Here is a 56,716-nt window from a genome sequence, read left to right on the forward strand (position 1 = left end):
CCGCACCCCCGCCCCGCCGCCTCACCCCCCGTCCGCGAACCTCTCCCCCCGCTCCGCCTTCCGCACCAGCAGCGCCGGCGGTGCGAACCGCTCCCCGTAGCGCTCCGCCAGCTCCCGCGCCCGCGCGACGAACCCCGGCAGCCCGCCCTCGTACCCGTTGACGTACTGGAGCACGCCTCCCGTCCACCCCGGGAACCCGATCCCGAAGATCGACCCGATGTTCGCGTCGGCGACCGACGTCAGCACCCCCTCCTCCACCAGCCGCACCGTGTCCAACGCCTCCGCGAACAGCATCCGTTCCTGCATGTCACGGAAGGGGATCTCGTGCCCCGGCTTGGTGAAGTGCTCGCGCAGCCCCGGCCACAGGCCGCCCCGCCGCCCGTCCTCGCCGTACTCGTAGAAGCCCGCACCCCCACTGCGCCCGGTCCGCCCGAACTCGTCGACCATGCGGTCGACAACGGCCTCGGCGGGGTGCGCGGTCCAGGTGCCGCCCGCCTCCTCCACCGCCCGCCGCGTCTCGGTGCGGATCTTGCGCGGCAGGGTCAGCGTGAGCTCGTCCATCAGGGAGAGCACCTTCGCCGGGTAACCGGCCTGTGCCGCCGCCTGTTCGACCGACGCCGGCTCGATGCCCTCGCCGACCATCGCCACGCCCTCGTTGAGGAAGTGGCCGATGACCCGCGAGGTGAAGAAGCCGCGCGAGTCGTTGACGACGATCGGCGTCTTGTTGATCTGCCGGACCAGGTCGAACGCGCGGGCCAGCGCCTCGTCGCCGGTCCGCTCGCCCTTGATGATCTCGACGAGCGGCATCTTGTCGACGGGCGAGAAGAAGTGCAGCCCGATGAAGTCGGTCTGGCGTTCGACGCCCTCGGCGAGTGCCGTGATGGGGAGCGTGGAGGTGTTGGAGCAGAGCAGCGCGTCGGGGGCGACGACCTGCTCGATCTCCTGGAACACCTTGTGCTTGAGCGAGGTGTCCTCGAACACCGCCTCGATCACCGCGTCGCAGCCCGCGAGGTCGGCCGCCTCGGCGGTCGGCGTGATGCGGGCGAGCAGGGCGTCGGCCTTCTCCTGGGTGGTGCGGCCGCGCGAGACGGCCTTGGCGCACAGCTTCTCGCTGTACCCCTTGCCCTTGACGGCGGCCTCCAGGGACACGTCCTTGAGCACCACCTCGATGCCCGCGCGGGCGCAGGAGTAGGCGATGCCGGCACCCATCATCCCGGCGCCGAGGACGGCGACCCGCCGCACCTGACGCCTGGCCACGTCCTTGGGCCGGTTGGCGCCGGAGTTGACGGCCTGGAGGTCGAAGAAGAACGCCTGGATCATGTTCTTGGCCGTCTGCCCGGCGGCCAGTTCGACGAAGTAGCGGGCCTCGATGACTTGCGCCGTCTCGAAGTCGACCTGGGAGCCCTCGACGGCGGCGGCCATGATGTTGCGCGGCGCCGGGTAGGGCGCGCCGCCCGTCTGCTTGCGCAGATTGGCCGGGAAGGCGGGCAGGTTGGCCGCGAACTTCGGGTTGGCGGGGGTGCCGCCGGGGATGCGGTACCCCGGCCTGTCCCAGGGCTGGACGGACTCGGGGTGGGCGTCGATGAAGGCGCGGGCCCTGGCGAGCATGTCCTCGGGGCTGTCGGCGACCTCGTCGACGAGGCCGTTCTCCTGGGCGCGGCGCGGGTTGTACTGGGTGCCCTGGAGAAGGACCTTCAGCAGCGCGTCGGCGATGCCGAGCATCCGTACCGTACGGACGATGCCGCCGCCCCCGGGGAGCAGGCCGAGGGTGACCTCGGGGCAGCCGATGCGGGAGCCGGGGGCGTCGAGGGCGACGCGGTGGTGGCAGGCGAGGGCGATCTCGTAACCGCCGCCCAGGGCCGCGCCGCCCAGCGCGGCGACGACCGGCTTGCCGAGGGTCTCGATGCGACGCAGATTCCGCTTGATCGCCATGCCGGCGTCGAAGAGTTCCTGGGCGGTTTCCGGCGTGACGCGGATGAGGTCGCGCAGGTCGCCGCCGGCGAAGAAGGTCTTCTTCGCGGAGGTGACGATGACGCCGCGGACCGTGTCCTTCTCGGCCTCCAGGCGGTCGGTGACCGCGGCGAGGGAGTCGCGGAACGCCTGGTTCATGGTGTTCGCGGACTGGGTGGGGTCGTCGAGGACGAGGGTGACGATCCCGGTGTCGTCCTGTTCCCAGCGGATGGTGGTGGCTTCGGTGGTCATGAGGGGAGCTCCAGAGGATCAGGTGATCAGGTGGTCCGTCGGGAGGGGGTCAGACGCGCTCGACGACGGTGGCGATGCCCATGCCGCCGCCCACGCAGAGGGTGGCGAGCCCGAACCGCTTGTCCTGGCGCTCCAGTTCGTCGACGAGCGTGCCGAGGATCATGGCGCCGGTGGCGCCCAGCGGGTGCCCGAGCGCGATGGCGCCGCCGTTGACGTTGACCTTGTCCAGGGACAGGCCCATGTCCTTGACGAAGCGGAGCACGACGGCCGCGAACGCCTCGTTGATCTCGACGAGGTCGATGTCGTCGATGGTCAGCCCGGCCCGGGCGAGCGCCTTGCGGGTGGCGGGGGCGGGGCCGGTGAGCATGATGGTGGGCTCGGAGCCGGAGACGGCGGCGGAGACGATCCGGGCGCGCGGGGTGAGGCCGTAGCGCTCGCCGATCTCCTTGGAACCGATCGCGACGAGCGCGGAACCGTCCACGATGCCGGAGGAGTTGCCCGCGTGGTGGACGTGGTCGATCTTCTCCACCCAGTGGTACTTCTGGAGCGCGACGGCGTCGAAGCCGCCCAGGTCGCCGATGTCTGCGAAGGACGGCTTCAGCTTGGCGAGGGAGTCGGCGGTGGTGCCGGGGCGCAGGTGTTCGTCGTGGTCGAGGACGGTGAGCCCCGCGCGGTCCTTGACGGGGACGACGGACCGCTCGAAGCGGCCCTCCTTCCAGGCCGTGGCAGCGCGCTCCTGGGACAGGGCCGCGTACTCGTCGACGTCGCGCCGCGAGAACCCCTCGATGGTGGCGATGAGGTCGGCGCCGATGCCCTGGGGGACGAAGTTGGTGGCGAGGTTGGTCATCGGGTCGGCGAACCAGGCGCCGCCGTCGGAGGCCATCGGCACCCGGGACATCGACTCCACGCCGCCCGCGAGGACCAGGTCCTCCCAGCCGGACCGCACCTTGGCGGCGGCCATGTTGACCGCTTCGAGCCCGGAGGCGCAGAAGCGGTTCTCCTGGACGCCGGCCACCGTGTCGGGCAGCCCGGCGGCGATCGCGGCGATCCGGGCGATGTCGGAGCCCTGGTCGCCGACGGGGCCGACGACGCCGAGCACGATGTCGTCGACGGCGGCCGGGTCGAGTTGGGGCGAGCGGGCCCGCAGCTCGTGGATGAGGCCGGTGACGAGGTCGATGGGCTTGGTGCCGTGCAGGGCCCCGTTGGCCTTGCCACGGCCGCGCGGGGTGCGGATCGCGTCGTAGACGTACGCTTCGGTGCTCACGGGCTGACCTTTCGGGAGGCGTGCGGGGGTCGGGGGGCGTCGGTGATGAGGTGCGGCAGGTCCCAGTCCCGGGCGACGGCCGCCGTGTCGGCGCCGGGCCGGGCGGGACCGCTGCGGACGGCCGTGGGGGTCGCGGAGAAGCGGGGCGCGGGGGCCGGCTGGGTGAGGCCGCCGTGGTCGGTGAAGGTACCGCGCGCGGCGAGGTGCGGGTCGGCCGGGGCCTCGCGCAGCGACCGGACGGGCGCCACGCACGCGTCCGAGCCCTCGAACACCTCGGTCCACTCGGCGCGCGTACGGGTGCGGAAGCGGGCGGCGACGGCGGCGCGCAGCTCGGGCCAGCGGGCCGGGTCGTCGCGCGGCGGGAGCGGTTCCCCGGCGCCGAGCAGGGTGGTGAACTCGGCGTAGAACCGTTCCTCCAGGGCGCCCACGGCCATGTGGTGGCCGTCGGAGGTCTCGTAGGTGCCGTAGAACGGGCAGCCGCCGTCGAGGAGGTTGGCGCCGCGCCGGTCCTGCCACGCCCCGGCGGCGAGCATGCCGTGCAGCATCGCGGTGAGGTGGACGGTGCCGTCGACGATGGCGGCGTCCACGACCTGGCCGGTGCCGGTGGCGCGGGCGTGGTGCAGCGCGGCGAGGGCGCCGACGACGAGGTACAGGGCGCCGCCCGCGTAGTCGCCGAGGAGGTTGGCGGGGGCGACGGGCGGGCGGTCGGGGTCGCCGGTGATGCCGAGGGCGCCGGTGCGGGCGAGGTAGGCGAGGTCGTGGCCCGCGCGGTCGGCGAGGGGGCCCTCCTGGCCCCAGCCGGTCATCCGGCCGTAGACCAGGCGGGGGTTGCGGGCGTGGCAGTCGGCGGGGCCGACGCCGAGCCGTTCGGCGACGCCGGGGCGGTAGCCCTCCAGAAGGATGTCGGCGCGTTCGGCCAGGTCCAGGACGCGGGCGGGGCCGTCGGGGGATTTGAGGTCGAGGACGACGGAGCGCTTGTTGCGGTTGGTGAGGTCGAGGGCGGGGTCGATACCGAGGCCGGGGCCGGTGGGGCGGTCCACACGGACGACGTCCGCGCCGAGGTCGGCGAGGAGCATGGCGGCGAAGGGGGCGGGGCCGATGCCGGCGAGCTCGACGACGCGGACGTCCGTGAGGGGGCCGGTGGGGGTGTGCGGTGCGGGTGTCGCCGACGGTGGTGCGGGTGGTGGCGTTGCCTCGGACATCGGGCTCCTGGGGCGAGCAAGCGCTTGGTTATGTGGTTGGGTCCAGGGTAGGTCACGGGGGGCGATTTTTCTCGCCCCCGCCGCCCCTTCCCGTCCCCACCCGGGGCCCGCGCCCCCGGACGCCGCCAGAAGACCGCGCCCACGCGGCGGAGCCGCGAACCGGCACAGCCCCGCGCCCCGGTCACAGGCCCCCCGCCTCAGGAAGTCGCCCTCTTCAGGGCTGCACGGCACAGTGCGTCCGCTCTGCGGGTCGTCTCCGGGAGGCGGTACTCCGGGGTCAGGGCCAGGGTGTGGGCGCAGGCGTTGTCGAGGGTGACCCGGTGGCCTGTCGAGACGAAGACCGGTTTCACGGCGGTCCGGGTGCGCAGGGCGCGGCCGACCTCCTCGGTGCCGTCGGCGAGCAGGGGGCTGGTGCTGCCGCGCGGGGCGGCGGGGGGCTCGTAGGTGAAGGTGAACGGGTTCTTCGCGACGCCGATGACCGGGAGCCCGGTGAGGACGCCCAGGTGGGCGGCGAGGCCGAAGCGGCGCGGGTGGGCGCGGCCGTAGCCGTCGCAGACGACCAGGCCGGGGTCGCACGGCAGCGCCTCCAGCGCGGCCAGGACCGCGGGGAGCTCCCGGAAGGCCAGCAGGCCGGGTATGTACGGGAAGGAGACCTCGCCGACGGCGGTGGCCTCGGTCACCGGCTCCAGCGTGGCCGCGTCGAGCACGACGGCCGCCGCGGCGACGACGTTCCGCGCGTCGTCGTAGGCGACGTCCACGCCCGTCACGTTGCCGGTTCCCGGCGGCGGCCCGGGCTCGTCCAGGATCACCTGGCCGCGCAGGGCGTCCTGGACGGCCAGGGCCTCTTCCTCGGTGGCGGGGGCGGGCGGGCCCGCGGGGATGCGTACGGTCGTCATGGTGGGACGAGGGTACGGCCCCGCCAGGGCCTGTCTCTCGGTTCCCGTCCGCCGGGCGTACGGGAACCGAGAGACAGGCCCTGGCCGCGCTCACTTGCCGAGGGCCCGCTGGAGCTGCGCCTTGTTCATGTCCGAACGGCCGTGCACGTTCTTCTTCTTGGCCTCTTCGTAGAGCTGGTCGTACGTCGGTCCCTGCGACCCCTTGCCGGAGCGCTGGCCGCCGCGCTTGCCGGACGACATGTCCTCGGTCGACGTCCTGCTCTTCTGCTTGGACTCGCCGGACCGGGCGCGCTCCTTGTTCACCGTGCGCGCGGCGATCTCCTTCGCGCGGCCGGTGCTCTCGCCGCGGTCCTCGGCGCTCTTCTTGATGTGCTCGTACTGGCGTTCACGCTTCGGGCTCGACCCGCTGGGCATGGACGGTCACTTCCTTTCGGGACATGTGAGGACCGGGTACCCCTCATCCCCCAGGCAAGCACCGCGTCCGTCGCGCCGCGCGGCCACTACTCCGGGCGGGCGGGAACCGGGAGCCGCCCGCGGGTGTCTTTTCGAAGTGTCACGGTGTCCGGGTGTCGACGTCTCGGTGAATGGACTCGGTGACAGAGGTCACTCGCACCTCATGTGCACGGAACGGCCGGTTCCGGCGTCTTTTTGGACGACGGATTCTGGCCGCCGGGAGTCCGTCCGGCCCATCACAAGGGAGCAAGGCGATGTCCACCGTCATAGAGCAGCCCGTCGAGGCACGCCTGGTCGCCGCCGCGCCGCGGATGTCGAGCATCCCTGCCACGCTCCACTACGACCGCGCGGACCCGTTCGCCGTCCGCATGACCTTCCCGGCGCCGGCGACGCTGGAGGGGGTGGACGTGTGCTGGACGTTCGCGCGGGAGTTGCTGGCGGCGGGGCTGGAGCGGGCGGAGGGGGACGGGGACGTGCGGGTGCGGCCGTACGGGTACGACCGGACGGTGCTGGAGTTTCATGCGCCGGAGGGGACGGCCGTGGTGCATGTGCACTCGCGTGACGTGCGGAGGTTTCTGCGGGCGGCGGGGGAATTGGTGCCGGTGGGGCTGGAGCATCTCCAGATCGACCTGGACCGGGACCTGGCGGAGCTGATGCGGGACGCGTGAGGGTGGGTGGGGGTTCCGGATCGCGCGGTTCCCCGCGCCCCTGGAAGCCCGGGGGCGCCCCCTGCTTTTCAGGGGCGCGGGGAACCGCGCGACAAGCCACGACGTACCCGCACCCGCCGACGAACCGAATTCCCCGAGTTCTCAGGCGCTCCCCACCCTCGTCTCCACCGCCGCCGCCAGGCCCCCGCGGATCTCCCTCGCGACCGGGTCGGCCGTCAGGGCGGACGCGCGGTCGCGGTCGGCCGGGGACGTGACGGAGGGCAGCCCCGCCGTCGCCGCCAGCGCGGCGAGCGCTGCCTCGTCCGGCGATGCCGCCGCTCCCGCGGCCAGCGCGCGGCGGACCGCGGCCTGGAGCGCCGTCGCCTTCGCGACGTCGACCAGCGCGTAATCCACCGTCGGCAGGAAGCCCAGCGCCCGCCGCTTCCCGGGGCGGAGGAGGCCGTCGGCCGCCAGGCCGGCGCGTACCGCGTCGAGGGTGACGGAGGCGTGCGCCGTCACCCATTCCGCCCAGGTGCGCGGGCGGGACTCCTGGACGAGTTCGAGGAAGTCGTCGAGCGCGTCGTCCCCCGTGCTCGCGTCGAGGTCGACCGGGGTGACGATGCCGTCCACGTCGGCCAGCAGCCCGCGCCGCGCCAGTTCCGTGAGAGCGCCGGCCCTCACCAGGTACGGCAGCCGGTCGACGGCGACCGGCTCCCCCGTCGCCGTGTCCCAGGACAGCAGGCAGAGGCGGGCGGGCAGGCTGAGGGAGCCATCGAGCACGTCGGCCTCCTTGCGTTCGGGCGGGCCGTGGGCCGGGGGCCCGGCACACGGATATTCCGTTGACACACCTCGTACCCGTTCCTACGGTGGACACCGGTTCTGTTGCCGTCGATCGGAGAAGGACGTTGCTCGTCTGAGGTCCTGGGACACCGCGCCGCACGCTCACCGGCCGCGCTGAGTCGAGTCGAACTCAGCCCCGCCGCGCCGAGCCGCCCGCGCGTCGTGTGCGACCTCGATCCACGAGCCGTCCCGCCGACGGAGGACCGTCGCTTCTGCCGCCTCCTCCTCGCGGTGTCCCGTACGCGTGTTCGCGATCCACCCCCTCACGCCCCTGCGAGGCCCGTATGCATACCTCTGTCACCTGTACGTCCCTGTCCTTCGCCTGGCCGGACGGCACCCCCGTCCTGGACGGTCTCGACGCCGCGTTCGGCCCCGGCCGCACCGGACTCGTCGGCGTCAACGGCTCGGGGAAGTCGACCCTGCTGAAGCTGCTCGCCGGGGAGCTCACCCCGGCCGACGGCACCGTCCGCGTCACCGGCGAGGTCGGGTACCTGCCGCAGAACGTCACGCTCGACACCTCCCTGCGTGTCGACGAGGCGCTCGGCATCGCCGCCGTGCGCGCCGCGCTGCACGCCATCGAGGCGGGCGACGTGGCCGAGGAACACTTCACGGCCGTCGGCGACGACTGGGACGTCGAGGAGCGCGCGCTCGCGGTCCTCGGCGAGCTGGGCCTCGGCCACATCGGCCTGGACCGCACGCTCGGCGAGGTCTCGGGCGGCGAGTCCGTCCTGCTCCGGCTGGCCGCCCTGCTGCTGCGCCGCCCCGACGTGCTGCTGCTCGACGAGCCCACCAACAACCTCGACCTGCACGCGCGCCGCCGGCTGTACGAGGCGGTGGACGCGTGGTCCGGGCCGGGCGCGCTGGTGGTGGTCAGCCACGACCGCGAACTCCTCGACCGCGTCGACCAGATCGCCGATCTGCGCGCCGGGGAGCTCACCTGGTACGGCGGCAACCTCTCCGCGTACGAGGAAGCCCTCGCCGTCGAACAGGAGGCCGCCACGCGGATGGTGCGCGTCGCCGAGGCGGACCTGCGCAAGCAGAAGCGCGACCTCGTCGACGCGCAGGCGAAGCTGGCCCGCCGCAAGCGGTACGGGCAGAAGATGTACGACAGCAAGCGCGAACCGAAGATCGTCATGGGGGCGCGCAAGCGGGCCGCGCAGGAGTCGGCGGGCAAGCACCGCATCCTGCACGAGGAGCGGCTGGCCGCGGCCCGGGAGCGGCTCGACGAGGCCGCCGACGCCGTCCGGGACGACGACGAGATCCGCGTCGAGCTGCCGTACACGGCCGTGCCGCCGGGCCGGACCGTGCTCACCCTGCGCGATCTGGAGGTGTCGTACGGGGGTCTGCTGGAGGGCGGGCTCGATCTGCACGGGCCCGAGCGGGTCGCGCTGATCGGGCGCAACGGCGCGGGCAAGACCACCCTGCTGCGTACGGTCGCGGGCGAGCTGCCGCCGGTGCGGGGCGAGGCGACGGCCCATGTGCCCGTGCGGTTCCTGCCGCAGCGGCTCGACGTGCTCGACGACGGGCTGACCGTGGCACAGAACGTGGCCCGGTTCGCGCCCGGCGCCACCGACAACCGGATCCGGGCGCGGCTGGCCCACTTCCTGTTCCGGGGCGCCCGGGCCGACCGGGCGGCGGGGACCCTGTCCGGCGGGGAGCGATTCCGGGCGGCCCTGGCCGCGCTGATGCTCGCCGAGCCCGCGCCCCAGCTGCTGCTGCTCGACGAGCCGACCAACAACCTCGACATGGCGAGCGTGCGGCAGCTGACCTCCGCGCTGGAGTCGTACGAGGGCGCGCTGATGATCGCCTCCCACGACCTGCCGTTCCTTCGGTCCGTCGGCATCACCCGCTGGCTGCTCCTGGACGGGGGCGAGCTGCGCGAGACGTCGGCCGAGGAGGTGGCGGCGGACTGACCGGCGCCTGCCGCCGGGGGGACGGGGCGCCCCCCGGCGTGGAGCCGGTGCCGGTGCCGGTGGACATCGGGGAGTTCGAGAAACTGAAGGGCAGCGCAACCTGTCCCCCCGTGCGGATGCGGGAACCGTACGCCTGATCAGCGGCCTTTACAGCGCGCTTAACCTACGGCTGCGTAACCTACGGTCTCGTAGCCTACGACGCCGTAGGTTACGGTGCCGTAGGTCCCATTGGCGCCGCCACAGGCGTCGCAGGCCGTGCGGGCCCACCGCTCGGGACCGCCGTACACACGCACCACCCGTCCGTCCCCGTTCGTCCCCCTGGAGTGCCCCGTGACCGTTACTTCCCCCCTTCTCGGCAGCCCGTCCGCCTGGACCGACGCGCGGCTGCTGTACGCGCTGGAGGAAGTGGTCGAGCAGGAGCTGAACCGGCATCTGAAGGTCGCCAAGGACTGGATGCCGCACGAGTACGTGCCGTGGGGCGACGCGCGCAACTTCCCCGGCTTCTTCGAGGACGGCGAGGCCTGGGAGAAGGACCAGTCCAAGGTCACCGAGATCGGCCGGACCGCCCTCGTGGTCAATCTGCTGACGGAGGACAACCTCCCCAGCTACCACCACGAGATCGCCACCCTGTTCGGCCGCGACGGCGCCTGGGGCACCTGGGTGCACCGCTGGACGGCGGAGGAGGGCCGGCACGGCATCGTCATGCGCGACTACCTGCTCGCCTCGCGCGCGGTCGACCCGGACAAGCTGGAGCGGTTCCGGATGGCGCACATGAGCGAGGGCTTCGAGTCGGACAACGCCCACTCGATGCTCCACTCGATCGCGTACGTCGCCTTCCAGGAGCTGGCCACGCGCATCTCGCACCGCAACACCGGGCACCAGTCGGGCGACCCCGTGTGCGACCGGATGCTGGCGCGGATCGCCACGGACGAGAACCTGCACATGGTCTTCTACCGCAACCTGCTCAAGGCCGCGTTCGAACTCGCGCCCGACCTGACGATGCAGGCGGTGCGGGACGTGGTCGTCGACTTCCGCATGCCGGGCCACAGCATTCCCGGCTTCGAGCGGGCGGCGGCGCAGATGGCCATAGGCGAGGTCTACAACCTGCGCATCCACCACGACGACGTGCTCCAGCCGGTGCTGCGCCACCTGAAGGTGATGCAGCTCGACGGTCTGGGGCCGGAGGGGCTGAAGGCCCAGGAGGAACTGGGCCTGTTCATGGGCGGGCTGGACGCGGAGGCGTCGAAGTTCGACGAGAAGCTGGCGGCGCGGAAGGCGCGGTTGGCGGCGCGGGCGGCCGGCTGACACCACACGCACGGCCGGTCGGCCCCGCGCCCCGCCGGGGGCGCCGGGCTGTACCGGCCCGCGGCTCTCCCGCCCCGGGGCGCGGTGGGTGCTTGCGCCCCGGGGCGGCGGCTCGCGCTCACAGGCCCAGGATCGTGGCCAGCAGTTCGTTGCGGCTGTGCGTACCCGTCTTCGCGAAGACGCTCTTCAGGTGGTCCTGCACGGTCGCCGCCGTGATGTGCAGTTCCCCGGCGATGGCCCGCGACGGCAGGCCCGCGACCACCCTCGTCAGCACGTCGCGTTCGCGCGGCGTCAGCCCGTACGCGAGCAGCAGCACCTCTGCCACCTCCGCGGCCGGTGCCGGGTGCAGCGTCACGGCGACGGCCGCCGGGTGCGGACCGCCGCTCAGCGGTGAGGCCTGGACCGACAGCCACCGGCCCGACCGGCCACGGATCCGCCCGTACGCCGGCAGCGCCGCGCCCCTCCCCCGCGCGGCGACCTCGAGCACCGCGATCGGCAGCTCCGCGCCCGACGAGGCGTCCGCGACCGGCCCCAGCTCGTCCCGCCAGAGCTTCGCCGCCGGGTTCTCCGAGAGCGGCCGCAGATCCTGGTCGAGCAGGAGCACCCCCGCCTCGGCCGGACCGGGGGCGGCGTCGCCGGGTGCCCGGTGGACGGCCCGGCGCAGGGCCGCGCCGACCGGGGCGGACAGCCGCCGCAGCACGGCGACGGCGGCCGGGGCGAAGTCCGGCCGCCCGCCACCGCGGAACAGGGCGAGGGCGCCCCAGCACCGGCCGTCCACCACGAAGCCGGCCCGCAGCTCGTACCGGGCGTCGATCAGCGGCAGCACCGCCCGGTACCGGTGACTGGACTCCGGGTCGCCGCCGGTGGCCGCGCCGAGCGTGCCCGCGGAGGTGGCGGAACGGGCGAGCTGCGCGAACTTCAGTACGTCGTCCACGAGGTACTCGTTGTGCGCGGCGGCCGCGGCCGCCTCCCGCGTGAGACCGGCGCTCACGTCGTCGGTGATCAGCAGCGTCTCCGGGTCGACCGTGCCGAAACAGTAGGAGTCGGCCGGGACGAGCCGGGTCAGCCGGCCGGCGATCCGACGCCGCAGCTCCCGGGAGCCGAGGTCGAGGCGGCAGATCGCCTCTATGTCGCGCACGGTCTCGCGCTGGGCAACCGGGGAGTTCACCGGGCCGAATCTATCCCAGGAACGGGGGAGGGCCGCGCGCTCCCCCGGCGCCTACCGTCGGTCCGGCGCACCGAGGCGATCGGTGCCGGAACACGCAGTCAACAGGAGGTGCCCGGCATGTCCCCGTCCCTGCTCACCGTCGGACTGGATCCCGCGCTGGTGGACGACGCGCCCTCGTCGCGGGCGGCTTTCCCGGAGATCGACGCCGAAGCGGTCCGGGCCGGGGTGGCCGCCGGCCGGGCCCGGCTGGAGGAACTCGGCTTCACCGTCGACGTCTGCCTGCTCGACTACGGGCGTACGGCGGAAGCGGTCTACCGGGCCGCGCTGGCCGGGAAGGCGTACGACGTCGTCATGGTCGGCGCCGGGGTACGGCTGGATCCGGTGCTGACGCCGCTGTTCGAGATGCTGGTCAACACGACGCACGAACTGGTGCCGGACGCGAGGCTCTGCTTCAACGTGAGTCCGACGACGACCGTCGAGGCGGTGCTGCGGTGGTGGCCCGCGCGGGGGCCGCTCGCGTGAGCGGTGCCTTGATGCGAGTCGTCGTGCCCGGGGTTCAGCCCTCGTCCGCGCGTACCAGGCGCAGGCGTTCCTTCTCGGAGAGGCCGCCCCAGACGCCGAAGCGTTCGTCGTGGCGGAGGGCGTATTCGAGGCAGACGGAGCGGATCTCGCACATGCCGCAGATGCGTTTGGCGTCGCGGAGGGAGCTGCCGGGCTCGGGGAAGAAGAAGTCCGCGCCCGTCTGGGCGCAGAGGGCGCGCTGCTGCCAGGCGAGGTCGGCGGTGGTGAGAGGTTCCGAGTGCATGGGGTGATGCTTCCGGGGCGTGCAAAACGTTCGATCAACGGCGCATCAACGGGGGTGGGTGCGGCGTTTCTCCTCGCCCCCGTCGCCCCTGCCCTTCCCCTCGTGCAGGCCCGTCGTGGCTGGTCGCACGCCCGAACGGACCCCACCCGCCCGAGCTCTTCCGGGTCCAAGGGGCTCCGCCCCTTGCTGCCGTGGGTAGCGCCGGCGCCCGCGCGCGCCCAGCGGTGGGGTGGCAGACTCTGGCGTGAGGACCACGGGACCTTGCGGAGGAGCCGGACATGCTCAGTACGCGTTACGTCAGCGGCACACCCAACTGGCTCGACGTCGGCGCCCCCGACATCGACGCCGCCGCCTCCTTCTACGCCGCCCTCTTCGGCTGGCACTTCACCCCCGCCGGCCCGGGCGCCGGCGGCTACGGCTTCTTCCGGCTCACCGAGCAGACCGTCGCCGGCGGCATGCCCATCACCCCCGAGCAGGGCCCGCCGTCCTGGAACGTGTACTTCCAGGTCCCGGACGCCGGCGCCACCGCGAAGACCGTCGAGCAGGCGGGCGGCCGCGTCCTGGTGCCGCCGATGGACGTGATGGGCGAGGGCACGATGGCGGTCTTCGCCGACCGCGCCGGCGCCACGTTCGGCGTCTGGCAGCCGGGCCGTATCAAGGGACTGGACGTCGCGGGCGACCTCGGCGCCCTGTGCTGGGTCGAGCTGCACACCGCGGACGTCCCCGCGTCGGCCGCGTTCTACCACAAGGTCTTCGGCTGGGAGGTCGAGGGCGTGCCCTGGCCCGGCGGCGGCACGTACACCACCGTCAACCCGGCGGACGGCGGCCCGGACACCATGTTCGGCGGCCTGGTCGCGACGGCCGACGACCCCGCCGGGGCGGAGGACGGGGCGGACGCGCACTGGCTGCCGTACTTCTCCGTCGCGGACACGGACGCCGTGGCGACGAGGGCCGGGGACGAGGGCGGCGGCGTCCACCTCCCGCCGACGGACGTACCCGACGTGGGCCGGATCGCCCGCCTCACCGATCCCTACGGCGCACGGTTCGCGGTGCTCAAGCCCGCGCCGCGCCAGGGCTGACGGGCCGTCCGCGCCGCACGCTTCACGCGGAGGCGCGCCGCACCAGCGTGGTGGGCAGCACCATCCCGACGGGCGCGCCGGCCGCCTCGCCGCCGGGTCCCGCCGCGCCGCCGTCGCGGTCCAGCGTGCGCAGCAGCAGGCGGGCCATCAGCCGCCCCATCTCCTCGATGTCCTGACGGACGGTGGTGAGCGGCGGGTCGGTCTGCTCGGCGACCGGCAGCATGTCGTCGAAGCCGACGACGGCGACGTCGTCCGGCACCCGCCGCCCCGTCTCCCGCAGCACCCGCAGGGCCCCCGCCGCGGTCAGGTCGTTGGCGGCGAACACGGCGTCCACGTCGGGCCGTCGCGCCAGCAGCTCCCGCATCGCCCGCGCCCCGCCGGCGGGCGTGAAGTCGCCCTCCGCCACGAGCCCGGGGTCGCCGTCGCCCATGACGTCCCGGAACCCCTCCAGCCGGTCCACGCCGGAGGTCTGGTCGAGGGCCCCGGCGATGTGCGCGACGCGCGTACGGCCGAGGCCGACGAGGTGGCGTACGGCCTCGCGGGCGCCGCCCCGGTTGTCGCTGTCGACGTAGACCGCCTCGCCCGTGCCGTCGCCGCCGTCGCCCCAGTCGGGCCGCCCGCCGAACACGGTGGGCACGCCGGCCCGGCGCACCAGGCTCGGCAGTGGGTCGTCGAGGTGCAGGGAGAAGACGAGCGCCCCGTCGACATGCCCGCCGGCGAGGTAGCGGCCGACGCGGGCGTGGTCCTCGCGGCCCTCGGTGAGCAGCAGCACGAGCTGGGAGTCGTGGGCGGTGAGTTCCTTGCTGATGCCGCGCAGCTGGACGGCGAAGAAGGGGTCGGCGAAGACCCGGGCCTCGGGTTCGGCGATGACGACGGCGACGGCGTCGTGTCGCTTGGTGACGAGGCTGCGGGCGGCCTGGTTGGGCACGTAGCCGAGTTCGTCGACGGCCCGGCGCACCCGCTCGGCGAGGCGTTCGCGCACGCCGTCGCCGCCGTTGACGACCCGGGAGACGGTGGCCCGGGAGACACCGGCCCGGGCGGCCACCGCCTCCAGCGTGGGCCGCGGCGCGGTCTCGGTCACTCGGCACTCCTCCTCGGCGGGCTGCCGCCAGGATAGCTCCGCCGCTCACCCGTTCCCGGCCGCGCTCCGATGACCACCGCTCACCCGTCCCCGGCCGCGTTCCGACGGCCACCGCGCGGGTGCGCCGGGGCGTCCTTGCGGGCGCGGCTGGGCTGTACGCGCTTGGGCTCGCCCGGCATCTTGGGGTACTCGGGCGGGTACGGCAGATCGCCGAGGCCGTGCTCGTGCTCGTCGCGGCGAGCGAGGTCGAGGAGGGCGTCCAGGGAGTAGGCGTGGTCGTCCATGTCCGCGTGGACGTCGCCGAGTTCGGCGAAGCGGCGGGGCATGGTCTCCAGGTCGAAGTCGCGGGGGCGGGCGTCGGGGACCTCGTCCCAGCGCAGCGGGGCGGAGACGGGGGCGTGCGGTCGTGGCCGTACCGAGTAGGCGGAGGCGATGGTGCGGTCGCGAGCGGTCTGGTTGTAGTCGACGAAGATCTTCTCGCCCCGCTCCTCCTTCCACCACGCGGTGGTCACCTGCTCCGGCATCCGGCGCTCGACCTCGCGGGCGACGGCGATGGCGGCGCGGCGGACCTGGGTGAAGGTCCAGCGCGGCTCGATCGGCACGAAGACGTGCAGTCCCCGGCCGCCGGAGGTCTTGGGCCAGCCGCGCAGTCCGCCGAACTCCTCCAGTACGGCGCGGAGTTCGTGGGCGGCGCGGACGGCCTCGGGGTAGCCGGTGCCGGGCTGCGGGTCGAGGTCGATGCGGAGTTCGTCGGGGCGGTCGACGTCGGCGCGCCGCACCGGCCAGGGGTGGAAGGTGAGGGTGCCGTACTGGGCGGCCCACAGGACGGCGGCCTCCTCGGTGGGGCACATCTCGTCGGCGCTGCGGCCGCTGGGGAAGGTGATGTGGGCGGTGGGGATCCAGTCGGGCATGCTCTTGGGCGCGCGCTTCTGGAAGAACCACTCGCCGCCGACGCCGTCCGGGTACCGCTCCAGGGTGGTGGGGCGGTCGCGCAGGGCGCGCAGGATGCCGGGGGCGACGGCCTGGTAGTAGCGCGCGACGTCCAGCTTGGTGAAGCCGCGCTCCGGGAAGAACACCTTGTCCGGACTGGACAGCCGTACGGTCCGCCCCGCCACCCGCAGTTCCACCGCTTCGCCCATGCGAGCCACGGTAGGCGTACGCCACATACCTCGCACACCGGGCGAAGGCGGGCGGACGGCCGCAGAATCGGGCCATGGACCTGCCGGTGATGCCTCCCGTTCTGCCGATGCTCGCCAAGTCCGTGGCGCGGATCCCGCCGGACATGAGTTACGAGGCGAAGTGGGACGGATTCCGGGCGATCGTCTTCCGTGACGGCGCCGAGGTGGAGCTGGGCAGCCGCAACGGCAAGCCGCTGACCAGGTACTTCCCCGAACTGGTGGACGCGCTGCGGGAGCGGCTGCCGGAGCGGTGCGTGATGGACGGGGAGATCGTGGTCGCCCGGGAGGGGCGGCTGGACTTCGACGCGCTGAGCGAGCGCATCCATCCGGCGGCCTCGCGGGTGCGGACGCTCGCCGAGCGGACGCCGACGTCGTTCGTCGCCTTCGACCTGCTGGCGCTGGACGACGAAGCGCTGCTGTCCGCCCCGCTCACGGACCGGCGCGCGCTGCTGGAGCGGGCGCTCGCGGGTGTCTCCGCGCCGGTGCACCTGGCGCCCGCGACGCGCGACCGGGCGGAGGCGGAGCGGTGGTTCGAACAGTTCGAGGGGGCGGGCCTCGACGGGGTGGTGGCGAAGCCGCTGACGTTGCGGTACCGGCCGGACGAGCGGGCCATGTTCAAGATCAAGCATGAGCGGACGGCGGATGTGGTGGTGGCCGGGTACCGCCTCCACAAGAGCGGCCCGGTCGTCGGCTCGCTGCTGCTCGGGCTGTACGACGAGCAGGGGATGCTCCAGCACGTGGGGGTGTGCGCGGCGTTCACGATGAAGCGGCGGGCAGAGCTGGTGGAGGAGCTGGAGCCGCTGCGGATGGAGGACGTGGCGGGGCATCCGTGGGCGGCGTGGGGGGACGAGGCGGCGCATGCGGCGGCGCGGTTGCCGGGGGCGCCGAGCCGGTGGTCGGGGAAGAAGGACCTGTCGTGGGTGCCGGTGCGGCCGGAGCGGGTGGCCGAGGTCGCGTACGACCACATGGAGAACGGGGTGCGGTTTCGCCATACGGCGCGGTTTCGGCGGTGGCGGGTGGACCGGGACGCGGCGAGCTGCACGTTCGGGCAACTGGAGGAGCCGGTGCGGTACGACCTGGCGGAGGTGCTGGGGGGCGCCACCTAAGGGTTCTCGCCCCCGCCGCCCCTGCCCGTCCCGTCCTCCAGGGGCTCCGCCCCTTCGACCCCGGAGAGCTCGGGGGGCGGGGGTTGTGGGGCGGGTGCGGGTGGGTGGGGGTTGCTCGCGCAGTTCCCCGCGCCCCTTCAGGGGCGCGGGGTCTTAGGGGCGCGGGGAACTGCGCGAGCAGCCGTCTCGCACCCGCACCCGCCGAACCACAGAAGCCCCCGAGCTGTTGGGCGCCCCGCGAAGACCCCTACGGCTTCATCAGGACCTTGATCGCGCCCTCCTGCTTCTTCTGGAACATGTCGTACGCGTGGGGCGCGTCCGAGAGGGGGACGTGGTGCGTCGCGAACGTGTCGACGCCCAGCGGGTCCGCCTCCGTGAGGAGGGGGATGATGTCGTCGCTCCAGCGGCGCACGTTCGCCTGGCCCATGCGCAGCTGGATCTGCTTGTCGAACATGGTGAGCAGCGGCAGCGGGTCCGCCTGCCCCCCGTACACCCCGGACAGCGAGATCGTGCCGCCCCGCCGCACGAGGTCGATCGCGGTGTACAGCGCGGCGAGCCGGTCGACGCTGAACCGTTCCGCGATCTTCGAACCGATCGCCCGCGGCAGCACGCCCGCCGCGGTCTGCGCGAGCTTCGCGGTCCCGCTGCCGTGCGCCTCCGTGCCGACCGCGTCGATGACGGCGTCCGGGCCGCGCCCGGCGGTCTTGTCGCGGATCGCCTCGACGAGCTCCTTCTCGCTGTCGAAGTCGCGCAGGTCGAACGTCTCCACGCCGCGCTCGCGCATCCGCCGCAGCCGCTCGGGCACGAGGTCGACCCCGAACACCCGCTCGGCACCCTGGTGCAGGGCGATCCGGCAGGCCATGTCCCCGATCGGCCCGAGGCCGAGCACGGCGACGGTGCCGCCGGGCGGGACGGCCGCGTACTGGACCGCCTGCCAGGCGGTGGGCAGTACGTCGGAGAGGTAGACGAAGCGGTCGTCCGGCGGTCCCTCGGGCACCTTCATCGGCCCGAACTGCGCCTGCGGCACCCGCAGATACTCGGCCTGGGCGCCCGGCACGGCGCCGTAGAGCCGGGTGTAGCCGAACAGCGCGGCGCCCATGCCCTCGCCGGACACCTGGGTGGTCTCGCACTGTGTGTAGAGCCCCGTGCCGCACATCCAGCAGTGCCCGCAGGCGATCTGGAACGGTACGACCACGCGGTCACCCGGCCGCAGGTTCGTCACCTCGGCCCCGACCTCCTCGACGACGCCCATGGGCTCGTGGCCCAGGATGTCGCCCGGGGTCATGAACGGCGTCAGCACCTCGTACAGGTGCAGGTCGGAGCCGCACAGGCCGCTGGAGGTGATGCGGATGACCGCGTCCGTGGGCTGCTCGATGCGCGGGTCGGGCACGTCCTCCACGCGCACGTCCCGTTTGCCCTGCCACGTCACTGCCTTCATCGGCTCGTGCCCCTTCGTTCAGGTCCGCTGGGTAGGGACCGACGGGTACCCGGGGCGCCGTACGCGAACCCGCCCCGTTGCCCGGAACGGCCCCGTCCGGGGCGCGCCGCGCGCTCCGCACTGGTATGGCAGGGATCGTACGAAGGTCACACAATTGACGGGTGAGCATGAGACGCACGACGGGGGCGGCCCGGGCGGCCACAAGAACGCGGACGACGGCGGCCACAAGAACGCGGACGGCACGCACGGCCGGCCTGGTCGCCGCCGCGCTGCTGGGCTCGCTCCTCGCGGGCTGCACCGGCGGTGACGGCGGCGGCGCGGACGACGGCGGCTCCGCAACGCACAGCCGGAGCCCCGACGAGAGCGCCCGGCCCGCCGGACCACTGCTCGCCGTCAAGATCGACAACGTCGCCCCGGCCCGCCCACAGGCCGGGCTCGACGCGGCCGACGTCGTCTACGCCGAGCAGGTCGAGGGCGGCCTGAGCCGGCTGATGGCCGTGTTCGCCACCAAGCTGCCCGAGGCGGTCGGCCCGGTGCGCAGCGCACGCGAGTCCGACCTGGAACTGCTGCGCCAGTTCGACGACCCGACGCTCGCCTTCTCCGGCGCCCAGCACAAGCTGCTCCCCCTGATCGACAAGGCACCGCTGCGGGCCGCGACCCCGGAGTCGGAGCCGGATGCCTACTACCGGGCGAAGGGCCGCCAGGCACCGCACGACCTCTTCCTGCACCCGCGCGCGCTGCTGAAGTCCGCGCCCGGCGCGGACGCGCTCACCACCGGCTTCGCCTTCGGCGCCGCACCCTCGGGCGGCAGCCCCGTGACCGACCGCACGGTCCGCTTCCCGGCGGCCCGGTTCACCTTCGCCTGGTCCGCCGACCGCCACCGCTGGCTGGTCTCGACGGACGGCCGGCCGACGGTGACGACCGACGGCACCCGGGTGGCCCCCGCCACGGTGGTCGTGCAGTACGTGACCGTGCGCGCCTCCCGCTTCCACGACTACCTCGGCAGCACGACGCCGTACACGCAGACCGTGGGCACGGGCCGGGCGGAGGTGCTGCGCGACGGCCGCACGTACGAGGGCCACTGGAAGCGGGACACCGCGACGGACGGCACCAGGTTCACCACCGCGGACGGTGCGCCGCTGAACTTCGCGAAGGGCCAGGTGTGGGTGGTGCTGGCGAAGAAGCCGTGACGGACCGGCCCGGGCGCCCTGCCCCGGGGCTCAGACCGCGCGGAGCTTCTCGGCCGCGTCGGACACCTTGCCGATGAGGGCGAAGAACTGCTCCTGCTCCCCGGCGGTGAGAGGCGCCAGGAAGACCTGGTTCATCCGCGCCGTGCGGACCGTCAGCCGGCGGTGGACGCGCACGCCCTCCTCGGTCAGATCGAGCAGGAAGCGGCGGCCGTCCCGCGGGTCACGGACCTTGTCGAGCAGGCCCCGGCGGCTCAGCCGGCTGATGACCTCGGCGATGGTCGACCGGTCCAGGCCGACCCGCTCCCCCACCGTGCGCTGGTCGAGCCCCGGCTCGGCGACGAGCGCGTTGAGCACCGCGAACTGCGGCGAGGTGATCTCCTCGGAGACCATCGTGTTCCACAGCAGGTAGTGCGCCTGCTGGAGCCGCCGGGCCAGGTGCCCGGGATGGGTGGAGAGGTCCACCGCGGCCATGTGTGCTCCTCGGGATGCCGGGGGCGGGATTTCGTTGGTGCACTGAATGATATCCGGGAGTCGAGCCCCGCGTCGCGCCCTCCCGATCTCCGGCCACAGGACCGTGACCTGCGGATTGACCGCTGAGGTCTTGACGGCGGCGAGAGGCGGTGGCAGCGTGTGGTCCACCTCGCTGAAATACTCAGTGCGCTGATTAAATGCCCGCTTCGACGACGAAGGAGCCGCACGGATGGACAAGGTGATCGCCACGGCCGCGGAGGCGGTGGCGGACATACCCGAGGGCGCGTCGCTCGCGGTGGGCGGGTTCGGGCTCAGCGGTGTGCCGAACGTGCTGATCGAGGCGTTGTACGAGCGGGGCGTCGGTGGACTGAGCGTGGTCTCCAACAACTGCGGCGCCATGGAGTCCGGCCTCGCGGTGCTGCTCGCGGCCGGGCGGATCGTCCGGGTGACCGGCTCCTACATCGGCGGGAACAAGGAGTTCGCCCGGCAGTACCTGGGCGGCGAACTGGAGCTCGAACTCATCCCGCAGGGCACGCTGGCCGAGCGGCTGCGGGCCGGCGGCGCCGGGATCCCCGCGTTCTACACCCCGGCGGGCGTCGGCACCCAGGTCGCCGAGGGCGGGCTGCCCTGGCGGTACGACGGCTCCGGCGGGGTCGCGCTGGCCTCGCCGCCCAAGGAGGTCCGCGAGTTCGACGGCACGGAGTACGTGCTGGAGCGCGGCATCCGCACCGACTTCGCCCTCGTCCGGGCCGCCAGGGGCGACCGGCACGGCAACCTGGTCTTCAACAAGTCCACCCGCAACTTCAACCCGCTGGCGGCCATGGCGGGCAAGGTCGCGATCGCCGAGGTCGAGGAACTGGTGGAGCCCGGCGGGATCGAGCCGGACGCGGTCCACCTGCCCGGCATCTTCGTGCAGCGCGTGGTCGCGCTCACCCCCGGGCAGGCGGCCGACAAGAGGATCGAGAAGCGGACGGTGAGTTCCTGATGGCCTGGACACGCGAGCAGATGGCGGCCCGCGCGGCCCGCGAACTCCGGGACGGCCAGTACGTCAACCTCGGCATCGGCCTGCCCACCCTCATCCCGAACCACCTCCCCTCCGGCGTCGAGGTGATCCTCGAGTCCGAGAACGGCATCCTGGGCACCGGCCCCTACCCCGCCGAGGACGCCGTCGACCCGGATCTGATCAACGCCGGCAAGGAGACCGTCACGGTCCTGCCGGGCGCGTCCTTCTTCGACTCGGCGCTCTCCTTCGGCATGATCCGCGGCGGCCACATCGACGTCGCCGTGCTGGGCGCCATGCAGGTCTCCGAGAAGGGCGACCTGGCCAACTGGGCCGTCCCGGGCAAGATGGTCACCGGGATCGGCGGGGCGATGGACCTCGTCCACGGCGCCCGTACGGTCATCGTCGTGATGACGCACACCGCCAAGGACGGCACGCCGAAGATCCGTACCGAGTGCGCGCTGCCGCTGACCGGCAAGGGGTGCGTCGACCGGATCATCACCGACCTCGGCGTCCTGGACGTCACCGACGGCGGCCTCGTCCTCGTCGAGACCGCCCCCGGTGTGACGGTGGAGGAGATCACCGCCGCGACCGACGCCGAACTCACCCTCGCCGAGGGACTGGAGGAACTGCTGTGAAGGACGTCTACCTCGTCGACGCGGTCCGCACGCCGATCGGCCGCTACAACGGCGGCCTCGCCTCCGTCCGCCCGGACGACCTCGCCGCCCACACCATCCGCCGACTCCTCGCCCGTACGCCGGACTTGGACCCCTCCCGCGTCGAGGACGTCTACTACGGCAACGCCAACGGCGCCGGCGAGGAGAACCGCAACGTCGCCCGCATGGCAGGACTGCTCGCCGGGCTCCCGACCTCCGTCCCCGGCGTCACCGTCAACCGGCTGTGCGCCTCCGGGCTCGAAGCCGTCGTCCAGGCCGCCCGCGCCATCGCCGTCGGCGACGCCTCCGTCGTCCTGGCCGGCGGCGTGGAGTCGATGACCCGGGCTCCGTACGTCCTGCCCAAGAACGACAAGCCCTTCCCCGCCGCCCACACCGAGCTGTACTCCACCACCCTCGGCTGGCGCATGGTCAACCCGGACATGGACCCGCGGTGGACCGTCCCGCTCGGCGAATCGGCCGAACTCATCGCCGACAAGCACAAGATCGGCCGCGAGCAGCAGGACGAGTTCGCGTTCGGGAGCCACCAGAAGGCGGCGAAGGCGCAGGCCGAAGGGTTGTTCGACGCGGAGATCGCTCCCGTGCCGGTCCCGCAGCGCAAGGGCGACCCGCTCCTCTTCGGCGCCGACGAGTCCGTACGCGGCAACGCGTCCCTCGACGCCATGGCCAGGCTCAAGCCGTCGTTCCGCGAGGACGGCGGGACGGTGACGGCCGGGAACGCCTCGCCGTTGAACGACGGCGCCGCGGCACTGCTCCTGACCGACGAGGAGGGCCTGAAGGCCACCGGCCGCGAGCCCCTCGCCCGTGTCTCCGCCACCGGGGTGCACGCCGTCGACCCGCACTACTTCGGCCTCGCCCCCGTCGAGGCCGTCAACCGGGCCCTGGCCAAGGCGGGGAAGTCCTTCGCCGACCTCGACGTGCTGGAGCTGAACGAGGCGTTCGCCGCCCAGGTGCTCGGCTGCCTCGCCGAATGGCCCGAGTTCGACCCGGCGATCCTCAACCCCCAGGGCGGCGCCATCGCCCTCGGCCACCCCCTCGGTGCCTCCGGTGCCCGCCTCGCCGGCACCGTCGCCCACCAGCTCGCGCGCAAGGGCGGCGGGGTCGGCGTCGCCACCCTGTGCATCGGCGTCGGCCAGGGCCTCGCACTCGTCCTCGAACGCTGAACCGCACCCCCGCAAGGGCCCTCACACGACAAGGAGTCCGGCCCATGGCCCTGACCCAGTACGACATCGACCAGGAGATGGCGGCGGAGCGCGAGGCGTACGACAAGCGCGTCGCCGGGGGCGCGCCCGTCGAGCACCACCCGCGCCGGGACTACGCCCCCTACCGCTCCTCGGTACTGCGCCATCCCCGGCAGCCGCCCGTAGCGATCGACGTGACGAAGGACCCGGAGATGGTGGAGCTGTCCTCCCCCGCCTTCGGCGAGCGCGACCTCACCGCGATCGACAACGATCTCACCAGGCAGCACCCCGGGGAACCGGTCGGCGAGCGCATCACCGTCTCGGGCCGGCTCCTCGACCGCGAAGGGCACCCGGTACGGGGGCAGTTGGTGGAGATCTGGCAGGCCAACTCGGCCGGCCGCTACGCCCACCAGCGCGAGCAGCACGACGCCCCCCTCGATCCCAACTTCACCGGCACCGGCCGCACCCTCACCGACGACGAGGGCTGCTACCGGTTCACCACGATCCAGCCGGGTCCGTACCCGTGGCGCAACCATGTCAACGCCTGGCGGCCCGCGCACATCCACTTCTCCCTGTTCGGATCGGCGTTCACCCAGCGGCTGGTGACGCAGATGTACTTCCCGAACGACCCGCTGTTCCCGTACGACCCGATCCTCCAGTCGGTGACGGACGAGGCGGCCCGGCAGCGGCTGATCGCCCGTTACGACCACAGCCTGTCGGTGCCGGAGTTCTCGCTCGGCTACCACTGGGACATCGTGCTCGACGGCCCGCACGCCACCTGGATCGAGGAAGGACGCTGATCCGCCATGACGAGGACCGACACGAGCAGCCCCGAGAGCCTGCCGCCCACCCCGTCGCACACGGTCGGGCCGTTCTACGGGTACTCCCTGCCGTTCACCGGCGGTGAGGAGATCGCCCCGCTGGGCCACCCGGACACCGTCACCGTGCACGGTTACGTACGTGACGGCCAGGGCGACCCGCTGCCTGACGCGCTGGTCGAGGTGTGGGGTGCCGACCCCGACGGCCGGGTGCCGACGACCGACGGTTCCATGCGGCGCGACCCGGCGAGCGGCGGCTACCTGGGCCGCAACGGGGTGGAGTTCACCGGCTGGGGCCGCGTCCAGACGGACGCCGACGGCCACTGGTACGTGCGGACGCTGCGGCCGGGGGCGCGCGGGAACAGCGCGCCGTATCTGAGCGTGTGCGTGTTCGCGCGCGGGCTGCTGGTGCACCTGTTCACCCGGATCTATCTGCCGGGCGACGACGCCGCGCTCGCCGCCGACCCGCTGCTGGGGCGACTCGACGACGAACGGCGGGCCACGCTGATCGCGACGGACGAGGGCGCCGCGTACCGTTTCGACATCCGCCTCCAGGGCGAAGGAGAAACGGTCTTTCTGGAGTACCGGTGAGTCTGGAGTGCCCGCGGTGATCTTGGAGTGCCCAGTGGTTCTGGAGTGCCAGTGACATTTCGCGATCAGGACGCCGGCCGGCCCGGTGGGCGGGACGCCGGTCTGCTCGCCCCCGGGTGGGTCGGCGCGCCCGCCGAGTCCGCCGCCTCGGACGCCGCCTATCTGCGGGCCCTGCTGGAGGCGGAGGCCGCGCTCACCCGGGCGCAGGCGGCGCTGGGGCAGGCCCCGGCCGCGGCCGCGGCCGCGGTGACCGGGGCGGCGGCCGACCCGGGACGCTTCGCGCTCCGGGACCTCGCCGAGCGGGCCCGCGGCGGCGGCAACCCGGTGATCCCGCTGGTCGGGGAGCTGACCCGGGCCGTCGGCGACGCGCACGGGCCGTACGTCCACCGGGGCGCGACCAGCCAGGACATCATGGACACGGCGACGATGCTGGTCGCCGCCCGCACCCTGGATCTCGTCCTCGCCGACCTCGCCCGCACCGAACGGGCGCTGGCCCGGCTGGCGGCCGAACACCGGGACACGGCGATGCCGGGCCGTACCCTCACCCAGCACGCCGTACCGACGACCTTCGGGCTCAAGGCCGCCGGGTGGCGGTCGCTGGTCCTGGACGCGCGGGACCGGGTACATGCCGTACGGGACCGGCTGCCCGCCCAACTCGGCGGCGCGGCGGGCACATTGGCGGCGTTCACGGCGTACGGCGCCGAGGACGCGACGGCGCTGCCGGCCGCGTACGCCCGGGAGCTCGGGCTCGCCGTGCCGGAGTTGCCCTGGCACACGCTGCGCACGCCGGTGGCCGACCTCGCCGGGTGCCTCGCGTTCACGGCGGGTGCGCTGGGCAAGCTCGCGGCCGACGTGCTCGTCCTCGCCCGTACCGAGACCGCCGAGCTGGCGGAGGGCAGCGGCGGCGGCTCGTCCGCGATGCCGCACAAGGCCAACCCCGTGCGCGCCACGCTGCTCGCGGCGGCCGCCCGGCGGGCGCCGGGGCTCGCGGCGACGCTGTACGGCTCGCTGGCCGCCGAGGACGAGCGGCCGGCCGGGGCCTGGCACGCCGAGTGGGAGCCGCTGCGGGACCTGCTGCGGCTGACCGGCGGTGCCGCGCGGGACGCGGCCGAGCTGACCGAGGGGCTGCGGGTGCGTGCCGACGCGATGCGGCGCCATCTGGACCTCACCCACGGGCTGATCGTCTCCGAGCGGCTCTCGGCGGAGCTGGCGCCCGTGCTGGGCCGGGCTCGGGCGAAGGAACTGCTCACCGAGGTGGCCCGGCGCGCCTGGGCGGAGGACCGCCCGCTCGCCGAAGTTCTCGCCGAGGAGCGCGAGTTGAAGGGTGTGGTCGATCTGGCCGACCTCACCGACCCCGCCCACTACACCGGCTCCGCCGGAGCCCTCACCGACCGTGCCCTGGAGCGACGTTGACCGACACCCTTCTCGACCACCGTGCGGAAGGCCCCGCTTCCGCTCCCCCGCTGCTGCTCGGGCCCTCGCTGGGCACGTCGTCCGCGCTGTGGGACCGGGTCGCGCCCGAACTGTCCATATCCCACCGGGTGATCCGCTGGGACCTGCCCGGGCACGGCGGCTCGTCGCCGGATCTGATCGGGCCCGGCGCGACGGTCGCCGACCTCGCGGACCTGGTGCTCGCGCTCGCCGACTCGCTCGGGGTGGAGCGGTTCGCGTACGCGGGGGTGTCGCTGGGCGGTGCGGTGGGGCTGCACCTGGCCGTCCATCACCCCGAGCGGGTGTCCTCGCTGGCCGTGCTCTGCTCCTCCGCGCACTTCGACGGGGCGAACGGGGCGCGGGGATGGACCGAGCGGGCCGCGCGGGTGCGGGCGGAAGGGGTGGAGTGGCTGGCCGGGACCGCGGACGCGCGGTGGTTCACGCCCGGGTTCACGGTGCCGGAGCTGGTCGAGGACCAGCGGCGGGCCGATCCGGGGGCGTATGCAGCGTGCTGCGACGCGTTGGCCGCGTACGACCTGCGTGGGGAGCTGTCCCGGATCGGTGCGCCGACGCTCGCGGTCGCCGGGCGGGAGGATCCCGCGACGCCGCCGGCGCATCTGCGGGAGATCGCCGACGCGGTGCCGGGGGCCGCCCTCGTGGAGCTGCCGGGCGTCTCGCATCTGGCGCCGGCGGAGCGGCCGGAGGCCGTGCTGACCGCGTTGCGCGGGCACTTCGGCGGTGCTGCCGGGAGTGCGCGGCGGGGGATGGCCGTACGGCGTGAGGTGCTCGGGGATGCGCACGTGGACCGTGCGCAGGCGCGGCAGACGGCGTTCACCGCGCGGTTCCAGGACTTCATCTCGCGGTATGCGTGGGGGGAGGTGTGGACGGATCCGACGCTGTCGCGGCGGGAGCGGAGCATGGTGACGTTGACGGCGCTCGTCGCGCACGGGCATCACGAGGAGCTCGCGATGCATGTGCGGGCGGCACGGCGGAACGGGCTGACGCCGGAGGAGATCGGGGCGGTGCTGTTGCAGGCGGGCGTCTACTGCGGGGTGCCCGCGGCCAACTCGGCGTTCGCGGTGGCCGAACGCGTCCTGTCGGAGGACAGGTAAATCTTCCTCGCCCCCGCCGCCCCTACCCTTCCCGTCCCTTCAAGGGGCTCCGCCCCTTGGACCCCGACACGGGGCTTCGCCCCGTTGCGCGCCCACGCGGCGGAGCCGCACGGTGACACAGCCCCGCGCCCCTGATCAGGGGCGCGGGGAACTGCGCAATCTTTTCGGGGGTCCGGGGGCTTGCCCCCGGGGACGGGAAGGGTAGGGGCGGCGGGGGCGAGGTAAAAGGTCAGGTGCCCCGCAGCGCTTCCCTCGCCCCGGCCGCCAGGCCGTCCGCCCCGCAGGACTCCGCCAGTGTCAGGGCCCGTTGCAACTCGGCCCGCGACGCCGTCGCAACCCCATACTCCAGGCGCGCCGCCGCGTGTTCGTACGCGGACGGCGACGCCTCCAGATACGTCACCGCCCGCTCGTACAGCACCACCGCCCTCCGCCCCGTCTCCAACGCGGCAGCGCACCGCAACGCCTCCCCGATCGCCGTGTCCGTCCCGAACCGTTCCGCCTCCTGCCGCGCCCCCGCCGCCAGCTCCGCGGCCCGCCGCGGATCGGCCCCTGCCAGTGCCCGCGCGAGATCCAGCGCCCACGGCGCGAGCACCGTGTTGTGGTGCCCCCGCGCACTCGCCGCCTTCGCCGCGTCCTCCAGCTCGTTGATGCCGTCCTGCGTACGCCCGGTGGCCAGCAGCAGCCGGCCCCGCACGGACCGGATGTCGGGCAGCACGATCGTCGACGGGTACGGCGGCCCGAACCCGTACTCCTCGGCCACCTTCGCCGCCTCCTCCGCGTGCCCGCGCGCGAGCAGCGTGTCGACGAGGCCACAGGTCGCGGACCAGTGCAGCGGCAGCCCGCGGCCGACCCGCTCGGCGAGCCGCAACGCCTCGCGCTGCGACTCCTCGGCCTCGCGCAGCCGCCCCCGCCTGCGGTGGGCGAGCCCGACGAAGGCATGGGCCAGCGCCAGGTGGCCGCCGCTCCAGCCCGCGGTGGTGTAGGCGTGCAGGGCCTCGGAGAAGAGGGCCTCGGCGCGGTCCAGGTGATCGGCGTAGGCGTAGGAGCTGCCGAGCATCATCAGCAGCTCCATGCCCCACTCGGTGTCGGTCCAGCCGAGTCCGGGGGCGAGCCTGCCGTTGACGAGGGCCCGGTCGCTGAACTCCACGACCTGCTCGGCGCTCTCGCCGCGGGTCATGGCGTCGAAGCCGCGCAGGATCAATAACGCCCGCTCGGCGTTGTCCCGGCCGGTGCAGGCCGCCGCGAGATCGGCGAGACCGGTGGAGCGGGAGGGGGTGCCCTCCTCGGGGGCGTGGATGCCCTCCCACATGTAGTGCACGGCCCGCAGCCGGGTCCTGGCGGGGCCGTCCGGGAGCCGCGCGGCCTCGGCGTCGACCGTGCGGACGGCCTCCTCCAGCTGGTTGTTGTGCAGCAGCGCCTGGGAGAGCCGGTGGACGGCGTCGACGCGGACGTCGCCCTCCAGACCGGGCAGCGCGAGGGCCTCGCGGAGGTATTCGACAGTGGTCGCGGGCGAGGTGAGCAGGGTGGCGCAGCCCAGTTCGTACAGGACGTGCGGGTGGACCTCGGGGGCGGGCGGTTCGGCGAGCGCGCGTTCCAGGCAGCGGCGGGCGGGGTCGGGGGCGCCGACGGCGAGGTGTTCGCGGGCGGCCTCCCGCATCTGCTCGACCAGTTCGGCGTCGTCGTCCGGGTGGACGAACATCAGGTGCCGGGAGATGACGGCGGCGCCCATGCCGCAGTCGGCGACGACCCGTGCGGCGATGCCGTGCATGGCGGTGCGCAGCGCGTCGGGGATCGCCTGGTAGATGTCGGTGGCGACCAGTGAGTGGACGAACTCCAGCTCGCCGTCGAGGGCTCCGCCGCCTGGGGTGGGGTCGGAGGCGGTGAGCACGCGGGCGGTGGTGAGGAGTTCGGCGCAGTGCGCGGCGTCCTGTCGGTCCAGACCGGCGAGGCGGGCCACGAGGTCGACGGTGATGCCGTTGCCGAGGATCGCGGCGGCCCAGGCGAACCGGGTGGCGTCCACGCCGAGTTGTTCGAGGCGGGCGAGGAGTCCGCGGCCGCGGGCCGACTTGTTCAGCACGCGCAGTTCGGTGGCGGAGGACTCGACGGGTTCGAGCCGGCTGTCCCGCACCTTGGCGAGGAGTTCCACGGTGTCGTACGGGTTGCCGCCGGTGACGGCCCACACCTCGCGGCAGAACGGGGCGTCGGCCCGGGCGCCGAGGGTGTCGCGGGTGAGTCCCGCGGTGGCCTCGGGGGTGAGCGGGCGGAGCGGGATCGCGGGGCGGGCGGAGCGGGCGGCGACGGCGTCGAGGTGGCGGGCGGCGGCCTCGCCGGCCTCTCCGGGGCGGCGGGCGACGACGACCAGGGCGGGCAGGTCGCCGGCCTGCTCGACGAACGCGGCGAGCCAGCCGAGGGTCTCCTGGTCGGCCCAGTGGGCGTCGTCGATGAGCAGCACGAGCGGCCATTCACGGCGGGCGAGCCGGCGTACGGCGGTGACGAGGCCGTCGCGCACGGCCTGCGGGTCCGGCGGGCGGGCGCCGGGTTCGGTTATGCCGAGGGCGGGGCCGGAGACCTCGTACCAGTCGCCGAGGTAGTCGTGGGCCTCGTCGGGGGTGAGCTGCACGAGTGCGGGCTGGAGGAGCTGGCGTAAGACGTTGAACGGCACGGAGGTGACGGTCTCGCCGCCGCGGGCGTACCAGACCGTGCAGCCGAGCTTCTCGGCCCGGTCGCGGACCTCGCCGAGCAGGGCGGTCTTGCCGAGCCCCGCCTCCCCCGTGACGACGAGCACGCTCCCGGTCCCCGGGGCGCCGCCGGCTTCCGAAGCGCCGGCGGTTTCCGGGGCGCCGGCGGGTGCGTCGGCGCGCAAGGCTTCGACGGCCCTGGAAACGGTGCGGAGCTCGTCCTCGCGTTCCCACAGGGAAGCCGAGGGGACCGCGTCCGGCGGTACCTCCGTCATCCCGCTACCTCCCCAGGCCGCCCAAATGACGTACAGGCAATGAGCGTAGCCGTCCCGGCCGACGGAGGGGACGGCTGTCGGACACGTGTTGCCGGTTGCACCGGAAACGAGGTACGGGGAGGCGGGGCGGTGGTATAGGAGCGGATCACGACGGGAAAGAAGGGGTGCCCTCTCATCCCTCTTTCACGGTGGACTCATACGGTGGGGTCATGACGCAGGTGACTCCCCCCGGGTGGTATCCCGACCCCGGGCAGAACAGTGACGGCCCCGCCACGGAACGCTGGTGGGACGGCAAGGCCTGGACGGAACGCATCCGCCCCGCGACTCCCCCGCCCCCGGCGGACGGGAGCCCGACGGACGCGGGTCCCGCGGACGCGGCCACCGACGGGGAACCGGCCGGCGCCGGTTCCCCCGGCGGGGGCTCTGCCGACCCGGCTGCCGCGGACCCGGGCGCCGCTTCCCTCGGCGTGAGCCCGGCGGACGCGGGCCCCGCCGAGGCGGGAGCCACCGGCGGTGGCCCGGCGGGCGGCAGCCCCGCGGCGGCGGGGTCCGCAGGCGCGACCCCGGCCGGTACCGGCTCCGCGGGCTCGCCTCCCGGCACGAGCGCCGCGTCCGCGCCGTCGGCGGGCGGGAGCCCGGCCGGCGCGGACGCCGCTTCCACCGGGGGCGGCCCGGCGGAGGCCGGCCCCGCCGGCCCGGCGCCCGGCGCGAGCCCGGGGGCTCCGGCTTACGGCGGAGCCCCGGGTGCCGGGGGCGCGGCGGCCCCGGGGGCGCCCTTCGGCGGGGAGCCGGCGGTGGGCAGTGCCCAGGTCCCGTACGGCGGCCCCCCGGCCCCGGACGGGACCCCGTACTTCGGCGGGCCCCCGGCGCCCGGCGGAGCCCCCTACTTCGGCGGGGCACCGGGCGGGGCGCCCGGTGGGGCGTACCCGGGGGTCTACCCCGCGCCGTATCCCGCCCCCGCCCCGGCCCCCGCACGCCGGGGGCTTCGGGTCGGGATAGCCGTGGGTGCGGCCGTCGCCGTGCTGGCCGGGATCGGGGCCGGGACGTATGTGCTGACCAAGGACGACGGCGGCAACAGCGGCAGCAGCAGCGCACAGGCGCCGGGCGGCGGTGGCCGCAACGGCGGTCAGGGCGGCGGCCCCTTCGGGCAGGGCGGCAACGGCGGGCCGGAAGGCGGCTCCGGCGGGTCCGGGGGTTCCGGCGGCTCCGGCGGGGAGTCGCCGGACCCGGACCAGTCCGAGGCGCCGAAGATCGAGAGCGGCTCCGTCGCCGACCCGGTCGACGGGATCAGCCTGCCGGTCCCGGACGGCTGGTACGGCCAACAGGGCCAGATCGGCGCCCAGTTGTCGTCGAAGGACTCGTACAAGTGCCCCGGCGACACGTCCAAGACGTGTACGCGCGGCGGCGCGTACTCCACGCCCGCGCTCGCCCTCGGCACCAAGGGCAGCACCGCCGAGGAGGTGGCGAAGGCGGACATCGCCGCCAACGCCGAGGAGTCCTACGGCGGCAGCAGCTACGGCAGCATCACCTCGCACGAGGTGCTCGCCTCCAAGGCGGTCACCGTGGCCGGGCAGAAGGGCTACCTGGTGCGCTGGAAGGCGGTCACCAGCAAGGGCGCGGACGGCTATGTGCAGTCGCTCGCGTTCCCCTCCCCGGCGAGCGCGAAGCAGATCGTCGTGGTGCGGTTCGGCGTCGACGTGGACCAGAAGCAGTCGCTCCTGGACGACATCACCGAGGGGATCAAGGTCTCCGAGGGCGGCGGCAGCGGGCAGGACGTCTGACCCCCGCACACCGCGCACACACGAATCCGGCCGGGTGGACCCCCTCTCCGCTCCGGAGGGGGTCCACCCGGCCGGGTGGTGCGCCGCGCCCGTCCCCACGGTGCGGCGCGCAGGCCGTCGTCCGGTCATCCCACGGACGGCGGGCCTGGCTCTAGGGCCCGTCCGGGGCGAGGCCGAGCGCCGGAAGCACCGCCGCCTCGACGAAACGCTCCAGGTACGCGCCATCCGCGTACCGTCCTTCGAGCATGGGGCGGACCTTGGCCATACCGATGATCTGCGCCGGCAGGTACGGCAGGGCGGGATGGTCGGCGCGGACCTCGCCGCGCTCGACACCGCGCCGCACGATCGCCTCCAGCATCCGCACCTCGGGCTCCACCAGCGTCTCGCGCAGCGCCCGCCGGAGTTCCGGGTCCAGCATCACCGCGTTGCCGAGCGCCTGCATCAGCCGGGTGTCGCGCACGGACCCCCCTGCCTCCCGCGCGACCGCCCGCAGGTCCCCGGCGAGCGACCCGGTGTCGATGCCCGCGAACCGTACGCACCGGCTGGAGCGGAGCGCCGCGGCGACGAACCGCGGCTTGGTCTGCCACTGCCGGTAGAGCGTGGACTTGCTGCAACGGGCAGTGGCCGCGACGCCCTCCATGGTGACCGCCTCGTAGCCGCATTCGCGGACCTGTTCGAGTACGGCGTCGAAGAACTCCTGCTCGCGCTCGGGGGTGAGCTTGGAGCGGCGCGAGGCGGCCCCCGACGGGGACGCGTCCGCTGCCTGCGACGTCATGACCGCGCTCCTCCCACTCCCGCTCTTCCGTGCTCCGTGTTGCCCCGTGTCCCGGCGGCTCAATCCGCGTGAACCCGTGGTGCTCTTCACACAGTACATCGATACGCCAGTGTACCGATACGCGACCGTATCGGTACACTGGCGTATCGATGAGTCCGGCGTGCTCCCGCACGGCCCGGGCTCCGTACCACCGTCAGCAAAAGGACCGCGGGATGGCTTCCAGAACCGAGCCGCCGGACAGCGAACCATCCGGCAGCGGGACCGACGCGTCCGTCAGGCCGCCGCTCCTACGTGAACTGCTCCTCGTCGTCGGACTGTTCCTCGTCTACAAGGCCGGCCGGCGACTGGCCGACGGCCATGTCGCGGAGGCCTTCGGCAACGCCCACCGGGTCTGGGACCTGGAACGGGCCGTGCACCTGCCGGGCGAGGGGGCCGTGCAGTCCCTGCTGCTGCACGGCGACGCCCTGGTGCACGTGGCCAACACCTACTACGCGGTGGTGCACTTCCCCGCCACCGTCGCCTTCCTCGTCTGGCTGTATCTGCGCCGCCCGGCGCACTACGTGTGGTCCCGCCGGGTCCTCGCACTGGTCACCGGCGCGGCACTCGTCCTGCATCTGGCCTTCCCGCTCGCCCCGCCGCGCCTGCTCGGCGCCGCCCATCTGGTGGACACCGGACAGGTCTACGGGCCGACGGTCTACGGGGCCCACCCGGCGACCGACGCGATGGCGAACCAGTTCGCGGCCATGCCGTCGCTGCACTTCGGGTGGGCGCTGATGGTCGCGCTCGGGCTGATCGCGGCGACCCGGTCGCGAGGGCGGTGGCTGTGGCTGCTGCACCCGGCGGTGACGCTGCTGGTCATCGTCGGCACGGCGAACCACTTCTGGCTGGACTCCCTGGTGGTGGCGGCGCTGCTCGGCCTCGCGCTCGCCGTCGTCCCGTCGCCGGTACGGCGGGCGAGGGACACGGACAGGACAAGGGGTGGGGCGGGCGCGTCGCCCGCCGGGTCCGACGTCGGCCGGCCGGCCGGCGTCCCGGGTGCCGGGCCCGCCGCGGGGGACGCGAGCACCGGAGGCAAGGGGCTCGTGGGGGCACGGCGATGAACGCGACCGTCCTCGCCGTGGCGCTGTCCCTGGTCTCGGCCGTCGCCTACGCGGCCGCCGCGGTGGCGCAGGAACGGCTCGCCGCCCGCAGCGCGGGCACCGGTCTGCTGCGGCTGCTCGCGCACGGGGCCTGGTGGTGGTCGGTGCTGCTCAACGCGGCGGCCGCGCTGCTGCACGTCGCCGCGCTCAAGTACGGCACCCTCACGCTGGTGCAGCCGCTGGGCGCCCTGACCCTGGTGGCCGCGGTGCCGCTGGGGGCGCGGGCGGCCGGACGGCGGGTCACCGCGGCGGAGTGGCGCGGCACCGCGCTGACCCTGGCCGGGCTGGCGGCGCTGCTGGTCGCCGCGTCCGGGCCGGCCCCGGAGCGGATCCTGAGCCTGCCGCAGGCGCTCGCGGTCGCCGGGGTGACGACGGCGCTCATCGGCATGCTGGCCCGGCCGGGCGCCCGGCCGGGGCTGCGGCACGCGACGGCGTCCGGGGTCGCGTCGGGCGTGGCCTCCGCGCTGACCCAGACGGTGACGGTGGCCGCGACCGACCGCGCCGAACCGGCGCTCGGCGCGCACGTCATCGTCGTCGCGCTGCTGGTGACGGCGTTCGCGGCGGCGGGCCTGCTGCTGTCGCAGACGGCGTACCGGGGCGGCCTGGGCGCACCGCTCGCGGTGGTGACGCTGGCCAACCCGGTCGCGGCGGCGGCGATCGGCGTGACCCTGCTGGGCGATCGGCTGCGCGGCGGTCCGGCAGGACTGCCGGCCGGGGCCCTCGGGGCGGTGCTGGCCGCGTGGGGAGTCGTGGTGCTGTCCCGGGCGGCCCGGGACGTGGGCGCGGTACCGGTACCGGCCGCGGTGGCCGTGCCGGAGGAGCACCCCGTCGCCGCGGTGCTCGCGCTGGACCCCGCGAGCTGCCCCACGGAGGCGCCGGCACGGCGCCCCTCGCCCCCCACCGTCGTACCCGCTCCCCGGGGCTCGACGGTTCCCAGTCAGTGAGCCGGTGAGGGGGAGCGGGCCCCGCTCCCCCTCACCGGCCCGGGCCCGGCCCTCACAGGTCCAGGACCAGCCGCTCCCCCCGGCACCGCGAGACGCAGATCATCATGGTCTCGCCCGCCGCCCGCTCCTCCTCGGTCAGCACCGAGTCACGATGCTCGGGCACCCCTTCGAGGACGTCCGTCTCGCACGTCCCGCACGTCCCCTCCGTGCAGGAGTACAGCACCTCGACGCCCGCACCCCGCACCGCGTCCAGTACCGAGGTCCCCGCCGACACGGTCACCGTCCTGCCCGACCGCCGCAGCTCGACCTCGAACTCCCCGTCCGGCCCGCCCGGCCGCTGCACCGGCTGGAACCGCTCCAGGTGCAGCACCCCCGCCGGGCACCGCGACTCCACGGCGTCCAGCAGCGCCCCCGGGCCGCAGCAGTACACGAGCGTGCCCTCCGCGAGCCCGTCGAGCGCGGCGGCCAGGTCGAGCAGGCCCACCTCGTCCTGCGGGGCGAGGGTCACCCGGTCGCCGTACCGTCGCAGCAGCTCCCCGGTGAACGCCATCGACCCGCGGGTCCGCCCGCCGTACAGCAGCGACCACTCGGCCCCGGCCGCCTCCGCCGCCGCGAGCATCGGCAGGATCGGGGTGATGCCGATGCCGCCCGCGACGAACAGGTACCGCGCGGCCGGCCGCAGCGCGAAGTGGTTGCGCAGCCCGCGCACCCGCACCTTGTCGCCTTGCCGCAGCTCGCCGTGCACGTACGCCGATCCGCCCCGCCCGTCCGGCTCGCGCAGCACGGCGAGCCGCCACGCGGTCCGGTCGGCCGGGTCGCCGCACAGCGAGAACTGACGCTCCAGTCCGGGGCCGAGCAGCAGATCGACGTGGGCACCCGGCTCCCACGCCGGCAGCGCCTCGCCGAGCGGATGGCGCAGGGTGAGCGCGAGCACGCCGTCGGCGACGGACTCCCGCCGCTCGACGACGAGCTCGGCCTCGTACGTACCGGTCATGCGCCCCGTCCTCGTACCTCGTGTGCGTCATGTGCCTCATGTGCCTCATGTGCGGCGGGATGTCCGGGATGCCCCGGATGGGCGAGCATCCACTCCCACATCTCCACCGGATCCTGCGCGGTGTGCTCCGTCCCGCAGTGACAGGTGCCGTGCAGGAGGTCCGTGCCCGGCACCCAGTCGACGCGGTAGACCTCACCGGAAGCAGCCGCGCTCACCGCACCCCCTCCACCGGCTTCTCGCCCTCCTCCACGAGGCGGGCCAGGATCCGCCGCGCGGCCAGGCCGCCGGTGTCGATGTTGATGCTCAGCTCCTGGTAGCCGGTGCGCTCGGTGCCGAGCGTGCGCTGGAGCAGGTCGAGCGCGTCGACGTCCTGCATCACCACGGTGTGGTTGTTGGCCCGCAGGAACTCGGTGACCTCGGCGTCCTCGACGGCCCAGTCCCGGGAGACCATCCAGAAGTCGTACACGTGGCCGTCGCCGGAGGGCGTGATGGCGTACGTGATCTCGGTGTGGAAGCCGTGCGGGTCGCTGCCGTCCGGCTCGGGCACGACGCCGACCGGGGCGATGCGGCTGTGCAGCAGATACAGACAGGGGGCGTGGTACTCGATGTCCTGCCAGCGGGAGATCCGGCCCGTGAGGCCGGTGGACCGGGCGTAGAACGAGGGGCACTCGGCGTCGTCCATGTGCCGGCCGACCCGTACGATCCCGGCGCCCTCGTCGACCTCCGTGGTGATCGGCGTCTCGGCGACCTCGGGGGTGCCGATGTAGCCGCCGTGGAGATACGTCTCGTGGGAGAGGTCGAGCAGGTTGTCCACGAGGAGCCCGTAGTCGGCGTCGATGGGCTCCATGCCGCGCACGGTGACCCAGCCGGGGGCGTCGAGATGCCGGGCGCGCGGCACGGCCTCCGGGTCGGCGAGCGCGGGGTCGCCGATCCACACCCACACCAGCGAGTCCCGCTCGACGACGGGGTAGGAGGCGACACGGGCGGTGCGCGGCACGCGCTTCTGCCCGGGTACGAACACACAGGCGCCCGTGGTGTCGTAGGTGAACCCGTGGTAGCCGCAGACGACGCGGTCGCCGTCGAGCCGGCTCGCGGAGAGCGGGTAGCGGCGGTGCACGCAGCGGTCGTGCAGCGCGACGGGTGTGCCGTCCTCCTCGGTGCGGTAGAGGACGAGCGGCTCCCCGAGGATCGTCCGGCCGAGCAGTTCCTCGCGTCCGACCTCGTGACTGTAGGCGGCGACGTACCACTGGTTCCTGGCGAAGGCGGTGATGTGCGGCATGGCGCTCCCGTCCCTGAGAGCGGGGCGTCGTCGCCCCGCGTGCCGTGGTTGCCCACAGATTCGTGACGCACGACACACCCGGGCAAGGGCTCTTCCGTCAGACGGAACACCGCCTCGTCGGCGCCTCCGTGTCCGGGCGGGATGCGGACCGGCGCCGTACGCCCGTTGTACTTCTCCCCGTCACAGGAGTGCCCTCGCGCCCTTCCCTCTCGTTCGGTGCACTTGGAACACTCCATGCGCGTACGACGAAGCGCCCCCCGGCGGGCCGGCCCGCCGGAAACCGAGCAGCAGCAGAAGGAGAGGGCCCCGCCCATGCCCGAGGTCAACCGGCGCCGATTCCTGCAACTGGCGGGCGCCACCGCCGGTTTCAGCGCCCTGTCCGGCAGCATCGAGCGCGCCGCCGCGCTCCCCGCGCACCACGGCTCCGGCACGATCGAGGACGTCGAGCACATCGTCGTCCTCATGCAGGAGAACCGGTCCTTCGACCACTACTTCGGCTCCCTCAGAGGCGTCCGCGGCTTCGGCGACCCGCACCCCGTGACCCTGCCGAGCGGGAAGTCCGTGTGGCACCAGCCGCACGGCGACAAGGAGGTCCTGCCCTTCCGCCCCGACGCCGACGACCTGGGCCTGGCGTTCATCCAGGACCTCCCGCACGGCTGGAACGACGGCCACGCGGCGTTCGCCGGGGGCAAGTACGACGGCTGGGTGGGCGCCAAGTCAGCCACCACCATGGCGTATCTGACCCGCGAGGACATCCCGTTCCACTACGCCCTCGCCGACACCTTCACCGTCTGCGACGCCTACCACTGCTCGTTCCTCGGCTCCACCGACCCCAACCGCTACTACATGTGGACGGGGTACACCGGCAACGACGGCAGCGGCGGCGGCCCCGTCCTCGGCAACGACGAGGCCGGTTACCACTGGACGACGTACCCCGAGCGGCTGGAGAAGGCGGGCGTCTCCTGGAAGATCTACCAGGACGTCGGCGACGGCCTGGACGCGAACGGCAGCTGGGGCTGGATCCCGGACGCCTACCGCGGCAACTACGGCGACAACTCGCTGCTCTACTTCGACCAGTACCGCGATGCCAAGCCCGGCGACCCGCTGTACGACAAGGCCCGCACCGGCACGGACGCCCGTAAGGGCGAGGGCTTCTTCGACCGGCTGCGCGCGGACGTCACCGGCGGCCGGCTCCCGAAGATCTCCTGGGTCGTCGCCCCCGAGGCGTTCACCGAGCACCCCAACTGGCCCGCCAACTACGGCGCCTGGTACATCTCCCAGGTCCTGGACGCGCTCACCGCCGACCCCGAGGTGTGGGCGCGGACGGCGCTGTTCGTGACCTATGACGAGAACGACGGCTTCTTCGACCACGTCGTCCCGCCCTTCCCGCCCGCCTCCGCCGCGCAGGGCGGATCGGCGGTCGACGCGAGCCTGGACGTGTTCCCCGGGAACGCCGCGCTCATCGCCGGGCCGTACGGCCTTGGCCAGCGGGTGCCGATGCTCGTCATCTCGCCCTGGAGCAAGGGCGGTTACGTCTGCTCCGAGACGCTGGACCACACCTCGATCATCCGGTTCATGGAGCGCCGCTTCGGTGTCCACGAGCCGAACATCTCGCCCTGGCGGCGCACGGTCTGCGGCGATCTGACCGCCGCGTTCGACTTCTCGCGCCGGGACACCAAGGACGTCTCGCTGCCGGGCACCGACGGCTACCGGCCCAAGGACGACCAGCGCCACCCCGACTACGTGCCCACCCCGCCGGCCACGGGTGTCCTGCCCCGGCAGGAGCGGGGCACGCGCCCGGCACGGCCCCTGAAGTACGTGCCCCACGTGGACGCTGCGGCCGACCCGGCCGCCGGGACGCTGAGGCTCACCTTCGCCTCCGGCGCGCACGCGGGGGCCGCGTTCCTGGTGACCTCCGGCGATGCCGCCGACGAGGGCCCGTGGACGTACACGGCGGCGCCCGGCCGTACGGTCTCCGGCACATGGGGCCGGGGTGCGGCGAAGGGCGCGTACGACCTCACCGTGCACGGACCCAACGGATTCCTGCGGGAGTTCGCGGGCACGACAGGGGCCGGCGCCCCCGAGGTGACCGCGCGGCACACCCACGGCGACCTGGAGCTGACCTTCAGGGGCGGCCGTTCCGGCGCGACCCGGTTCACGCTCGCGGGGGCGCGGGGCGGGTCGCGGACGGTGCGGGTGCGGGCCGGGGAGCACGTACGGCACCGCGTTCCGCTGGCGGCGAGCCGGCGCTGGTACGACCTCACGGTCACCGTCGAGGGGGACCCGTCCTTCCGGCGCCGCTTCGCGGGGCACGTGGAGAACGGCCGGGCGGGCGTGAGCGACCCGGCGCTGGGCGGGGAGTGACGGAGGCGGGCGCCCCCGCACCGGTACGGGAGTTGTGCGCGTGACGGAAGCGGGTGGTGTCGTGTCCGGGCGGGAGTGGGAAGAATGGACGGTTGCGTCGGGGGCGGCTCGCGGTAGTGTGCCCCGGTGACCACGCATTCGAACACTCCCGCAGGCTGGTACCCGGATCCGCACGGCGCGGTACAGACCCTGCGCTACTGGGACGGCACCCAGTGGACCCAGCACACCAGCCCGGACCAGCGGGGTGCGCAGCAGGCACCGCCCGCCCCGGGGGCCGCCCCGGCCATGCCCCAGCAGCCCGCCCCCGCCGACCCCCGTGTGCAGCACCAGGTGCAGCAGCAGGCGGGGGTGGCCCCGGGCGCGGCGGGCGGCGGTTCGCTGTTCAGCGAGCCGGTGCTCGTGGTGAACCAGAAGGCCAAGCTGATCGAACTCACCAACGAGTACAAGGTCTTCGACCAGCAGGGCAACCAGATCGGCTCGGTGGCGGAGGTCGGCCAGAGCGGTCTGAAGAAGGCGCTGCGGTTCGTCTCCAGCCTGGACCAGTACATGACCCACAGGCTGGAGATCCGTGACGCGTACGGGCAGCCGCAGCTGCTGCTGACGCGGCCCGCGAAGTTCATCAAGTCCCGGGTGGTCGTGGAGCGTCCGGACGGGCAGCCGGTGGGCGAGATCGTCCAGCAGAACGCAATCGGGAAGATCAACTTCGCGATCAACGCGGGCGGTCAGAAGATCGGCGCGATCAAGGCCGAGAACTGGCGGGCGTGGAACTTCGCGATCACCGACCACGCGGAGAACGAGGTCGCCCGCATCACGAAGACGTGGGAGGGCCTCGCCAAGACGATGTTCACCACGGCGGACAACTACGTCCTCCAGATCCACTTCCAGCTCCCGGAGCCGCTGCGGAGCCTCGTCGTCGCGACGGCGCTGACGGTCGACACGGCCCTCAAGCAGGACGCGCGCGGCCTGGGCTGACGCCCGGGGCTCGCGCCCGAAGCCGGGCGCGCGCAGGCCGTGGCTTGTCGCGCGGTTCCCCGCGCCCCTGAAGACTCCGGGGCGCCCCCTGCTTCTGAGGGGCGCGGGGAACCGCGCGAGAAGCCCCACCGGCCGTCAGCCGACAACGCACCCCACCCCGCCCCCAGCCCCCGCAGGGACACACCACGCTTTCATAACGTCAACAATATTGTCAGCCATGGCCATTGACCATGGCCCACCCGCGCCTCTAACTTCCCGGGCAGCACCACTGCGCACCACCGTCGGATCACCGTCGCCGCACAGAGGAGCCAGCCCATGCGTCGCCTGCTCGCCGCGCTCGCGGTCGGAGCGTTCGTGGCCGCCACGTCGGCCTGCGGATCGTCGGACGGTTCCTCGGGGGCGTCGTCCGCGTCCTCCGGCGGCACCACCACGGTCAAGGTCGGGATCATCCCCATCCTCGATGTCGCCCCGCTCTACCTGGGGCAGCAGCAGGGCATCTACGAGAAGCACGGCCTGAAGCTGGAGATGACCCCCGCGCAGGGCGGCGCGGCCATCGTGCCCGCCGTGGTCAGCGGCCAACTCCAGTTCGGTTTCAGCAACATGGCCTCGCTGATGCTCGCCCAGACCAACAACGTGCCCGTCAAGGCCGTCGTCGAGGGCGTCAACTCCACCGGTGTGGACGGCAAGGACTTCGGCGCGACCGTCGTCAAGAAGGGCAGCCCCCTCACGTCCGCCAAGGACCTGGAGGGCAAGAAGGTCGCCGTCAACACACTGAAGAACATCAACGACACCACCGTGCGCGAGTCGGTGCGCGAGGCCGGCGGCGACCCCTCGAAGGTGAAGCTCGTGGAGCTGGCCTTCGACCAGATGCCGGCCGCGCTCGACAAGGGCCAGGTCGACGCCGCGTTCGCGGTGGAGCCCGCGCTCACCACCATCAAGGAACAGGGCGGCACCGAGATCGCCTCGTCGTACGTGGACGTGGCGAAGAACCTCACCGTGGCGATGTACTTCACCTCGCAGAGCTACGCGCAGAAGAACCCGGACACGGTGAAGAGGTTCCGGGAGGCGACCGAGGAGTCCCTCAAGTACGCCGACGGACACCCGGACGAGGTCCGCGAGGTGCTCACCACGTACACCAAGATCCCCTCCTCCCTGCTGTCGAAGCTCACCCTGCCGAGCTGGCCCGCCGAGGCCAACCGCGCCTCCATCGAGACGCTGATGAAGCTCGGCCGGCAGGACGGCCTGTACGCGTCCGAGCCCGACCTGGACAAGCTCCTGCCGTGAGCGGCCGGAACCGCGCACACCGCGGAACCCAGGACCGCCAGAACCCCACCCGCGCCCACCGCGGAACCCAGGACCGCCGGGCCCCCGCCCGCGCCCACCGCGGAACCTTCGAGAACACCTTCCTCGGCCTCGCCGGCCTCCTCGCCTTCCTCGCCCTGGGCGAGGCGGTACCCCGGCTCGGCCTGGTCAAGGAGGCCTACTTCCCGCCCACCAGCCGTATCGCCGACGCCCTCGGCCACGAGCTCGCCGACGGCGCCTTCTGGACCGCCCTCGGCGACACCCTCACCGGCTGGGCGCTCGGCCTCGCCCTCGCGGTGGGCGCCGGCATCGCGGCCGGGGTGCTCGTCTCCGTCGTCCCGTATCTGCGCGAGGCCACCGCCTCGACCATCGAGTTCCTGCGCCCCATCCCCTCCGTCGCCCTGATCCCCCTCGCCGTCCTCCTCTACGGCACCGAACTGCGCTCGGTCCTGCTGCTGGTGGTGTACGCCTCCTTCTGGCAGGTGCTCATCCAGGTGCTGTACGGCGTCCAGGACGTCGACCCGGTGGCCGAGGAGACCGCCCGCGCCTACGGCCTCGGCACCTGGGCCCGGATCCGCCATGTGCTGTGGCCGACCGCGCTGCCGTACGTCATGACCGGCGTCCGGCTGGCCGCCGCGGTCGCGCTGATCCTCGCCATCACCGCCGAACTCGTCATCGGCGCACCGGGGCTGGGCTCCCGCATCGCGGTGGCGCAGACCTCGCAGGCGGTGCCCGAGATGTACGCGCTCGTCGTCGTCACCGGGCTGCTCGGCCTGCTGATCAACGTGGGCGCACGCGCGGTGGAGCGGCGTGCGCTGGCGTGGCACCAGTCGGTGCGCGGGGAGGTGGCGGTGTGAAACGGGTCCTGCTCAGGGTGGTGTACACGGGCGCGCTCCCCGTCCTCCTGGTCGTCGGCTGGTGGCTGGCCTCCGACGGCTCGACCAATGTCTACTGGCCGCCGCTGCGCACGACCCTCAAGGCGTTCCCCGACGTGTGGACCGGCGACCGGCTCCGCGCCGACGTCCTGCCCAGCGTGTGGCGGCTGCTCGCCGGGTACGCGGCCGCCGCCGTCATGGGCGTGGCGCTCGGCACGGTGATCGGCTCCTACCGGCGGGTGCGCGCGGTGTGCGAGCCTGTGCTCGAGTTCCTGCGGGCGGTGCCGCCGCCCGTCCTGGTGCCGGTCATCATGCTGTTCGCGGGCATCGGCGACGGCATGAAGATCACCGTCATCGCGAGCGGCTGTGTATGGCCGGTGCTGCTCAACACCGTCGAGGGCGTCCGCGCCGTCGACCCGGTGATGGCGGAGACGGCCCGCAGCTACGGCATCACCGGCACCGCCCGGCTGCGCACGGTGGTGCTGCGCGCGGCGAGCCCGGGGATCGTCGCCGGGCTGCGGCAGGCGCTGTCGATCGGCATCATCCTCATGGTCATCAGCGAGATGTTCGCGGCCGACAGCGGACTGGGCTTCACCATCGTGCAGTTCCAGCGCGGGTTCGCGATCCCCGGCATGTGGACCGGGATCCTGCTGCTCGGGCTGCTGGGGTTCGTGCTGTCGATCCTGTTCCAGCTGGTCGAGCGGCGGGTGCTCGGCTGGTACCACGGGCTGCGCGCGGCCGGCCGGCGGTCCTCGTGAATCCTTCAGTCATGCGAAAGGGCAGTGCATGCTCGACGTACGCGGATTGAGAAAGGTCTACGAGGGCTCCGGGCGCCGGGTGGAGGCGGTCCGGGACCTCACGTTCACGGTGGCGGCGGGCGAACTGGTCTGCGTGGTGGGCCCGTCGGGCTGCGGCAAGACCACGCTGCTGAAGTGCGTCGCCGGGCTGCTCGCCCCGACCGGCGGCGAGGTGCTCCTGGAGGGGCGCCGGGTCATCGGTCCGCCGCCCGGCATGGCGGTGGTGCTCCAGGAGTACGGGCGCAGTCTCTTCCCCTGGATGCGGGTCGGCGAGAACGTCGAACTGCCGCTCAAGCAGAAGCGGTTGGGCAAGTCCCGGCGGCGGGAACTGGTGGCCGACGCGCTGGCGTCGGTGGGGCTCGCGGACGTGGCGGGCGCCTACCCCTGGCAGCTCTCCGGCGGGATGCAGCAGCGGGTGGCGATCGCCCGCGCGCTGGCGTACGAGCCGGACGTGCTGCTGATGGACGAGCCGTTCGCGGCGGTGGACGCGCAGACCCGGGCCGATCTGGAGGACCTGGTCCGGGGGCTGTGGCGGGAGCGGCGCATCACCATCGTGTTCGTCACCCACGACATCGACGAGGCGGTCTACCTGGGCCAGCGGGTGGTGGTCCTGTCCGCCTCCCCCACCGTCGTGCGGGAGGAGCTGCGGGTGGACCTGCCCGAGGAGCGGGACCAGGTGCACACACGGGTCGCCCCGCGCTTCGCGGGTCTGCGTACACAGGTGTACGAGCAGATCCAGGCGGCGAAGCGCGGGACGGCCGTGCCGGGTCGGGCCCCGGCGGTGGGGTCCCCGGCGGGTCAGGAACCGCCGGGCGACCGGGGGCCGGCCCTGGCCGAGAAAGATCCTCCCGGTCCGGCGGCTACTGCAAATACGCCTCCACCTCGCTGAACTGGGCCGCCGGCCAGCCGGTGTTGGCGGTCACGTTCAGCCTCAGATAGCGCAGGTTCGCGTTGCTCGGCAGGGTGACGGTGGCCGTGTTGCCGGAGGCCGGGTCGAAGCGGTAGTCCTTCGACGCGACGACCGTGGAGTACCCGGAGCCGTCGGTGCTGCCGAGCACGGACAGCGTCTCGGTGCGGGCGCCCCACGCGGAGGACGGCGGCAGCTTCAGCACCAGCCGCCGTACGGCCTGCGAGGACCCCAGGTCGACGGTGAGGGCCTGCGGGAAGGCGTTGTTCGCCGACTCCCAGTAGGTGTTCGCGTCGCCGTCGACCGCCTTGCCCGGGGTGTAGACGTCCTGGGAGCCGGTGGCCGAGGCCGGCCGGCCCTTGGCGAGGTTGCGGCCGGGGTCGGGGTCGGGGTTGCCCTGGCCGGGCTGGGGCCAGGTGGAGCAGTCCGACCAGGTGCTGTCCCAGCCGGAGTTGCCGCCGCCGTCGGTGAGCGTGAAGGTGCCCGAGTTGGCCGGGTAGGGGCAGTTGTAGACCCCGGCCGCGCCCACGCCGGTGGCGGTCACGTTCTTGAAGGTGGCGGCGCCCTGGGCCTCGGCCTGGACGACGACGGTGCCGGTGTTCTTCACCGTGGCGCCGGAGACGTCGACGTTCTTGACCGGGTAGCCGGTGCCGCCGCCGGAGACGAACTCGAAGGCGCTGTACGGGCTGTCGGTGATCGTGGTGTTGGTGATGTTGACCGTGGCGTTGATCTGGCTGTCGTAGGAGTCGACGCGCAGCGCGCCCATCGGGTGCTTCCAGTTGGGGTTCATCGCCCCCGCGCGGACGAGCGTGTTGCCGTCGACCGTGATCGTCCCGGCGAGCGGGCTGAACGGGTCGAGGAACTTCTGGTTGGAGATCGCGATGCCGCTGCCGAGGGCGTTGGTGTCGGAGATCAGGTTGTTCTTGACCGTGATGTCGGTGCCGCCGTAGATGGCGATGCCGTTGGCGAGGTTGGGCTGGGAGATGGTGTTGTTCTCGAAGCCGCTGTCGGTGTCCGGCGAGTACAGCGACCACATGGCGAGCGAGTCGTCGCCCTGGTTGCGCAGGAAGTTGTCGCGGACGTGGACGTTTTTGGCGGTGCCGTTGAGGTTGAGGCCGTCGGCGGTGGTGTCGAGGACGCGGTTGTTCTCGACGACGAGGTTGTCGTTGGTGCCGGTGAGCCAGAAGCCGCACTTGAGGTGCTGGAGCCACATCCCGGAGACGGAGGAGTTCGCGCCGAGGGAGCCGTTGACGAAGTTGTCCGGGCTGCCGTCGTTGCGTTCGGTGACCTCGCCGATCACCGCGAAGTCCTTGAGGTGGACGTTGCCCGCGCTGCTCTGCTGGTTGATGAAGCTGGAGCTGTGCACCACGGAGTGCCAGCTGCCGGCGCCCTGGAGGGTGACGTTCTGCACGTTCTGCAACGAGGACGACACCTTGTAGTCGCCCGGCGGTATCCACACCACCCCGCCCTGGGCGGCGGAGATGGCGTCGCGGAAGGCCTGGGTGGAGTCGCCCTGGCCGCTGGGGTCGGCGCCCTTGTCGGTGACGGAGACGGCCCCGGACGGCTTGCCGGGCGCGTCGGCGACCTGCTCGAAGTCGGCGACGTCGACCGTGACCTGCACGTTCGTCGCCTGGAAGGCGATTCTGTCGCCCGCCTGGACGTTCCGGCCGAGCAGCATCCGGGCGTTGTCGAAGAAGTGGTGGGTCTTGGAGCCGGTGATCCAGCTCGTGTCGACGTAGGAGTATTTCGAGGTGACGGGGAGGGTCTTGTCGAGCTTGGTGCCGTTGACGTACACGTCGAGGCTGCCGGACTGGCCGTCGGGCACGTTGTAGGAGACGTTCACGGCGTTGGCGGCGCGCGGCACGGTGAACTCCACGCGCTGGCCGGAGGTGAGGCGCACCGCCTGCCGTCCCGAGGCCTCGGAGGCGAGCGTGCCCTGGGTGTAGTCGGGGCCGATCTTCGCACCGGTGCTGCTCGCCGACTCGGCCTCGACGGAGGTGAACGGGAGGGTGGCTCCGGCGGCCGCGTGGGCGGCGGGGGCGCCGAGGGTGACGAGCATGCCGGCCGCGAGGGCGACGGCGGTGCCGGCGGCGGAGAGCCGCCCGGCGGCTCTCGCGGTGGTGCGGTGGTCCGTGGTGCCGTGTGACATGGTGCTGATCCCTTCGAGTGGGGGTGCGGGGATAGCGGGTCGCGGGGGCGGCGCTCTCAGGCGCGCAGCCAGACCGCGGTGTCCTGCGGCAGCCGCCCGTCGTCGGTCAACGGGCCGCTGGTGAGCAGGGGTGGGGCGGAGGTGGGGAGTGCGACGGGGTCCTCGCCGAGGTTCACCACGCAGCGGACGCCGTCGGCGCGGGTGAAGGCGAGGACTCCCTCCGGGGCGGGCAGCCAGGTGAGCGGCCCGTCGCCGAAGACGGGGCGGAGGCGGATCGCCTCGCGGTAGAGGGTGAGCATCGAGTGCGGGTCGGTGGCCTGCCGGTCGGCGGCGTACGCGGCCCAGCCGGCGGGCTGCGGCAGCCACGGCTCCTCGCGGGAACCGAAGCCCGCGTACGGCGCGCCGGCCGCCCAGGGCAGGGGGACCCGGCAGCCGTCGCGGCCCGGGTCGGTGCCGCCGGAGCGGGCGTGCATGGGGTCCTGGATGCGCTCGCGCGGGATGTCGGCCTCGGGCAGGCCCAGTTCCTCGCCCTGGTAGACGTAGACCGAGCCGGGCAGGGCGAGGGTCAGCAGGGCGGCGGCGCGGGCGCGGCGGGTGCCCAGCGCGAGGTCGGTGGGCGTGCCGAAGGTCTTGGTGGCGAAGTCGAAGCCGGTGTCGGCACGGCCGTAGCGGGTGACCGTGCGGGTCACGTCGTGGTTGCAGAGCACCCAGGTGGCGGGGGCGCCGACGGGGGCGTGCTCGGCGAGCGTGTCGTCGATGGAGGCGCGCAGCCGGGCGGGGTCCCAGGGGCAGGAGAGGAAGGAGAAGTTGAAGGCGGTGTGCAGTTCGTCGGGGCGCAGATAGCGGGCGAAGCGCTCGGCGTCGGGGAGCCAGACCTCGCCGACGAAGACGCCGTCGTACTCGTCGGCGACGCGGCGCCAGGAGCGGTAGACGTCGTGGAGTTCGTCGCGGTCGACGTACGGGTGCGGGTCGCGCCCCGCGGTGAAGTCGGGCAGCCCGGGGTCCTTGACCAGGAGGGCGGCGGAGTCGATGCGGACGCCGGCGACGCCCCTCTCGAACCAGAACCGCAGCACGTCCTCGTGCTCCTGGCGGACGGCCGGGTGGGCCCAGTTGAGGTCGGGCTGCTCGGGGGCGAACAGATGGAGGTACCAGTCGCCGTCGTCGAGTCTGCTCCAGGCGGGGCCGCCGAACTCCGACCGCCAGTCGTTGGGCGGGAGTTCGCCGTGCTCGCCGCGGCCGGGCCGGAAGTGGAACAGTTCCCGCTCGGGTCCGCCGTCGAGGGCCTTGCGGAACCAGGGGTGCTGGTCGGAGACGTGGTTGGGGACGATGTCGACGATGGTGCGGATGCCCAGTTCGCGGGCCTCGGCGATGAGTTTCTCGGCCTCGGCGAGGGTGCCGAAGGCGGGGTCGATGGTGCGGTAGTCGGCGACGTCGTAGCCGCCGTCCTTCATCGGGGAGAGGTACCAGGGGCTGAACCACAGCGCGTCGACGCCGAGTTGGGCGAGGTGGGAGAGCCGGGCGCGGACGCCCGCGAGGTCACCGGTGCCGTCCCCGTCGCCGTCGGCGAAGCTGCGGACGTACACCTGGTAGATGACGGCGGAGCGCCACCAGTCGGTCCCTTTTCGGGCAGGGGTGGGCTGTCCCACGGTGCGTGCCTTTCTGTTCGGTGGGGGTGGCGGGCGGGGCCGTCGCCGCGGAGACGGCCGTTCAGCCCTTGGTGCTGCCCGCGCTGATGCCGGCGATGATGTGCCGCTGGAAGACGAGGAACAGGGCGACCATCGGGATGCTGGCGATCACCATGGCGGCGATGAGCACGGTCAGCTGGATGTTCTGCGACAGCTGCACCAGGGCGACGCTGATGGGCTGCTTGTCGGTGTCGGAGAACACCATGAGCGGCCACAGGAAGTCCTGCCAGACGGCGACCAGGGCGAAGATCGACACCACGCCGAGCACGGGCCGTGACATGGGCAGCACGACGGACCACAGGGTGCGCAGCTTGCCGGCGCCGTCGATCTCGGCGGCCTCCAGCACGTCCCGGGGCAGCTGGTCGAAGAACCGCTTGAGCAGATAGAGGTTGAAGGCGTTGGCGACGGCGGGCAGCCAGATGCCGAGCGGGTCGTTGAGCAGACTGGTGTGCAGGAACGGCAGATCGGCGACGGTGAGGTACTTCGGTACGACGAGGGCCTGTGTCGGCACCATCAGGGTGGCGAGGATGCCGCCGAGGATCACCTTGCCGAAGGCGGGCCTCAGCCGGGACAGGGCGTAGGCGGCGGCGGTGCAGAACACGAGCTGGAAGGCCCAGGCGCCGGCGGCCTGGACGACGGTGTTCCACAGGTGCTGCGGGAGCTGCATCAGGTCCCAGGCGTCGGTGTAACCGCTCAGGTGCCAGTGCTCGGGGACGAGGGTGGGCGGGGTGCGGGCCACCTCGTCCGGGGACTTCATCGCGCCGGTGACCATCCAGTACACGGGGAAGAGGAAGGCGAGCGCGAACAGCAGGACGACGGCGGTGAAGACGCCCCAGTAGATCGCCTTCCCGCGCGGTCGGGCAAGGGTGGCCGGGGAGACGAGGGTACGGGTGCCGTTGCTCATGCGTCCTCCCCGTCGGTGCGGGTGAGCCGGAGGTAGAGGGCGGAGAAGAGGCCGAGGAGCACGAGCAGCATGACGCTGAGCGCGCAGGCGCCGCCGAAGTCGTTGTAGAGGAAGGCGTACTTGTAGATGAGGTAGAGCACGGTGACGGTGGCGTTCTCCGGTCCGCCGCCGGTGATGACGAACGGTTCGGTGAAGACCTGCATGGTGGCGATGATCTGGAGCAGCATCAGCATGAGGATCACGAACCGGGTCTGCGGGATCGTGACGTGCCGTACCCGCTGGAGCAGATTGGCGCCGTCCAGCTCGGCGGCCTCGTAGAGCTCACCGGGGATGGATTGCAGGGCGGCCAGGTAGATCAGCACCGTGCCGCCCATGTTGGCCCAGGTGGCGACGAGGACGAGGGAGACGAGCGCGGTGTCGGCGCCGTTGGACCAGTTGGACGTCGGCAGGTGCAGGAACCGCAGCGCCTCGTTGGCGAGGCCGGTGCCGGGGTCGTAGAACCACTTCCACAGCAGGGCGCTGACCACGGGCGGGATCATCACCGGCAGATAGACGGCGACGCGGAAGAACGCCTTGGCGTGGCGGAGTTCGTTCAGGACGAGGGCGAGGACGAACGGGACGGCGAAGCCGATGAGCAGGGCGAGCCCGGTGAAGGTGAGCGTGTTGCGCCAGGCGTCGCCGAACTCGGGGTCGTGCAGGACGCGGGTGAAGTTGTCGGTGCCGACCCATTCCGGGTCGGAGCCGGGGGTGTACTTCTGGAAGGCGATCACGACCGCGCGGATCGCCGGGTACCAGGAGAACAGGGCGAAGCAGAGCAGTCCGCCGAGGAGGAAGGCGTAGGCGCGGGCCTGGTCGCCGAGGCGGCGCCGCCGGCCGGCCCCCGACGCCGGGGAGGGCGTCCTCGCGGGGGCCGGGCGGGCGGCGGGTGCCTCGGCGGGAGGGCGGGAGGCCGTCTTGGTCATCTGTACTCAGCTCCGGGCGAGGATGCCGTCGATCTTCCCGGAGGCCTCCTTGAGGAGTGAGTCGATGTCGGCGTCCTTCTTGGTGAGGACGGCGGAGACGACGCCGTCGAGGACGGAGTAGAGCTGCTGGGCGTGCGGCGGCTCGATCTTCATCCGAAGGCTCTGGTTGCCGTCCAGGAAGCTCTGGTAGTTCTCCACGGGCACGTTGGCGTTGGCCTTCTTGACCTGCTGGTCCTTGGCGTCGGCGGCGCCGGTGAACAGGCGCGGCTCGGGCAGTCCTACGGGCGCGTCGTTCTTCTTGGCGCGGGCGTAGTCGCCGAGGAAGCCCTTTCCGGGGGTGAGGAACATGTGGTCGAGCCACTTGAGGCCGGCGCGGATCTGGGCGGGGCTGTCCTTCTTGTTGAACATGTAGCCGTCGCCGCCGATGAGGGTGCCCTTGCCGCCGGGCATGGGCGCGAGGGCGAGGTCCTTGTAGTCGCCGCCCTTCTCCTTGACCAGGATCGGGATGTTGTCGGGGGCGGCGAGGTACATGCCGAGCTTGCCGGAACCCATCATCTGCTGGGCGTCGTTGATGACGAGGAGCTGCTTGCTGCCCATGGAGTCGTCGTTCCACCGCATGTCGTGCAGGTTCTGGAGGACGGCGTGGCCCTCTGGGGTGTTGACGGTGGCCTTCTTGCCGTCGGCGTCGACGACGTTCCCGCCCTGGGAGTAGAGCTCGGCGGTGAAGTGCCAGCCGCCCTGGTTCTGGGCGCTGTAGTCGGCGTAGCCGACGGTGCCGTTGCCGAGGGCGGCGATCTTCTTGGCGTCGGCGCGGACCTCTTCCCAGGTGGTCGGGGGCTTGTCGGGGTCGAGTCCGGCCTTCTCGAACAGCTTGCGGTTGTAGAGCAGGCCCATCGAGTAGCCGGTGCGCGGGATGCCGTAGACCTTGCCGTCGACGGTATAGATGTCCTTGAGCTGCTTCTGGAGCGTGGACCAGCTCTTCAGGTCCTTGACGTACGGGGTGAGATCGGCGGCCTGGTTGATGTCGACGACGTGCCCCGCGTCGGTGAAGTACGTGTAGAACACGTCCTCCATCTGGCCGCCGGCGAGCTTGGCGTCGAAGGTCTTGGGGTCCTGGCAGGGGAAGGCGTCGTGGGCGACGACGTCGATGTCCGGGTGCTGCTTCTCGAAGGACGCGACGTCCTCCTCGAAGAACTTCCGGTCGACCTTGGCGCTCTTGGGCGGCATGCAGTTGACGGTGATGCGGGTCTTGCCGCCCGCCGCGTCGTCGTCGCTGCCGCCGCAGGCGGTGACGGCGAGGGAGGCGAGGGAACAGACGCCGATCGCGACGAAGGTACGGCGGAACCCGGTGCGTGTCATCGGTGGACCCCTTTGGGCAGGAGCGTGGAAAGGCCCACGGGGGGACGGCGACCGCGCAGGGCCGAGGCGTGACCGCGCATGGTCCGTACCACCCGTGACTGGCGACGCACACTCAAGCACCGGGAGGGAGGCCGCGCAATAGATCGCGCGAACTTTGCAATTATTCGACAGCAGGACGGATCTTGCTGGCTGTCGAGTGAATCGATTCGACGCCGTCAGCCGCGGGGAGCCTGCGCGGTCGAGCCGCGCACCACCAGTTCCGGCTCGAACAGCAGCTCGTCGGCGGGTACGGAGCTGCCGGCGATCTGCGCGTTGAGCAGTTCGACGGCGGCCTTGCCCATGGCGTCGATGGGCTGGCGGACGGTGGTCAGCGGGGGCTCGGTGCAGTTCATCAGCGCGGAGTCGTCGTAGCCGACGACGGAGATCTCGCCGGGGACGTCGAGCCCGCGGCGGCGGGCGGCGCGGATGACGCCGAGGGCGAGCGGGTCGGAGGCGCAGATGAATCCGGTGACGCCGCGGTCGATGAGCTTGGTCGCGGCCGCGTGGCCGCCCTCGATGGAGAAGATGGCGCGGCCGACGGCGTCCTCGGGCAGCGCGTCGCCCGCCACCGCGCGGGCGGCGGCGAGCTTGCGCGCGGAGGGCATGTGGTCGGCGGGGCCGAGCACGAGGCCGATCCGCTCGTGGCCGAGGGAGGCCAGGTGGCGCCAGGCCTGTTCGACGGCGACGGCGTCGTCGCAGGAGACGGCGGGGAAGCCGAGGCGGGCGATGGCGGCGTTCACCAGGACGACGGGGATGTTGCGCTCGGCGAGCTGGCGGTAGTGGTCGTGCGGGGCGTCGGCCTGGGCGTACAGGCCGCCGGCGAACACGACGCCGGAGACCTGCTGCTGTAGCAGGAGGGTGACGTAGTCCGCCTCGGAGACACCGCCCTTGGTCTGCGTGCACAGCACGGGGGTCAGCCCGTGCTGTGCCAGCGCGCCGCCGATCACCTCGGCGAAGGCCGGGAAGATCGGGTTCTGCAACTCGGGCAGGACGAGGCCGACGAGGCGGGCGCGTTCGCCCCTGAGCTGGGTCGGGCGCTCGTACCCGAGGACGTCGAGCGCGGACAGAACGGACTGCCGGGTGGCGTCGGAGACCCCCGGCTTCCCGTTCAGCACGCGGCTGACGGTGGCTTCGCTGACCCCGACCTTTTTCGCGACCTCGGCGAGACGACGTGTCATGCCCGCAAGGATAACGCAAGCCACGCAAGCGGCTTGCGTTGTCGCCTTGCGGCGCCTGGGGGGTGGGGGGTTGGTGTGCGGGGGCGGGTGCGGGTGAACGGTGGCTGGTCGCGCAGTTCCCCGCGCCCCTAGGGGGGGTGGCGGTGCGCTGTTCGGTGCGGGTGCGACGTGGTTACTCGCGCAGTTCCCCGCGCCCCTTGGTTGGCTGGGGTTGGTCGGGAGTGTGCTGGCGAGGTCTCCCCGGGCCCCGCAGGGGCCCCAGGGGCGCGGAGCTCTATCGATCTGCGGCTCCGCCGCATGGGCGCGACCAGCCACGAATCACTCGCACCCGTCGACGCGTGCCCACCCCCCGCCCCCCAGGGGCGCGGGGAACTGCGCGAGCGACCACATCCCACCCGCAGCCAACCGCGCACCGCTCCCACCCCCAGGGGCGCGGGGAACTGCGCGAGCGACCACATCCCAGCCGCACCCAACCACGCACCGCCCCCACCCCCCCAGGGACCCGGGGCTCTGTCGATCTGCGGCTCCGCCGCGTCGGCGCGGCGAGCCGCTCACCCACCCGCACTCGCCCACCCACACGCACCCCCGAGCCACAACGCACCCGGGGCTCGCCCCGGGACCCCGGCGCCGTCGGCGACCTGAACGTCGACGGAGCCGGGGTCCGGCTTCTGGCGGAAAGGGAGCCGGAGGGCGTCAGCCCTCCACGGCCGGCACCACCCGAAGGCGCGCCCCCGCCCTCGCCGCCTCCCGCAACACCAACGTCAACCGCACATACCCCGCCGCCCGTAGCGTCCTCGGCGTCTCCCCCACCACCCGGCACACCCCGCCCCATCTGGGGTCGGGGTGGTGCAACGGCCGCACCGCCCCGTCCGGCTCCCCCGCGTCCGCCCCCACCGCCCGCAGCCAGTGCGGCACCCCGTGCCGATAGGCGACGTCCATGATCGGGTCCTGCGCGATCTCGCGCCGGATCGCCTGCAACCCCCGGTCGTGCCCATGCCGCTCCACCGCCGACGCGAAGTCGGCGAGCATCGGCAGCGCCCAGCTCGACTCGTGCTCCCCGAGCACCCGCGCCGCGTCCGGATGGAACAGCACGAACCGCAGCAGATTGTCGCCCGGCATGGCCGTGGGATGCGGCCCGACCCCCGCGAACAGCTCCTCGTACGCGGAGTTGGCGAGCACGACGTCCCACCGGTGGTCGTGGACGACCGACGGGAAGGGCGTGGACTCGAGCAGCGCCGCGTAATCCCGCAGATACGCCCGCACATCGGGACGTCCGGGCACGGACCGCGGTACCGACCGCTGTCCCCCTGCCTGCTGCACCATCGGGTGGTCACCCCTCTTGCCCTGGGTCCCGCACTCTCCGGCCGGTCCCGCTCACCCGCCGTCACGCGGAGCCCCGATCCTGGGGGCGACCGCCGACGCGTGTCAACTATCGTGGCATTCCCGCGCCGGGGACGGCTGAATCCCGCCACAGTTGTGGCGAGACCTGGATGCGAGTTCGAAGGAGCCGTTACTCTCCGGGTGGTTCGGGACACACGACACGGGTCGTCCCTGTTCATACCCGCCCTTCCTGAGAGCGCGCTGAGGAAACGGCCTGAGAGACATGGGAGTTGGGTCGGTGACGGATGGCTACGAGGTTCCGGGCGCCGCGGCGACGGGGCTGCTGCCGGCCGTCGTCTCCCGGGTCACCGCCCTCGCCGACCGGCTCGGCGTGCCGCACGGCGAGGTGTTCGACACCGGCCGCCTCTCGGCGGCGTCGGGCGTACCGGATCCCGTGGTGAGGGCGCTGCTCGCGGGCCGTCCCGCGGGCGAACCGGACCTCCAGGCCCGGTTTCTGCAACGGCTCCAACTGCTGCGCCGGACCCGGCTGAAACCGAACGGCCGCACGTACACCCAGCAGGAGATCGCCGACGGCGCGGGCATGTCGCGCCAGCAGGCCGGCGCGCTCATCAACGGCGACCGCCGCCCCACGATGGAGCACTGCGACGCCATCCAGCGCTTCTTCCGCGTACACGCCGGCTTCCTCACCGCCGACGACCCGGACGCGCTCGCCACCGCCCTCCAGCACATCGAACAGGACCTGCTCCAGCAGCTCGCGGACCGCGAGGGCACGGCGGGCCGCCCGGAGGGGCCGGACCGCGAGCGTACGGACCAGGAGCGCGCCGCGCGCGAGGACGGGACCGCTTCGCACGCGGACGCACCGCCCGCACCCGACGATCCACTGGAACGGCTGTTGCAGGACCACGGCGTGCGCGGCATCGCCTGGCGGGCCGCGCAACTGCCCACCGACCAGCACCGCGACAAGGTCGCGGAGTGGCTGGACATGCTCCTGGAGAGCGTCAAACGGCCCGAGTCCTGAGCCGGGAGGGGGAAGACCGACCATGGGCATTGGCAGGGACATGCGCCGTCTGTGCGGCGCACTCGTCGCGGAACTCACGCTCCCGGCACCGGCGGACCCGTCCGCGCTGTACGCGGCGCTGTGCTCCGGCATGAGCCGGCGGCGCGGCCGGCCCGTGCAGTTCCGTACCGCCGTCTTCCCGCCCGGGACGGCCAGCGGGCTCTGGCTGGACATGGCCGAGCAGGATCTCGTCGTCGTCGAGGAACGCACCGCCCCCGACCACCAGTTGGTGATCCTGGGCCACGAGCTGTGGCACATGAGTGCCGGGCACCACGGCCACCACGTGGAGGGTGCCGCCGTCGCCGCGCGCTTACTGAGCGACACCGCCGACTTGCAGGCCACCGTCCACTCGGTGGCCGCCCGCACCCGGTTCGACCTCGCACACGAGAAGGACGCCGAGAGCTTCGGCCTGCTCCTCGCCAGCAAGTGCCGTACGTGGCTGGCGGGTTCGCCGATGCGCGGTCCCCTGCGGCGCGACGACCTGGCCGGGCGCATCGAGGCGTCGCTCGGCTACCGCGGACCGCAGGGCTAGAGGGGACTGGCACACCGACACGATGGACGGCTCCGGCTACTACCTCCCCTCCGCCGCGATGGCGGTGGCGCTCACCGTGAAGGCGCCCGCGCTGCGGCGGGCGTGGCGCGATCCGCTGCTGCGCTCGGTGTGCGTGCTGCTCGCGCTGGCGGGCCTGGTGTTCTGCTTCGCCGCGCCGCCGACGATCGCGCAGGTCAATGAGTGGACCGGCATCGTCAACTTTTCGGCGCCGCTGGTGTACTGCCTGCTGAGCGCGTTCAGCGCGTCCTGCCTCGTGCTGGTGGTCAACTGGCGCGGCGGACCGCCCGCCCGGACCCGCCGCGTCAACCGGTGGATCACCGCCGGGTACGGCGTGGTGATCGTGGCGCTCGTCGTGCTGTTCGTGCTCGGCAGCGCGCCGGTGGAGCGGCTGCGGGACTTCGACACGTACTACGCGCGCACGCCGTACATCCGCGAGCTGATCGTGCTCTACCTCGTGGCGCTGACGGTGGCGGGCGTCGCGATGAACGTCATGTGCGGGCGCTGGGCGCTTCAGGTGCGGGGCTGGCTGCGGGCCGGGCTGCTCATCATCGTCGTCGGCTATCTGTTCAATCTGGCGTATCTGGCCACCAAGTTCACGGCGGTGATCGCCCGCTGGCGCGGGGCCGACCTGGACTATCTGAGCAGTGACTGGGCGCCGGTGCTGGCCTCCGCGGGGGCGCAGATCAGCGCGGTCGGGTTCTGCATCCCGCTGGCCTGCCGGCGGGCCGGGGACAGCTGGCAGACCTGGGCGACCTACCGGCGGCTCGGCCCGCTCTGGCGGGAACTGCGGCCGGTGGCCGCGCAGTCGCACCGGGGCGTGCGGATCGCCTGGTGGGCGCCGGCCGAACTCCGGGTGACCCAGCGGGAGTCCGACATCCACGACGGCATGCTCGGCCTGTACCCGTACTTCGACACCGCTCTGCGCCGGCGCGCCCGGGACGCGGCGCTGGCCGCCGGTGCGGACCCGGAGCAGGCGCGGGCCGAGGCCGACGCGGCGATGGTGGCGGCGGCCGTACGGGCCCGGGCCGCCGACCCGGAGGGCAGGCTGATCGACGCGGCCGGCGCGGTGGCCGACGTCCGCCGCACCACCGCCGAAGCGGCCCCCTCCGCCCCCTCCGCCCCCTCCGCCTCCGACGACGGTCCCCGGGACCTCGTACGGATATCCCTCGCCCTGCGTCAGTCACCCGTCGTCGCGGCCGTCCGGGGACGGACCGCCACCAGGTCAGGAAGCGATCTCCATGAGTGAACCCGTCGGCACCGCCAGCGGTGCCGCACCCCGTCGTGCCGTCGTGATCGGCGGGGGCATGGCCGGCATGCTCGCCGCCGCCGCGCTGAGCGCGTACGCCGAGGTCACCGTCGTCG

At 73.1% G+C, this 56,716-nt stretch carries 51 protein-coding genes and 1 pseudogene (1 of these 52 cut by a window edge); 28 read left to right on the plus strand and 24 right to left on the minus strand.

Annotation, left to right across the window (positions count from 1 at the left end; translation table 11 throughout):
- Nucleotides 1-21: 21 nt before the first annotated feature.
- From IO29_RS20745 to IO29_RS20765, 5 genes are all read right to left on the minus strand, one after another.
- The gene (locus IO29_RS20745) at nt 22-2,202 is read right to left on the minus strand and encodes a 3-hydroxyacyl-CoA dehydrogenase NAD-binding domain-containing protein (protein WP_030378673.1); all 2,181 of its coding nucleotides are present in this window, start codon (nt 2,200-2,202) and stop codon (nt 22-24) included.
- Nucleotides 2,203-2,251: 49 nt separating this feature from the next.
- Complete coding sequence (locus IO29_RS20750) at nt 2,252-3,466, minus strand: acetyl-CoA C-acetyltransferase (RefSeq protein ID WP_030378674.1); 1,215 nt, start codon at nt 3,464-3,466, stop codon at nt 2,252-2,254.
- Complete coding sequence (locus IO29_RS20755; protein ID WP_033224506.1) at nt 3,463-4,668, minus strand: CaiB/BaiF CoA transferase family protein; 1,206 nt, start codon at nt 4,666-4,668, stop codon at nt 3,463-3,465. The genes IO29_RS20750 and IO29_RS20755 overlap by 4 nt, the downstream gene beginning before the upstream one ends.
- A gap of 197 nt (nt 4,669-4,865) precedes the next feature.
- Nucleotides 4,866-5,564, minus strand: a complete 699-nt coding sequence (locus tag IO29_RS20760; RefSeq protein WP_030378676.1) for an endonuclease V — start codon at nt 5,562-5,564, stop codon at nt 4,866-4,868.
- Between the two features lie 90 nt (nt 5,565-5,654).
- On the minus strand, nt 5,655-5,978 hold the full coding sequence (locus IO29_RS20765) for a hypothetical protein (protein ID WP_030378677.1): 324 nt from the start codon (nt 5,976-5,978) through the stop codon (nt 5,655-5,657).
- A gap of 293 nt (nt 5,979-6,271) precedes the next feature.
- On the opposite strand from IO29_RS20765, the gene IO29_RS20770 reads away from it, so the two are divergent.
- Nucleotides 6,272-6,685 carry a spore wall synthesis regulator SsgD gene (locus IO29_RS20770; RefSeq protein WP_030378678.1) on the plus strand — a complete coding sequence of 138 codons (414 nt, stop codon included), beginning with the start codon at nt 6,272-6,274 and terminating at the stop codon, nt 6,683-6,685.
- A gap of 141 nt (nt 6,686-6,826) precedes the next feature.
- Here the strand turns inward: IO29_RS20770 and IO29_RS20775 are convergent, their stop codons facing one another.
- Entirely contained in the window at nt 6,827-7,444 is a 618-nt protein-coding gene (locus IO29_RS20775) for a GOLPH3/VPS74 family protein (protein WP_030378679.1), read from the minus strand.
- A gap of 344 nt (nt 7,445-7,788) precedes the next feature.
- Here IO29_RS20775 and IO29_RS20780 point away from each other — a divergent pair, with 344 nt between their 5' ends.
- The gene (locus IO29_RS20780) at nt 7,789-9,417 is read left to right on the plus strand and encodes an ABC-F family ATP-binding cassette domain-containing protein (RefSeq protein WP_030378680.1); all 1,629 of its coding nucleotides are present in this window, start codon (nt 7,789-7,791) and stop codon (nt 9,415-9,417) included.
- Nucleotides 9,418-9,747: 330 nt separating this feature from the next.
- Nucleotides 9,748-10,722 carry an acyl-ACP desaturase gene (locus IO29_RS20785; protein ID WP_030378681.1) on the plus strand — a complete coding sequence of 325 codons (975 nt, stop codon included), beginning with the start codon at nt 9,748-9,750 and terminating at the stop codon, nt 10,720-10,722.
- A gap of 118 nt (nt 10,723-10,840) precedes the next feature.
- On the opposite strand, the gene IO29_RS20790 is transcribed toward IO29_RS20785, so the two are convergent.
- The gene (locus tag IO29_RS20790) at nt 10,841-11,890 is read right to left on the minus strand and encodes a helix-turn-helix transcriptional regulator (RefSeq protein ID WP_051707199.1); all 1,050 of its coding nucleotides are present in this window, start codon (nt 11,888-11,890) and stop codon (nt 10,841-10,843) included.
- A gap of 117 nt (nt 11,891-12,007) precedes the next feature.
- Between IO29_RS20790 and IO29_RS20795 the strand changes: the two genes are divergently transcribed.
- Entirely contained in the window at nt 12,008-12,412 is a 405-nt protein-coding gene (locus tag IO29_RS20795; RefSeq protein WP_030378683.1) for a hypothetical protein, read from the plus strand.
- Between the two features lie 34 nt (nt 12,413-12,446).
- On the opposite strand, the gene IO29_RS20800 is transcribed toward IO29_RS20795, so the two are convergent.
- On the minus strand, nt 12,447-12,695 hold the full coding sequence (locus IO29_RS20800) for a WhiB family transcriptional regulator (protein WP_030378684.1): 249 nt from the start codon (nt 12,693-12,695) through the stop codon (nt 12,447-12,449).
- A 278-nt stretch (nt 12,696-12,973) separates the two neighbouring features.
- On the opposite strand from IO29_RS20800, the gene IO29_RS20805 reads away from it, so the two are divergent.
- Nucleotides 12,974-13,774 carry a VOC family protein gene (locus tag IO29_RS20805; protein ID WP_030378685.1) on the plus strand — a complete coding sequence of 267 codons (801 nt, stop codon included), beginning with the start codon at nt 12,974-12,976 and terminating at the stop codon, nt 13,772-13,774.
- Nucleotides 13,775-13,796: 22 nt separating this feature from the next.
- On the opposite strand, the gene IO29_RS20810 is transcribed toward IO29_RS20805, so the two are convergent.
- Both IO29_RS20810 and ligD read right to left on the minus strand, forming a co-directional pair.
- Nucleotides 13,797-14,855, minus strand: a complete 1,059-nt coding sequence (locus IO29_RS20810) for a LacI family DNA-binding transcriptional regulator (protein WP_030378686.1) — start codon at nt 14,853-14,855, stop codon at nt 13,797-13,799.
- 80 nt (nt 14,856-14,935) lie between these two features.
- Nucleotides 14,936-15,994, minus strand: a complete 1,059-nt coding sequence (ligD, locus tag IO29_RS20815) for a non-homologous end-joining DNA ligase (protein ID WP_030378687.1) — start codon at nt 15,992-15,994, stop codon at nt 14,936-14,938.
- 74 nt (nt 15,995-16,068) lie between these two features.
- Here ligD and IO29_RS20820 point away from each other — a divergent pair, with 74 nt between their 5' ends.
- Nucleotides 16,069-17,139 (plus strand): ATP-dependent DNA ligase, encoded by a 1,071-nt coding sequence (locus IO29_RS20820; RefSeq protein WP_030378688.1) that lies wholly within the window; start codon nt 16,069-16,071, stop codon nt 17,137-17,139.
- A gap of 247 nt (nt 17,140-17,386) precedes the next feature.
- Here the strand turns inward: IO29_RS20820 and IO29_RS20825 are convergent, their stop codons facing one another.
- Nucleotides 17,387-18,577 (minus strand): zinc-dependent alcohol dehydrogenase, encoded by a 1,191-nt coding sequence (locus tag IO29_RS20825; protein ID WP_030378689.1) that lies wholly within the window; start codon nt 18,575-18,577, stop codon nt 17,387-17,389.
- 167 nt (nt 18,578-18,744) lie between these two features.
- On the opposite strand from IO29_RS20825, the gene IO29_RS20830 reads away from it, so the two are divergent.
- Nucleotides 18,745-19,767, plus strand: a complete 1,023-nt coding sequence (locus IO29_RS20830) for a DUF3048 domain-containing protein (RefSeq protein WP_030378690.1) — start codon at nt 18,745-18,747, stop codon at nt 19,765-19,767.
- Between the two features lie 30 nt (nt 19,768-19,797).
- Here IO29_RS20830 and IO29_RS20835 read toward each other — a convergent pair whose 3' ends face one another.
- Nucleotides 19,798-20,238, minus strand: a complete 441-nt coding sequence (locus tag IO29_RS20835; RefSeq protein WP_030378691.1) for a MarR family winged helix-turn-helix transcriptional regulator — start codon at nt 20,236-20,238, stop codon at nt 19,798-19,800.
- Between the two features lie 229 nt (nt 20,239-20,467).
- On the opposite strand from IO29_RS20835, the gene IO29_RS20840 reads away from it, so the two are divergent.
- The 7 genes from IO29_RS20840 to pcaD are packed head-to-tail and all read left to right on the plus strand — an operon-like array spanning nt 20,468 to nt 27,045.
- On the plus strand, nt 20,468-21,223 hold the full coding sequence (locus IO29_RS20840) for a CoA transferase subunit A (RefSeq protein ID WP_030378692.1): 756 nt from the start codon (nt 20,468-20,470) through the stop codon (nt 21,221-21,223).
- Nucleotides 21,223-21,876 (plus strand): CoA transferase subunit B, encoded by a 654-nt coding sequence (locus IO29_RS20845; protein ID WP_030378693.1) that lies wholly within the window; start codon nt 21,223-21,225, stop codon nt 21,874-21,876. The genes IO29_RS20840 and IO29_RS20845 overlap by 1 nt, the downstream gene beginning before the upstream one ends.
- Nucleotides 21,873-23,075: a thiolase family protein gene (locus IO29_RS20850; RefSeq protein WP_030378694.1), complete on the plus strand. Its 1,203-nt coding sequence runs from the start codon at nt 21,873-21,875 to the stop codon at nt 23,073-23,075. The genes IO29_RS20845 and IO29_RS20850 overlap by 4 nt, the downstream gene beginning before the upstream one ends.
- Nucleotides 23,076-23,119: 44 nt before the next feature.
- Nucleotides 23,120-23,893: a protocatechuate 3,4-dioxygenase subunit beta gene (pcaH, locus tag IO29_RS20855; RefSeq protein ID WP_030378695.1), complete on the plus strand. Its 774-nt coding sequence runs from the start codon at nt 23,120-23,122 to the stop codon at nt 23,891-23,893.
- Between the two features lie 6 nt (nt 23,894-23,899).
- Nucleotides 23,900-24,502 carry a protocatechuate 3,4-dioxygenase subunit alpha gene (pcaG, locus tag IO29_RS20860; RefSeq protein ID WP_030378696.1) on the plus strand — a complete coding sequence of 201 codons (603 nt, stop codon included), beginning with the start codon at nt 23,900-23,902 and terminating at the stop codon, nt 24,500-24,502.
- Between the two features lie 51 nt (nt 24,503-24,553).
- Entirely contained in the window at nt 24,554-25,915 is a 1,362-nt protein-coding gene (gene pcaB / locus IO29_RS20865) for a 3-carboxy-cis,cis-muconate cycloisomerase (protein ID WP_051707201.1), read from the plus strand.
- Nucleotides 25,912-27,045, plus strand: a complete 1,134-nt coding sequence (pcaD, locus tag IO29_RS20870; protein WP_030378698.1) for a bifunctional 3-oxoadipate enol-lactonase/4-carboxymuconolactone decarboxylase PcaDC — start codon at nt 25,912-25,914, stop codon at nt 27,043-27,045. Before pcaB ends, pcaD begins: the two co-directional genes overlap by 4 nt.
- A 229-nt stretch (nt 27,046-27,274) precedes the next feature.
- Here the strand turns inward: pcaD and IO29_RS20875 are convergent, their stop codons facing one another.
- Nucleotides 27,275-29,998 (minus strand): ATP-binding protein, encoded by a 2,724-nt coding sequence (locus IO29_RS20875; protein ID WP_030378699.1) that lies wholly within the window; start codon nt 29,996-29,998, stop codon nt 27,275-27,277.
- A gap of 209 nt (nt 29,999-30,207) precedes the next feature.
- On the opposite strand from IO29_RS20875, the pseudogene IO29_RS36775 reads away from it, so the two are divergent.
- Both IO29_RS36775 and IO29_RS20880 read left to right on the plus strand, forming a co-directional pair.
- Nucleotides 30,208-30,327 (plus strand): annotated as a pseudogene (locus IO29_RS36775) (DUF2510 domain-containing protein); the annotation flags it as partial.
- Nucleotides 30,328-30,792: 465 nt separating this feature from the next.
- On the plus strand, nt 30,793-31,779 hold the full coding sequence (locus IO29_RS20880; RefSeq protein ID WP_234307456.1) for a hypothetical protein: 987 nt from the start codon (nt 30,793-30,795) through the stop codon (nt 31,777-31,779).
- Between the two features lie 151 nt (nt 31,780-31,930).
- On the opposite strand, the gene IO29_RS20885 is transcribed toward IO29_RS20880, so the two are convergent.
- Nucleotides 31,931-32,554, minus strand: a complete 624-nt coding sequence (locus IO29_RS20885; RefSeq protein ID WP_030378700.1) for a TetR/AcrR family transcriptional regulator — start codon at nt 32,552-32,554, stop codon at nt 31,931-31,933.
- Nucleotides 32,555-32,766: 212 nt separating this feature from the next.
- Here IO29_RS20885 and IO29_RS20890 point away from each other — a divergent pair, with 212 nt between their 5' ends.
- Together IO29_RS20890 and IO29_RS20895 are read left to right on the plus strand one after the other, a co-directional pair.
- A complete protein-coding gene (locus IO29_RS20890; RefSeq protein WP_030378701.1) occupies nt 32,767-33,654 on the plus strand; it encodes a phosphatase PAP2 family protein in 888 nt (295 codons plus the stop codon).
- Nucleotides 33,651-34,637: a DMT family protein gene (locus tag IO29_RS20895; protein ID WP_030378702.1), complete on the plus strand. Its 987-nt coding sequence runs from the start codon at nt 33,651-33,653 to the stop codon at nt 34,635-34,637. The genes IO29_RS20890 and IO29_RS20895 overlap by 4 nt, the downstream gene beginning before the upstream one ends.
- A 52-nt stretch (nt 34,638-34,689) precedes the next feature.
- Here IO29_RS20895 and IO29_RS20900 read toward each other — a convergent pair whose 3' ends face one another.
- From IO29_RS20900 to IO29_RS20905, 3 genes are read right to left on the minus strand one after another with little or no spacing between them, the layout of a single operon-like run.
- Nucleotides 34,690-35,631, minus strand: coding sequence for a PDR/VanB family oxidoreductase (locus tag IO29_RS20900; RefSeq protein ID WP_030378703.1), 942 nt, complete (start codon nt 35,629-35,631; stop codon nt 34,690-34,692).
- Nucleotides 35,628-35,846, minus strand: coding sequence for a hypothetical protein (locus tag IO29_RS36780; RefSeq protein WP_078618157.1), 219 nt, complete (start codon nt 35,844-35,846; stop codon nt 35,628-35,630). Before IO29_RS36780 ends, IO29_RS20900 begins: the two co-directional genes overlap by 4 nt.
- A complete protein-coding gene (locus IO29_RS20905; RefSeq protein WP_030378704.1) occupies nt 35,843-36,910 on the minus strand; it encodes an aromatic ring-hydroxylating dioxygenase subunit alpha in 1,068 nt (355 codons plus the stop codon). The genes IO29_RS36780 and IO29_RS20905 overlap by 4 nt, the downstream gene beginning before the upstream one ends.
- Nucleotides 36,911-37,222: 312 nt before the next feature.
- Between IO29_RS20905 and IO29_RS20910 the strand changes: the two genes are divergently transcribed.
- From IO29_RS20910 to IO29_RS20935, 6 genes are all read left to right on the plus strand, one after another.
- Nucleotides 37,223-39,274 carry a phosphocholine-specific phospholipase C gene (locus IO29_RS20910; protein ID WP_030378705.1) on the plus strand — a complete coding sequence of 684 codons (2,052 nt, stop codon included), beginning with the start codon at nt 37,223-37,225 and terminating at the stop codon, nt 39,272-39,274.
- Nucleotides 39,275-39,400: 126 nt separating this feature from the next.
- On the plus strand, nt 39,401-40,246 hold the full coding sequence (locus IO29_RS20915) for an LURP-one-related family protein (protein WP_030378706.1): 846 nt from the start codon (nt 39,401-39,403) through the stop codon (nt 40,244-40,246).
- Between the two features lie 315 nt (nt 40,247-40,561).
- Nucleotides 40,562-41,530 (plus strand): ABC transporter substrate-binding protein, encoded by a 969-nt coding sequence (locus IO29_RS20920; protein ID WP_030378707.1) that lies wholly within the window; start codon nt 40,562-40,564, stop codon nt 41,528-41,530.
- Nucleotides 41,531-41,685: 155 nt separating this feature from the next.
- On the plus strand, nt 41,686-42,405 hold the full coding sequence (locus tag IO29_RS20925; RefSeq protein ID WP_033224543.1) for an ABC transporter permease: 720 nt from the start codon (nt 41,686-41,688) through the stop codon (nt 42,403-42,405).
- Nucleotides 42,402-43,181, plus strand: coding sequence for an ABC transporter permease (locus IO29_RS20930; protein ID WP_030378709.1), 780 nt, complete (start codon nt 42,402-42,404; stop codon nt 43,179-43,181). The genes IO29_RS20925 and IO29_RS20930 overlap by 4 nt, the downstream gene beginning before the upstream one ends.
- A 28-nt stretch (nt 43,182-43,209) precedes the next feature.
- Entirely contained in the window at nt 43,210-44,109 is a 900-nt protein-coding gene (locus tag IO29_RS20935; RefSeq protein ID WP_078618158.1) for an ABC transporter ATP-binding protein, read from the plus strand.
- On the opposite strand, the gene IO29_RS20940 is transcribed toward IO29_RS20935, so the two are convergent.
- The 7 genes from IO29_RS20940 to IO29_RS20970 form a co-directional block, all read right to left on the minus strand.
- Entirely contained in the window at nt 44,081-46,276 is a 2,196-nt protein-coding gene (locus IO29_RS20940; protein ID WP_030378711.1) for a discoidin domain-containing protein, read from the minus strand. The two genes, IO29_RS20935 and IO29_RS20940, sit on opposite strands and share 29 nt — an antisense overlap.
- 56 nt (nt 46,277-46,332) lie before the next feature.
- Nucleotides 46,333-47,922, minus strand: coding sequence for a glycoside hydrolase family 13 protein (locus IO29_RS20945; protein ID WP_030378712.1), 1,590 nt, complete (start codon nt 47,920-47,922; stop codon nt 46,333-46,335).
- A gap of 61 nt (nt 47,923-47,983) precedes the next feature.
- A complete protein-coding gene (locus IO29_RS20950; RefSeq protein WP_030378713.1) occupies nt 47,984-48,865 on the minus strand; it encodes a carbohydrate ABC transporter permease in 882 nt (293 codons plus the stop codon).
- A complete protein-coding gene (locus IO29_RS20955; protein ID WP_030378714.1) occupies nt 48,862-49,827 on the minus strand; it encodes a carbohydrate ABC transporter permease in 966 nt (321 codons plus the stop codon). Before IO29_RS20955 ends, IO29_RS20950 begins: the two co-directional genes overlap by 4 nt.
- A 6-nt stretch (nt 49,828-49,833) precedes the next feature.
- Entirely contained in the window at nt 49,834-51,186 is a 1,353-nt protein-coding gene (locus IO29_RS20960; RefSeq protein ID WP_030378715.1) for an ABC transporter substrate-binding protein, read from the minus strand.
- Nucleotides 51,187-51,401: 215 nt separating this feature from the next.
- Nucleotides 51,402-52,403: a LacI family DNA-binding transcriptional regulator gene (locus tag IO29_RS20965; RefSeq protein WP_030378716.1), complete on the minus strand. Its 1,002-nt coding sequence runs from the start codon at nt 52,401-52,403 to the stop codon at nt 51,402-51,404.
- A 693-nt stretch (nt 52,404-53,096) separates the two neighbouring features.
- Nucleotides 53,097-53,726: an MmyB family transcriptional regulator gene (locus IO29_RS20970; protein WP_030378717.1), complete on the minus strand. Its 630-nt coding sequence runs from the start codon at nt 53,724-53,726 to the stop codon at nt 53,097-53,099.
- A gap of 295 nt (nt 53,727-54,021) precedes the next feature.
- Here IO29_RS20970 and IO29_RS20975 point away from each other — a divergent pair, with 295 nt between their 5' ends.
- The 4 genes in view from IO29_RS20975 to IO29_RS20990 are tightly spaced (at most 22 nt apart) and all read left to right on the plus strand, a layout consistent with a single transcriptional unit that may run on beyond the window.
- A complete protein-coding gene (locus IO29_RS20975; RefSeq protein ID WP_030378718.1) occupies nt 54,022-54,762 on the plus strand; it encodes a helix-turn-helix domain-containing protein in 741 nt (246 codons plus the stop codon).
- A 22-nt stretch (nt 54,763-54,784) separates the two neighbouring features.
- The gene (locus IO29_RS20980; protein WP_234307451.1) at nt 54,785-55,333 is read left to right on the plus strand and encodes a toxin-antitoxin system, toxin component; all 549 of its coding nucleotides are present in this window, start codon (nt 54,785-54,787) and stop codon (nt 55,331-55,333) included.
- 22 nt (nt 55,334-55,355) lie between these two features.
- A complete protein-coding gene (locus tag IO29_RS20985) occupies nt 55,356-56,600 on the plus strand; it encodes an MAB_1171c family putative transporter (RefSeq protein ID WP_030378720.1) in 1,245 nt (414 codons plus the stop codon).
- Nucleotides 56,593-56,716: the 5' end (the start) of an NAD(P)/FAD-dependent oxidoreductase gene (locus IO29_RS20990; protein ID WP_030993885.1), read on the plus strand. The gene runs 1,289 nt beyond the window's last position; the window shows 124 of its 1,413 coding nt (coding positions 1-124); it begins with the start codon at nt 56,593-56,595; its stop codon lies off the right edge, out of view. The genes IO29_RS20985 and IO29_RS20990 overlap by 8 nt, the downstream gene beginning before the upstream one ends.

Source organism: Streptomyces sp. NRRL F-6676 (assembly GCF_000725625.1).
Classification (GTDB): Bacteria; Actinomycetota; Actinomycetes; order Streptomycetales; family Streptomycetaceae; genus Streptomyces.

Coding starts and splice junctions, on each gene's coding strand:
- IO29_RS20745 (WP_030378673.1), bottom strand. CDS start 2,202: ATGACCACCGAAGCCACCACCATCCGCTGGGAACAGGACGACACCGGG.
- IO29_RS20755 (WP_033224506.1), bottom strand. CDS start 4,668: ATGTCCGAGGCAACGCCACCACCCGCACCACCGTCGGCGACACCCGCA.
- IO29_RS20760 (WP_030378676.1), bottom strand. CDS start 5,564: ATGACGACCGTACGCATCCCCGCGGGCCCGCCCGCCCCCGCCACCGAG.
- IO29_RS20765 (WP_030378677.1), bottom strand. CDS start 5,978: ATGCCCAGCGGGTCGAGCCCGAAGCGTGAACGCCAGTACGAGCACATC.
- IO29_RS20770 (WP_030378678.1), top strand. CDS start 6,272: ATGTCCACCGTCATAGAGCAGCCCGTCGAGGCACGCCTGGTCGCCGCC.
- IO29_RS20780 (WP_030378680.1), top strand. CDS start 7,789: ATGCATACCTCTGTCACCTGTACGTCCCTGTCCTTCGCCTGGCCGGAC.
- IO29_RS20795 (WP_030378683.1), top strand. CDS start 12,008: ATGTCCCCGTCCCTGCTCACCGTCGGACTGGATCCCGCGCTGGTGGAC.
- IO29_RS20800 (WP_030378684.1), bottom strand. CDS start 12,695: ATGCACTCGGAACCTCTCACCACCGCCGACCTCGCCTGGCAGCAGCGC.
- IO29_RS20805 (WP_030378685.1), top strand. CDS start 12,974: ATGCTCAGTACGCGTTACGTCAGCGGCACACCCAACTGGCTCGACGTC.
- ligD (WP_030378687.1), bottom strand. CDS start 15,994: ATGGGCGAAGCGGTGGAACTGCGGGTGGCGGGGCGGACCGTACGGCTG.
- IO29_RS20820 (WP_030378688.1), top strand. CDS start 16,069: ATGGACCTGCCGGTGATGCCTCCCGTTCTGCCGATGCTCGCCAAGTCC.
- IO29_RS20825 (WP_030378689.1), bottom strand. CDS start 18,577: ATGAAGGCAGTGACGTGGCAGGGCAAACGGGACGTGCGCGTGGAGGAC.
- IO29_RS20830 (WP_030378690.1), top strand. CDS start 18,745: ATGAGACGCACGACGGGGGCGGCCCGGGCGGCCACAAGAACGCGGACG.
- IO29_RS20835 (WP_030378691.1), bottom strand. CDS start 20,238: ATGGCCGCGGTGGACCTCTCCACCCATCCCGGGCACCTGGCCCGGCGG.
- IO29_RS20840 (WP_030378692.1), top strand. CDS start 20,468: ATGGACAAGGTGATCGCCACGGCCGCGGAGGCGGTGGCGGACATACCC.
- IO29_RS20845 (WP_030378693.1), top strand. CDS start 21,223: ATGGCCTGGACACGCGAGCAGATGGCGGCCCGCGCGGCCCGCGAACTC.
- pcaH (WP_030378695.1), top strand. CDS start 23,120: ATGGCCCTGACCCAGTACGACATCGACCAGGAGATGGCGGCGGAGCGC.
- pcaG (WP_030378696.1), top strand. CDS start 23,900: ATGACGAGGACCGACACGAGCAGCCCCGAGAGCCTGCCGCCCACCCCG.
- IO29_RS20875 (WP_030378699.1), bottom strand. CDS start 29,998: ATGACGGAGGTACCGCCGGACGCGGTCCCCTCGGCTTCCCTGTGGGAA.
- IO29_RS20885 (WP_030378700.1), bottom strand. CDS start 32,554: ATGACGTCGCAGGCAGCGGACGCGTCCCCGTCGGGGGCCGCCTCGCGC.
- IO29_RS20890 (WP_030378701.1), top strand. CDS start 32,767: ATGGCTTCCAGAACCGAGCCGCCGGACAGCGAACCATCCGGCAGCGGG.
- IO29_RS20895 (WP_030378702.1), top strand. CDS start 33,651: ATGAACGCGACCGTCCTCGCCGTGGCGCTGTCCCTGGTCTCGGCCGTC.
- IO29_RS20900 (WP_030378703.1), bottom strand. CDS start 35,631: ATGACCGGTACGTACGAGGCCGAGCTCGTCGTCGAGCGGCGGGAGTCC.
- IO29_RS20905 (WP_030378704.1), bottom strand. CDS start 36,910: ATGCCGCACATCACCGCCTTCGCCAGGAACCAGTGGTACGTCGCCGCC.
- IO29_RS20910 (WP_030378705.1), top strand. CDS start 37,223: ATGCCCGAGGTCAACCGGCGCCGATTCCTGCAACTGGCGGGCGCCACC.
- IO29_RS20920 (WP_030378707.1), top strand. CDS start 40,562: ATGCGTCGCCTGCTCGCCGCGCTCGCGGTCGGAGCGTTCGTGGCCGCC.
- IO29_RS20935 (WP_078618158.1), top strand. CDS start 43,210: ATGCTCGACGTACGCGGATTGAGAAAGGTCTACGAGGGCTCCGGGCGC.
- IO29_RS20940 (WP_030378711.1), bottom strand. CDS start 46,276: ATGTCACACGGCACCACGGACCACCGCACCACCGCGAGAGCCGCCGGG.
- IO29_RS20950 (WP_030378713.1), bottom strand. CDS start 48,865: ATGAGCAACGGCACCCGTACCCTCGTCTCCCCGGCCACCCTTGCCCGA.
- IO29_RS20955 (WP_030378714.1), bottom strand. CDS start 49,827: ATGACCAAGACGGCCTCCCGCCCTCCCGCCGAGGCACCCGCCGCCCGC.
- IO29_RS20960 (WP_030378715.1), bottom strand. CDS start 51,186: ATGACACGCACCGGGTTCCGCCGTACCTTCGTCGCGATCGGCGTCTGT.
- IO29_RS20965 (WP_030378716.1), bottom strand. CDS start 52,403: ATGACACGTCGTCTCGCCGAGGTCGCGAAAAAGGTCGGGGTCAGCGAA.
- IO29_RS20970 (WP_030378717.1), bottom strand. CDS start 53,726: ATGGTGCAGCAGGCAGGGGGACAGCGGTCGGTACCGCGGTCCGTGCCC.
- IO29_RS20980 (WP_234307451.1), top strand. CDS start 54,785: ATGGGCATTGGCAGGGACATGCGCCGTCTGTGCGGCGCACTCGTCGCG.
- IO29_RS20985 (WP_030378720.1), top strand. CDS start 55,356: ATGGACGGCTCCGGCTACTACCTCCCCTCCGCCGCGATGGCGGTGGCG.